Here is a 53,351-nt window from a genome sequence, read left to right as displayed (position 1 = left end):
CGAGACGCAGGATCTCCTCCCGGCGGTGCGCGCTCTCCACCTCGCCGTGGAGCACGAGGACGTCATCGCGTCGGACGACGGTGATGCCCTGTTCGGCGACGGCCGGATCCTCGGTGAGCGACCGTTGGATCTCCGCTTCGACGTACTCGTCGGGTGGCGCCGCGCCACCGGCCTGATCGTTCGTCACGGTGTCTCCTCTCCTGCCGGGGTGCCGGGCTCCGGCACCACCTCCAGCCGGTCCAGCAACACCAGGAACGCCTCGGCGTACGGCGAGTGCTGCGTCTCCTTGCGTACCCGTTCCCAGTCGATCTGCTCCCGCAGCGACCGGGCCAGCGGCAGACCGCGGGCGAAGTCGCAGTAGTGCTGGGAGAAGCTCAGCAGCTTGTGCACCATGAGCTGGGTGGCGGACAGGACCGGCATGTGGATGGCGTCCACCGGCCGTACGACGGTGTCGGCGAACGTCTCCTCGGTCACCGGCGTCTCGATGGGCCGGTGGATCAGGTCCACCATCCGCTCCTCGTCGAAGACCTTGACGAGCCAGTCCTCCGGCGGTCGCTCGGCGCGGAAGCCGGCGGCGACCAGCGCCTCCAGCGACCTCTCGACGTCGGCCTCGCGGATGAGGAAGTCGACGTCGTGGTCACTGGAGTGGCCGCCGTGGGCGTAGACGGCGAAGCTGCCGCCCAGGGCGAACGGAATCTCGGACTGCTTGAGCACGGCGGCGACCTTCTTCAGGGTGTGCACCAGACTCTCGTCCCCGCGCTCAGCCATCTGGATCTCCCGTCGGTCGTGTTGGTGGACAGGCGGTTGGATTCGAACCCGGTACCCGGCATTCCGGTCGCCCACACCTGTCCCGGTCGTGGTCGGGTGCCAACCGGAACAAACGGGTATAAAGATCACAGTAGGCCGGCGTGGGTCGGATAACCTTTCGAGGGTGGCCAGACCATCGGGGACGCGACGCCGCAAGGCCCGGTTGCGCACCGTCGCTCTGATCGGCATCGACGGCTCGGGCAAGACCACGCAGGCACACCGACTGGCGGACGCGCTCAACGCCGCAGGCCGCCCCGCCACGTACCGCCGCAACGCCAGTGGACGCCGCTGGCTCGGGCGGCTCGCCCATCGTCTCGGCCGTCCGGACGCGCAACGCCTCGTCGGGCGCGACGGCGTCCTCGCCGTGGAGTCCGTACTGCGCTGGCTGGCCATCGCCGCAGCCCTGCTCAGTTGCGTGCTCACCGGCCGGACGGCCGTGATGGATCGCTACTCGGCCTGTCAGTACGCCAGCATCCGCGCCCACGGCGGGCACCGCTGGGAACGACTGGCGCGGGCCGGCTACCGACTGTTCCCGACGCCGCAGGTGACCTTCCTGCTCGCCGTCGACCCGGCGGAGGCGTACCGGCGCATCGAGGAGCGGGGCACCGACCACGAGTCGATGGGCTGGCTGACCGCGGCGGACACCGCCTACCGGACGCTGCCCGAGTACCCGAGCTTCGTACTCGTCGACGCGGGCCGTCCGGCCGAGGAGGTGACCGAGCAGATCCAGGCCCACCTGTCGTCCTGGCTACCGTCGGACCTCCCGCCGGACCCGGCGCGGCCGTCGACCGGGATGCCACCCACGCCGGATCTTCCCGGGCCCGGCGACGTGCCGCTGCTGGTTCAGGCGCGTCCGTAGACCGGGACGGTGGCTCCGCTGGTCGGTGCCGAGTCCGGCGAGGCGAGGAAACGGATCACCGGCGCGATCTCGGCCGGGGTCACCCAGCGCGAGTGGTCGGCGTCGGGCTGCGCGACCCGGTTCGCCGGAGTGTCGATGACGCTGGGCAGCACGGTGTTGCAGCGGACCCCGCGGGAGCGGTACTCCACCGCGACGGCGTTGGCGAAGGCCAGCACCGCCGCCTTGGCCGTGACGTAACCGGCGGCCCCGGCGAACGGGCTGACCGCCGCGCGGGCGGAGACGCACACCACGGCGCCGCCTCCGGCCGCCACCAGGTGCGGCAGCGCGGCCTGCGTGACCAGGTACGTGGGGCGCAGGTTGACGGTCAGCATCCGCTCGAAATCCTCGACTGGTGTCTCGTGCACCAGGCCACCGCTGGCGTACCCGCCGACCAGGTTCACCACCGCCCGCAGCGGCGCCGCCGGCTCACCGGCGGCGGCCTCGACCACGCGCGCCACGTCCGCCGGCTCGGTCAGGTCCGCGCTGAGCGAGACCAGCCCGTCCGCCGCCGGCTCCGACCCGACGGGCCCACCCCTTCGTGGTACGACCACCCGCCAGCCCGCCTCGACAAAGGAGGCGACGACCGCGCCGCCCAACCCGCCGCCACCGCCGGTGACCACCACACTCCGCCCCACCATGCCCAAAACGCTAACCCCCGCTCCCGCCCCAGTCCCGGCCCCACCCCACATACCTCGTTGATCATGAAGTTGTTGCCACGACACGCCGATCCGGAGGGCGACAACTTCATGATCGACGAGCCGGCGGTCGGGCTTGTCTGCCCAGAGCAGAGGCATGGGGCCTTTCGGGGTGGGGTGGCGCAGGATCGGGAAATGGCGCGGATTCTTGTTCTCGGAGGTACTCGATTTCTCGGTCGGGCTCTGGCTCGGCTCGCCGTCGCGCGGGGGCACGAGGTGGTCTGCGCGGCGCGGGGCGTGTCCGGCGCCGTACCGGAGGGCGCGCGACTGGTGTCGGTGGACCGCGACGACCCGGCGGCGCTGACGCCGCTCGCCCGCGGGGGTTTCGACGCGGTCGTGGACGTGACCCGTCAGGTCGACCACGCCCGGCACGCCCTCGATGCGCTGGCCGACCACGTCGGTCACTGGTCGTTGGTGTCGACGGTGTCGGTGTACGCGGACAACACGACCCCGGGTCAATCGGCGGCGGACGCGCCGGTGCTGCCACCCCCTCCGTCGGGCGTGGAGGCACCGGACCCGGATTTCCGCTGGTACGGCGAGTGCAAGGTCGCCATCGAGCGGCTGGTGCGCGAGCGGGTGGGCGCGGACAGGTCGTTCATCTGCCGGGCCGGGCTGATCGTCGGCCCGGAGGATTCGAGCGACCGCTTCCCGTACTGGGTGCGCCGGTTGGCGGCCGGCGGGGAGGTGCTGGCGCCGGGGGAGCCGACCGACCGGGTGCAGTTCGTGGACGTCGAGGATCTGGCCAGCTGGTTGCTGAACGCCGCCGGCACCCGGCTCAGCGGCACGTACGACGGGACCGGGCCGACGATGTCCCGGGCGGAGATGCTGGCCGGGGTGGCCGCCGGTCTGGGTGTCGCCGATCCCCGTCTCACCTGGGTCGACCAGGACTTCCTGCACGCGCACGACGTACGCGAGTGGTCGGGGGAGCGCGCGCTGCCACTGTGGGTACGGCTGCCGGAGTCCGCCGGCCTGATGGACCGGGACGTCTCCGCGGCCCTGGCCGCGGGGTTGGTCGTCCGTCCGCTTGCCGACACCGTTCGGGCGACGGCCTCCTGGATGAGCGCCCATCCGGGCGACGTACGGCAGGGTGGACTCGACCCGGCGGATGAGGCGGCGATACTGGGTACGTGGCACGCTGTGCGAACGGCGTGATCCGGATCGTCGACACTTTCCCACCACAGACGGTGATGGTTGACGCTCACGCTTGGTGAAAGTAAGTTTCACCCGTGGCGAAGAGTCCGAAGCTTTCTGCGAGTCACGAGCCCGGTGGGCTGATCGTCCACATCAGCGGGCTTCTGCCGTCGCTGTCGCCCGCCGAGCAGCGGGTCGCCCGGCTGGTCGTTTCCGACCCGGCCGCCGCCGCTCGGAGGACCATCACCGACCTCGCCACCGCAGCGGAGACCTCCGAGGCGACCGTCATCCGGTTCTGCCGGTCGGTCGGAATGGACGGCTACCCGCAGCTGCGCATCCGGCTCGCCGCCGAGGCCGCCCGTCGCGTCGAACCTCCGGACGCGCGGGTCGTCGGCGGTGACATCCCGCCCGGCGCCGATCTCGCCCAGATCATCGCCACCATCGCATTCAACGACGCCCGAGCTGTCGAGGAGACCGCCGAACAGCTCGACCCGGCCGTCTGCGAGCAGGTCGTCGAGGCGATCGCCGGCGCTGGCCGGATCGACATCTACGGCGCCGGGGCCAGTGGGTTCGTCGCCTCGGACTTCCAGCAGAAGCTGCACCGCATCGGCCGGGTCGCCTTCTACTTCCCGGACGTGCACACCGCGCTGACCTCGGCCGCCCTGCTCGGTCGCGGCGACGTGGCGATCGGCATCTCGCACACCGGCACCACCTCGGACGTGATCGAGGTGTTGGAGCAGGCCCGGACGCGCGGCGCGAGCACCGTTGCGCTGACCAACTTCCCGCGTTCGCCGATCACCGAGGTCGCCGATTTCGTCCTGACGACCGCTGCCCGCGAGACGACCTACCGCTCGGGCGCCACAGCCAGCCGTCTGGCGCAGCTCACCGTCGTGGACTGCCTCTTCGTCGGGGTGGCCGCCCGCAACCGGTCCCGCGCCCGCAAGGCCCTCGAGGCGACCGCCGAGGCGGTCCAGTCGCACCGGGTGGGCGCGAGCCGGAGGCGGGCATGACGCCCGGCTCGGTCGAGCCGGACAGGGATGTGCCAGCACCACCCACCCGCCCGACGGTCCGGGTGGCCGCGCCCACCGAACGGCGTAACCCACTCAGCGCCGACCTCGACCTGATGTCGACCCGGGACGTTCTCACCGTGATCAACGACGCCGATCGACGAGTGCCGGCGGCGGTGGCCGCGGTGCTCGACGAGATCGCCGCCACGGTCGACCTGGCCGTCGCGGCGCTGCGCGGGGGCCACCGGGTGCACTACTTCGGGGCCGGCACCTCCGGCCGGCTGGGCGTGCTCGACGCCGCCGAACTGGCGCCCACCTTCAACTCGCCCCGGGACTGGTTCTGCGCCCACCTCGCTGGCGGCCCGGACGCCATGCTGCGCGCCGTGGAGGACGCCGAGGACGACGACCGGGGCGGCGCGCTCGAAGCGGCCGGATGTGTGCGTGCCGGTGACCTCGTGGTCGGTCTGGCGGCCAGCGGACGCACCCCGTACGTCCTCGGTGCGCTCGCCGCGTCCCGCGCCACGGGCGCCTCGACGGTGCTGCTCTGCGCCAATCCGGAGGCGGAGGCTGCCCGGTCGGTCGACGTGTTCATCGGGGTGGACACCGGACCGGAGGTGGTCACCGGGTCGACCCGGATGAAGGCGGGCACCGCGCAGAAGTTGGTGCTGAACGCGTTCTCGACCGCCGTCATGGTGCGCCTGGGCCGGGTCTACTCGAACCTCATGATCGATATGGTTGCCACCAACGCCAAGCTTCGGGGCCGAATGATCTCGATCCTGGTCGAGGCGACAGGGTGCTCCGAGGAGGTCTCCCGGCGAGCCCTCGGCGAGGCCGACGGCGACCTGAAGACGGCGCTCGTCACCCTTGTCTCCGGTGCCGAGGTGGCCGCCGCGCGGGCCGCCCTCGCCCGCTCCGCCGACCAGGTACGCGGCGCCCTCGCCCTGCTCGACTCCTGAGCCCAGCCCACCCGGGAAGCGAACGGGGCCCCGGATTGTTCATCGGGGCGGAGGGTAATAACACCCTCGTGGATGAACCGACCGGTCCGGCGCTGCGTATCTGGCAGTGACCAGGATCGCAGCCAGGTGGTGACCCGGGTCGCTGTGCAAGTGCGGCGGGCGGTGTTGCCTATGGTGCGAGCGATCGGTGTTTCGTCGATCCACCAGCCTGTTCGAGGTGCCCAGCGGCGCGCCACCCGACGGGTGCTGACAGCAAACATGGACCGTGCTCTCAGCAACTACTCAGGCATTCGTGACACTTTCGACTCACGAAATGGAATCCCCGACACGTCTCATCTGTTGTGTAGGTGTCAGCACCGGTGGGCACAGCAGAAGTTACCAGGGGCTGACCGACGTGGGGAATGGCAAGGAACCGGGCAACCGGCGCGAGCGAGGGGACCGTGGGCAACGTGGACAAGAACATTGGCATGCGAACCGACGAGGTCGCCGAGGAGCGTGACCTGGTCGGCGTCTACCTGCACGAGATCTCCCGGACGCCACTGCTGGACGCCGCCAAGGAGGTCGATCTCTCCAAGGCGATCGAGGCGGGCCTCTACGCCGAGCACCTGCTCGGCGAGGATGCCGTTCCCGAGGGTGTCGACCGGGCCGACCTGGATCGGCTGGTCGCCGAGGGTGAGCGCGCGAAGGACCTCTTCATCCGCGCCAACCTGCGACTGGTCGTGTCGATCGCCCGCCGCTACGTACGCTCCGGGATGCCCATGCTGGACCTGATCCAGGAGGGCAACACCGGCCTCGTCCGGGCGGTCGAGAAGTTCGACTACGAGCGTGGCTACAAGTTCTCCACCTACGCCACCTGGTGGATCCGCCAGGCCATCAGCCGGGCGATCGCCCAGCAGGAGCGCACCGTCCGTCTGCCGGTGCACCTGGTGGAGGACGTCAACCGGATGCGCAACGTGACCCGGCAGCTCACCCGTGAGCTGGGCAGCGACCCCGAGCCGGAGCAGATCGCGGCCTCGCTCGGCGTCACCGTCGAGCGGGTCAACGAGCTGCGCCGCTGGTCGCAGGACACGGTCTCGCTGGACACCCCGGTGGGCGACGACGGCGACACCAACCTCGGTGACCTGGTCGCCGACAGCGACGCGCCGTCCCCGGAGGACATCGTCCTCAGCGGTCTGGAGCGGCAGCGCATCGAAGGGCTGCTCAACCACCTCGACGACCGGTCGGCCGGCATCATGCGGGCCCGCTACGGTCTCGAGGACGGCCGCGAGCACTCGCTGACCGAGGTGGCTTCGCGCTTCTCGCTGTCCCGCGAGCGCATCCGGCAGCTCGAGATCCAGGCCCTCGGTCGGCTCCGCGAGCTGGCCCGGGCCGAGGGGTTGCAGGCAGCCTGACCTGGTAGTAATGACGGCGAACGGCCGGCGTCCGATAGGGGGACGCCGGCCGTTCGCCGTTTCGGGTCGGGCTAGCGGACCCGGCCGTACCCATGGATCGACATCATGTTCATGCCGCGCTTGAGCACGTTGCGACCGGCGCTCGGCGCGTCGATCACCTGTCCGTCGCCCACGTAGAGGGCGACGTGCCCGAGACCGCTGTAGAAGACCAGGTCTCCCGGGCGAAGGTCTCCTCGACCGATGTGCGCGACCGCGCCCCACTGCATCCGCGCGCTGTGCGGCAGCGACCGTCCGGCCGCCCGCCAGGCCGCCAGGGTGAGCCCGGAGCAGTCGTAGCCACCCGGCCCCTCGCCCGCCCAGACGTACGGCTTGCCGATCGCGCCGAAGGCGTACCGCACCGCCGTGCCGGCGTCTCCGGCGACCGCCGGTACGTTCCGGGCCTCGGCCTGCGCCGCCTTGGGCGCGGGGCGCTCGGTGGCCGCCCCGTACGCCTGTCGGCGCAGCTCGTACAGCTCGGCCAGGTCCTTCTCGATGCGCGTCCTGCCCGCCGCCAGCTCGCGGGCCTGCGCGGCCTGCCGGGCCAGCGTGGCGTCCAGCCGCTTCTTCTCGTCGAGCAGCCGCCGTTGCGTGTCGGTGAAGCCGGAGATGCGCTCCTGGCGTTGGCGGGTCAGCTGGTCGAGGGTGCCGAGCCGGTCCAGCAGGGCGGTGGAGCCGCCGGGCCGGAGCAACGCGTCGGCGGTACGCAGGCCACCGCTCTTGTACGCGCTGTTGGCGAGTGCGGCGACGTCCTTCCGGCTCTGCTCGGCCTGCTCTTCGAGCGGGCCGATGCGGGCCTGTAATCGGGCCACCGCGGCTTTGTTGACCTTGATGTCCTCCGTGAGCTTGTTGTACGACTCCACGACCCGCTCCAACTCGGTCGAGGACGTCTCGATCCGGCGGGTCAGGTCGGCGGGAGACGGCTCGGCGTGCGCCGCCGCCGTCGGGGCGATCAGAGCGGCCGACAGGCCGACCAGCGCCACGGTACGCAGCAGGGTTCTCAGGGATGACAAGAGCGAGAGGCTCCTCTCCCACGGTCGCCGACGGGGCTGCTGACGCCCTCGGCGACACCGGCCGGGGTCGTCCGGGTGGACGGCACTGGGCCGGACCGGCCTGCCCAACCTAACCCGGGACGGTTGTGCTGCGCAGTTGAAGCAGGGGCGAATGTTGACCAAGTGGCAGGAAGTGAGGGTGGGGAGCCACGGCCCCAACGGGGCCGCCGACACGGGGGTGAGGCCGTTGCCGTGCCTTTTTCACAAACTTTTGACCGAAATGCGACTTTCGTCGTTCCCGGCGTATGCCGCCGGTTAACAGCGCGCCATACCGGATAAAAGCTGAAATGGATGCTGTTTCGCGACGATGTCGCCCGGACGGGTGGGCGGTCCGCTCCCGGTAAATGCCCAGGTGGGGTGGCGGTGCCCCAACACAATGGAGCCCGGAGCCGGGAATCCCGTCATCGGACACCCACACCGGTGGTCACGGAGCCCGACCCGACAGACCGCACCCGCGGGAGGAACCGTGAATCGTGAAGGCGCAACGACGCGACCGCAGCGAACGGTGCCCGGTGCCAGGTCCACGCTGCTCTACGCGCGACCCGGCATCATCGTGACCGTCGACCGGTTCACCGTCGGCCGCACCAGCTACCGCGTCCCCGACCTGACCCACCTGCGTACCACCCGAGGCCCGCACGACCGGATCGCCGTCCGGGCCGTCGTGACCACCGCCTCCATGATCGGCGTGGTCGGCCTGCTCCTCGGCTTCAGCGGCGGACTGCAGCGGCTGACCGCCGAGGCGTACCTCATCCTCGGAGCGGTCCTCCTGCTGCCGGCCGCGCTCGCCCTGGTCGGCGACCGCTGGCGGCCACCGCCGTACGAGCTGTGGGGCTGGCACCGGGGTGCGGAGGTGCTGCTCTTCAGCGCCGATGACGAGCGGCAGTTCGGCCAGGTCACCCGGGCGTTGCTGCGCGCGCGGGAGGTCAACCGGTACGGCGGTTGGGTCGACCCGCTCGCCTCCACCGACCCCTGGCGGCCGAACCGCTGACGGTCCGAGCCAGCGGCGGGTTCAGCCGGCGACCGGCTCCGGCGTACGGGTGGCGGGCCGGTCGAGCCAGGCGGTGACGCGACGTTCGGCGTAGAACGAGACGAACGGCACGGTGCCGGCCAGCATCACCAGGAGCATCCGCTTCAGCGGCCAGTCGGCCCGGCGGCTGAGGTCGAACGCGGCCACCAGGTAGATCATGTAGAGGAAGCCGTGCGCCGGGCCGACCGTCTCCACCACCGTCGGGTTGTCGAACGCGTACTTCAGCGGCATCCCGATCACGACCAGCAGGATCAGCACCACGCCCACGATCCAGGCGATCACGCGGTACCGGGTAAGGGCTGCGCCCACCTTCGTCCGTCCTTCCGAGCCCCGGCTCAGCCGGGATAGTCACCGGGCCGGGCGCCCGGATTGGCGTTCAACCATGACAGGTAGTCGTTGTAGGCGGCCAGGGCAGCGTCGTCACCGGGCGTCGCGTTGACCGGCGTCCTCGTCACCCGCACCGGTCGGCGTACCGCCGGTCGGGAGTCGGCGCTCGCGGCCGGAACCGGCTCGTCGGCCGGTGCGCCGGGAGACGCCGTGAAGCCCTGTGCGGCGCGGCGGGCCAGCCGTACCTCGCGCCACCAGACGTACACCACGAAGCCGGCGAAGATCGGCCACTCGACGGCGTACCCCCAGCTGAGGTTGTTGCCGGCGGTTGCCCGGCTGATCTGCCACCAGCCCAGCCCGAGGAAGCTCCCGACCAGCACGACCATGGCCACGTGACGTGCGATCCACGCCGGGGTCCAGAGCCACCTCATGGCGTCGAGGGTACCGGGAACGCCGGCGCTCTCCGACGCGGTGTCGTAGCTGGCGAGTGGGCGGGATGGTTTGGCGTCACCCGGTGTGGGCATCCGTCTAGACGCCAGCCCAAACGAGACCAGGGGGGCGATGATGACCGGATCGGTACGCGAGGACGGCTTTGCGTCCAGCGGCGGTACGGAGATGAGCCCGGAGCAGCGGGTGCCCGAGTGGGGCGGCGACCACCTCGCCGACCCGGCGGGCGCCGAACTCGACGGCGACGCGGTCGGCGCCGAATTCGACGACGATGCGGTCGGGATCGACCCGACGGAGCTGACCGACGACGATCTGATCCGCGAGATGCACAGCCTGCACCGCACCCGGCTGGACACGCTGCGGCACGCGGCGGACTCCGCGCTCGCGAACCACCTGCGGCGTACCGCCGAGTTGGAGACCGAGTACCTGGCCCGCCACCCCGGCCGGGAGGTCGACCCGAGCCGCCTGCGGGACGCCTGATGGCGGCGCGAGCCGTGCGGGGCATGTCCGCGCCGCCCGAGGTCGTCTTCAACACGGCCACCGACCCGGCTCGGGCCTCGGCCTGGTTGCCGGCGCCGCTGCGCACCGACGGAAGCCCTCCGGCCGAGGTCAGCGGTGAGGAACTGCGGGCCCGCTGGGGGGACGCCGACTGGGCGGCCGAGATCCGGGTGGATCCGGCCGACTCCGGCGGCGCGCGGATCCAGCTCGACCTGACCGACGGCTCCGGCACCGACCCGGACCAGTTGGCCGACGAGGCGCTGACCAACCTCGTCCGCGAGGTCGCCGACAACCTTCAGGCCGGCTGAGACACGCCGGCCGCTCGGACCCTTCGCACCACGACGACATGGAAGGAGACCGGTGACCGACACTGGCCTGCGACAGAGGGTGGCGCGGCTGCGCCGGGCGTACGCGCCACACGAGCATCGACCGCTCGGCGGCTACCTGGCGGCGATGGGCACCTACGCGGGCGTCACCGGAGCGCTCGCCGGCCTGGTCAAGGTGACCGGCCGGCCGGTGCCCGAGCGTCCCGCCGTCGCCGACGTGGTGCTGCTCTCCATCGCCACGCACAAGCTCAGCCGGCTGCTGTCCAAGGACGCCGTGACCAGCCCGCTACGGGCCCCGTTCACCCGCTACGACCGGCCGATCGGCAGCGGCGAGGTGATGGAACAGGTCCGCGACTCCGGCAGCTCCACCCGGCACGCCATCGGTGAGCTGCTGAGCTGCCCGTTCTGCCTGGCCGTCTGGGTGGCCACGGGGCTCACCGGAGGACTGGTGCTCGCCCCCCGGCTGACGCGTCTGGTGGCGACCGCGCTCACCGCCGTGGCCGCGTCCGACTTCCTCCAGATGGCGTACGCCTCGGCGCAGCAGGCCGCCGAGGGCGGACACGACGACGACTGAACCGACGACGGGCACAACACGACGGGGGCCGGCGAATTCGCCGGCCCCCGTTGTCGTACACGCGTCAACGCTGCATGCCGGACCAGCCGTGCGGCGACTCCGGCTCGCGTTCGTCCTCGTCCGCGCCCGTGATGATGTCGCGGTCCACCGCCGTGCGGTCGTGCTCGTTGGCGAAGTCCGGCTCGGGCGTGGTGTCCCTGCCCTCCGGTGGCTGGCCCAGCGCCGGGACCTTCTCGTCGTGGTCCTCGTGGTGCGTCATGGTGTGTCGTCCCTTCGCGTCGCTGGGCTCGCTGGCTGCGCTCGTTCCGCTCACCCGACGTTGCCACCCAGCAGGTCGCTGGCCTCGTCCACCGCGTACTCGCCCTCGGGCAGCGCGTCGATGCGGGCGAGCAGGTCCGGCGGGAGTTCGGCGGCGACGGCCCGGCGATAGATCTCGCCCTGGGTGATGCGCTCCTGCCCCCGGTACATGTCGTCGAGCAGGTCGTCGAGGGGGCGGGTGTCCGGCTCGTCGGTCACGGATGCGTCGTCGGTCACACCGATCAGCTACCCGGGCCGGAATCGGTCAAACGTCACGCCCGTGTCCCGGCCGCCGGTCGACGTCCAGGTCACGCCCGTGTCCCCGCCGCGGGTCACGTCCGGACAGACAGCGCCGCCCCCGGCCTCGTGAGCCGGGGGCGGCGCTGGTGTCGGTGTGTAGGTCGCCTCTCGGCGAGTGGCGCGACGCGGCTCCAGCCGAACGGTATTCCGCGAGGGCTGTTTAGGTGAGGCCCGGGGACACTGAGCACACCGACACCTCAGTTAACCAGGCCGCGCCCGCTCGTGTTCCGTGCACCGCAGTGCCGGCCGTCACACCCTGAGGGCATGTGTCAAAGGCCCTGGCCGGCCTGCTCGACCGAGGACTTCGACGCACGCCCTAGGCCGGGGTGGGCAGGGTGGCCCGGCGGGCGCGTACGGCGGTGGCCAGCGCGGCGAGCACCTCGGCGGTGTCGTCCCAGCCGAGGCAGGCGTCGGTCACCGAACGGCCGTACACCAGCTCGCGGGTGGGATCGAGGTCCTGCCGGCCGGGCAGGAGGAACGACTCCAGCATCACGCCGGTGATCCCGCGCTGGCCGGCGGCCAGTTGGGCGGCCACGTCGGCGGCGACCAGTGGCTGGTTGCGGTGGTCCTTGCCGCTGTTGGCGTGGCTGGCGTCGATCACCAGGCGCTCGGGCAGCCCGGCGGCCCGGAGGAGGTCGAGGGCTCCCGCCACCGATTCCGCGTCGTAGTTGGGTCGACCGCCGCCGCCGCGCAGCACCAGGTGACCGTCGGTGTTCCCCCGCGTGTGCATGATGGCGGGGGTGCCCGAGAAGTCGATGCCCGGGAAGACGTGCGGCACTCCGGCGGCGCGGATCGCGTCCACGGCCGTGCCGATGCTGCCGTCGGGGCGGTTCTTCATGCCGATCGGCATGGACAGGCCGGACGCGAGCTGCCGGTGCACCTGGCTCTCCACGGTCCGGGCGCCGATCGCGCCCCAGCCCACCGTGTCGGCGATGTACTGCGGGGTGATCGGGTCGAGGAACTCGCAGCCCACCGGCAGGCCGAGGCGCAGGACGTCGAGCAGCAGCGCCCGGGCCCGGCGCAGGCCGGTGTTGACGTCGCCGCTGCCGTCCAGCCCGGGGTCGTTGATCAGGCCCTTCCAACCGACCGTCGAGCGGGGTTTCTCGAAGTAGACCCGCATGACGATGAGCAGGTCGTCGGCGAGCCGGTCGGCGGCGGCGCGCAGACGCTCGGCGTACTCCAACGCGGCGGCCGGGTCGTGCACCGAGCACGGGCCGACGACCACCAGCAGGCGGTCGTCCTCGCGGTCGAGAACACGGCTCACCGCGCGGCGGTCGTTCAACACGGCCGCGGCGAGCGGGGCTTGAAGGGGCAACTCGTGGTGCAGCAGGGCGGGTGTGGTCAGCGGCACGACGCGGTCGATCCGCTGGTCGCTGACCCGATCGGTCTCCGGGGTCGTCACGGTGGCATCCTTTCGCCGACCGTGCCCGGGGCCGGTGCCCGGGACGAGCCGGCTGCTCGTACGCAGAGGGGCGGGAACGACAGCTCCTGCCCGGCCGGCTCGGTCCGTGGTGACGTCAGATCATGGTGAAGTCACCGGCGTGCGAGCCGGCTGCCTAAACCATCGATACGTCCTCATCACCCGGCCAGCCTACCCGACCCGGCGGGGCTCGCCGGCCCCTCGTCCCAGGATGCGGAGTGAACACCGCGTGTGAAGGCCGTGCCCGGGGTAACAGGGGTGCCATGACTGACGAGCAGAGCGATCACGAGCGGGCGGAGTCCCGCGCCCACCACCTCCTTCCCGAGGAGGTCGCGGCGGGCAGCGACGATCCGCAGGCGCAGGCGGAGGCCATCCTCGCCGAATCGGATCTGCGGGAGGCGGACCAGAACGCGGCCCCCGACACGGTCCTCGAACGGCGTACCTCGGATCAGACCGTGGTGGCCGTCGAGCCGCCGGACTGAGCTGTCACACCGCGGGCCTCGCGTGACCCCCGGTAGGTCTGCTCGCGCAGCCAGGCGAGCGGACCTGCCGCCCGCAGTCCGGCCGGCAGGTTGCGCACCGGGTCGAACGCGAGCGCGGCGTCCTGCCGGGCGTCGAGCGAAACCCCGATGCCGACCTGGCCGATCGGCCGCCACGACCCCACGGCGGAGGCGACCGCGAGCACCATGCGCGGCGCGTCCGCCTGGGCCGCGGCCGTGACGGCGGACAGGGTACGACCGAGGTCGACGGCCTCCGGGTCGGCCAACGCCGCCAACCAGAGTCGGTGGCGGCCCGCGCGATAACCCATGATCGTGCTGTACGTGCCGGAGAAGCCTCGGCGGGGCAGCGGCAGGTTCCGCAGCACCGGAGCGGCGCCGCTCGAGCTGACCAGCAGGTCGAACGGTCGCCCCGGGCCGGAGTCCACGCGCAACGCCAGGCCCAGCACGTCCGGCCACCCGCCGGGCGTGGGCGTGCCCCGGGACAGGCGGACCACCCCCGCGTACTCGCCGGGGTCGTCCAGGAGGCCGACCCCGACGGGCGGTCCGGGCGTGCCCCAGATCGTCACCCTGGCGGAGAACGACGCGCCCGCCGGATGCAGCAACCGGCCGCGACGCAGGCGCCCGAGCGCGGCGCTCGCGCGTTCGACGGCGCGGGCGGCCGGTCCGGCGGCGCGGCGTGCGGGCTCCTGGGGCGTCGGTCGGGTCATTCCCCTGCGGTACCCCGAGCGGCGGACTCGATGCGGGTCGGCTCGCCGACGCACCGCACGTCACCTCTGGGCCCGCGAGATCGGATAGCGTCGTGCCATGCCCGACAGTGGTTACCCCTGGCCCATCGAGACGTCCCGACTGGACAACGGCCTGCGTGTGGTGGTGAGCGAGGATCGGACCGCGCCCGCGGTGGCCGTGAACCTCTGGTACGACGTCGGATCCCGGCACGAGCCGGCCGGGCAGACCGGCTTCGCCCACCTCTTCGAACACCTCATGTTCGAGGGGTCGGTGAACGTGGCGAAGACCGAACACATGAAGCTGATCCAGGGCTCCGGCGGTTCGCTCAACGCCACCACCAACCCGGACCGGACGAACTACTTCGAGACGGTCCCGGCCGAGCACCTGGAGCTGGCGCTCTGGTTGGAGGCCGACCGGATGGGTGGGCTGGTGCCGGCGCTCACCCAGGAGACGCTGGACAACCAGCGTGAGGTGGTCAAGAACGAGCGCCGGCAGCGCTACGAGAACGTCCCGTACGGGGACGCCTGGCTGCGGCTGCTGCCGCTGCTCTACCCGCCGGGGCATCCGTACCACCACTCGACGATCGGCTCGATGGCCGACCTGAACGCCGCCGACCTGGCCACCTTCCAGGCGTTCCACGAGATGTACTACGCGCCGAACAACGCCGTGCTCACCGTCGTCGGCGACGCCACGGCGGCCGAGGTGTTCGCGTTGGCCGACAAGTACTTCGGCGCGCTGCCCGCCCGTGACGACATCCCGGCCGCCCCCGACGGCCGCAGCGTTCCGGCCACCGGACGGCCCGCCGTGGAGACCGTGACGGCCGACGTGCCCGCGCCGCGCGTGTACGTCGCGCACCGCGGCCACCCGTTCGGCAGCCCCGGGTACGACGTGCTCACCGTCCTCGCCACGGTCCTCGGCAGCGGTCGGGGCAGTCGGCTCTACCAGCGGCTCGCGGACGGCGAGCGGATCGCCCAACCCGACCTGGTCGGCGCGTACGGGGTGGACCTCGCGCACGCGCCCGCGCCGCTGATCGCCACCGCCACGGCCCGGCCCGGGGTGAGCGCCGAACGGCTGGCCGAGGGGCTCGCCGAGGTCGTCGACGAGCTGGCCACCGTGCCGGTCACCGCCGCCGAACTCGACCGGGCCAAGGCGCTGTTGAGCACCGCGTGGTGGCGGCAGATGTCGACGGTGGACGGCCGCGCGGACACGCTCGGCCGGTACGCCACCCAGTTCGGTGACCCGGCCCGGGCCGCCGACCGGCTGCCCGCCTGGCTCGCCGTGACCGCCGAGCAGATCGCCGAGACGGCCGCCGAGGTGCTCGGCGCCGCCGACCGGGTGACCCTGACCTACGTGCCCGAGGAGACCGCATGACGCTGATCACCGACCGTCCCGGCCCGGGTGCCGCTCGCCCGTACCGGTTTCCGCCGGTGGTCCGCCGCGCGGTGGGCGGTGGCCAGGTGGTCGCCGCGCACCTGCCCGGGCAGAACCTCGCCGTCGCGCTGCTGTTGCTCGACGCCGGCGCCAGCCGGGAGCTGACCGGCAAGGAAGGGCTGGGCGGCGTCCTCGCCAAGGCCGTGGAGGAGGGCACCGCGCAGCGGGACGCCACCGCGTACGCGCTGGCCATCGAGGCGTTGGGCACCGAGCTGGTGACCGGGCTGGACTGGGACTCGTTCCAGGTCAGCGTGCAGGTCCCGGTGGACCGGTTGACCGCCGCCGTGGAACTGCTCGCCGAGGCCGTCCGGACGCCCCGGCTCGACCCGGCCGACGTGCTGCGGGTCCGCGACGACGAGGCGAACGCGCTCCGGATGGACTGGGCCAACCCCGGTCCGCGCGCCGACGCCGCGCTGCGCGCCGACCTGTTCGGCGTCGACACGCGGTGGGGACGACCGATGTACGGCGACCCGGACTCGGTGGCCGCCCTGGACGTGGAGGACATCACCGTCTTCCACTCGGAGTGGTTCCTGCGGCCCGGCACCCTGGTCGTCGCCGGCGACCTGGACCGGATCGACCTGGACGCGCTGGCGGCGGCGGCGTTCGCCGGCACCGGAGGCGGCCCGGCCGAGCAGGGCGCTCCGCTCGAGGTGCCGCTGCGCGCCGGCCGGCGGATCATCCTGGTGGACCGGCCGGGCTCGGTGCAGTCCACGTTGCGACTGGGTCACCCGTCGCCACACCGGGCGCACCCCGACCACGTGCCGATGACCCTCGCCGGCACGGTTCTCGGTGGGGCGTTCACCTCCCGGCTCAACCACCTGATCCGCGAGGTGCGTGGCTACACGTACGGCATTCGGGGCGAGTTCGCCTCTTCGCGGCGGTTCGGCCGGTTCGCGGTCAGTTCGGGCGTACAGACCGCCGTCACCGCCCCGGCCCTGGTCGAGGCGGTGGGCGAGATCGCCCGTACGCAGGCGGAGGGCGTGACCGAGGACGAGCTGGCGGTGGCCCGTTCCTGGCGGGCCGGGCAGCTCTCGGTCGAGTTGCAGAGCCCTCGGGCGATCGCGTCCGCCCTGACCACGCTCGTGGTGCACGACCTGCCGGACGACTACCACGCCCGGCTGCGCGAGGAACTGCTCAACGCCGACGTGGACCAGGTCTCCGCCGCGGCGGCCACGCACCTGCACACGGAAGCGCTGACCCTGGTCGTAGAGGGCGACGCGGCAGCAATCCGCGAAGACCTGGAGTCCGCAGCCCTAGGAGACCTAAACCTGCTCCCCTAACCCGGACCCCCCTGATGTCCCTGACCTCGTTGATCATGAAGTTGTTGTCACCTGGCACGGCGTGTCGTGGCAACAACTTCATGATCGACGGGGGAGGGCGGTCGGTGTGAGGTGGGACCCGGGGGGTGGGAAAGGGGTCCCGGTTCCGGGGGTGGGGTGGGTAGCCTCCGGGCATGAGGATCGGCATTGTGGGGGCCACCGGCCAGGTCGGTGGCGTGATGCGGCAGGTGCTGGCGGAGCGGAAGTTCCCGGCGGAGCAGGTGCGGTTGTTCGCCTCGGCGCGGTCCGCGGGGCGTACGCTGCCGTGGCGCGACGAGGAGATCACCGTCGAGGACGCCGCGACGGCGGACTACTCCGGGCTGGACATCGTGCTCTTCTCGGCCGGTAAGGGCACGGCCAAGGAGTTGGCCCCCCGGGTCGCCGAGGCCGGCGCCGTGGTGATCGACAACTCCTCGGCGTTCCGGATGGACCCGCTGGTGCCGCTGGTGGTCGCCGAGGTCAACCCACACGCCGCGGCCGAGCGCCCGAAGGGCATCATCGCCAACCCCAACTGCACGACGATGGCCGCGATGCCGGTGCTGCGCCCGCTGCACGCCGAGGCCGGTCTGATCGGCCTGGTCGTCTCGACGTACCAGGCGGTCTCCGGCGCCGGGCTGGCCGGCGTCGCCGAGCTGGACGAGCAGGTCCGCAAGGTCGCCGAGCACGCCTCGGGTCTCGCCTTCGACGGGTCTGCCGTCGAGTTCCCCGCGCCGCGCTCGTTCGCCGAGCCGATCGCCTTCAACGTGCTGCCGCTGGCCGGCTCGATCGTCGACGACGGCTCGTTCGAGACCGACGAGGAGCAGAAGCTCCGCAACGAGAGTCGCAAGATCCTGGAGATCCCCGATCTCAAGGTCTCCGGCACCTGCGTCCGGGTGCCGGTCTTCACGGGCCACTCGCTGCAGATCAACGCCCGCTTCGCGCGGCCGATCACGCCGCAGCGGGCCCACGAGCTGCTGGCCGACGCGCCCGGCGTCGCGCTGACCGCTGTGCCGACGCCGTTGCAGGCCGCCGGGCAGGACCCGACCTACGTGGGTCGCATCCGCGCCGACGAGACCGTCGAGTACGGGCTGGCGCTGTTCTGCTCCAACGACAACCTGCGCAAGGGCGCGGCCCTCAACGCCGTACAGCTCGCCGAGCTGGTCGCCGCCGAACGGCGCTGACCGTCACCGTCCCCTGCGGGCCCGGCCGGTCACGGTCCGGGCCCGCAGTCGTTTGGTGGGTACCGGCACCTCGGGAGCGGGGACGACCCTGTCGTGTTTGGATGGACGAAACCGACCGTGCCACCTGGAGGAAGCCGTGCCGGAGGACCCCAACCAGCAGGCGCTGACCGAGCTGATCGCCGCTCGTTCGATGGGCGTGCTCGCCACCATCAAGCGCGACGGACGACCGCAGATGTCCACGGTGGTCTACTCGTTCGACCCCGCCGCCGGCCTGATCCGGGTGTCCGTCACCGACGGCCGGGCCAAGACCGCCAACCTCCGTCGGGACCCGCGCGCCAGCTTCCACGTCAGCAGCGAGGACGGCTGGGCGTACGCGGTCGTCGAGGGGCGGGCCGAGCTGACCGCCACGGCGGCCGACGCCGACGACGCCACAGTCGAGGAGCTGGTCGGGCTCTACCGGTCGTTGCGCGGCGAGCACCCGGACTGGGCCGAATACCGCGACGCCATGGTCGCCGAGCGGCGGCTGGTGCTGCGCCTGCACGTGGAGCGGGTCTACGGGATCCCGCCCCGCTCCTGACCGGGCATCTGCCGGGCGACGGTCAGCCCGGTTCGACCACGGTCACCCCGGGCCAACGCTGCGCGGGCCGGTGGCGGGCCAGCCGCTGTCGGGACAGCGCGACGTCCACCCGGCTCGGGTTGTGTCGCCACACCCCGTCCAGCAGGTCCGCGAGGCCGTACGGGGCGCAGATCTCCAGCTCACCGTCCGCCGCCAGGCGCACGGCGACGGCGGTGGCGTACTCCGGCCAGGTGGCGACCGCCTCGGCCACGCTGCGGTACGGGGCGATCGGGTCTCCGCCGAACTTCGAGGCGTACCAGGTGTGTACCGCCGCCTGGTTGCGCGCCTGCCACGGCGGGGCCGACCAGGCGGCGGTCAGGCGGTCGGTGGCCCGCTGATCGTCCTCGCGGGCCAACCTCACCGGGTCGAAGAAGACCACGTCCACGTCGCGGACGGTCGTCGGGTCGAACCCGTCGCCGTACCGCTCGCCCCAGACCAGGTCGCGTAGCGCGCCCGCGCCGATCCAGGCGTCGGGCAGGCCGGAGTCGCGGACGACGGCCAGCGCCCGGGTCAGCCAGGCGTTGCCGCCGATCAACTCCCGCAGCTCATGTTCACCCGTCAGCACCGGACCCACGGTAGGTGTTGTGACCCGGACTCGCTGCCCGGCCGACGGGTGCCGGGACCATCGGCGGGTGGACCGGACCGCCGTGCCGGAGCAGCCCAGGCGGTGACGGCACTGCTGCCCTTCGCGACATCCGGTGGCCCTCTACGGCCTGGTCGGCCTACTGCTCGCGACGAGTGGGCTGAGTCTGCCCGACGGACAGCCCGGCCGACCGATGGTGTTACCCCCTGCGGGGCGGCGGGTAGACGGGCCGTGCCGACACCGAGAGGGGAGCACCATGACAACGGTCGGAGAGTTCATGACGACCCGGTTGGTGACGATGGACGGCAACGACACGCTGATCGCCGCCGCGCAGGAGATGCGCGACAGCGCCATTGGTGACGTGGTGGTGACCGATGGCGACAGTGTCGTCGGTATCGTCACGGACCGGGACATCGCGGTCCGGGGTGTCGCGGAGAACATGGACCCGGGTTCGACCCGGCTGAACCAGATCACCAGCCGCGATGTGATCACGGTGAGCCAGTACGACGACGCAGTGTCCGCGGCGGACCTGATGCGTACCTACGCCGTACGCCGACTGCCGGTGGTCGACGAGGGCCGCCTGATCGGCCTGGTCTCGATGGGCGACCTCGCGGTCGAGCGTGAACCGCAGTCGGTGCTGGCCGACATCAGCGCCGACGACCCGAACAACTGACGCACGCAGCCCAGAAGCGCCGGCCCTTCCGTCCCGGAAGGGCCGGCGCCCCCCTGCCTGCGCCCTGGCCCTGCCCGGCCCTGCCCGGCCCTGCCCGGCCCTGCCCGGCCCTGCCCGGCCCTGCCCGGCCCTGCCCGGCCCTGCCCGGCCCTGCCCTGCCCCGCGCCTGCCCCCGCCCTCAGCCCCGGTGATCAAGAGGTTCGCGTCACGACACGCCGAGAGCGGTGACGCAAACCTCTTGATCACCGGGGCAGGGCGGGAGGGGCGCCGGCGGAGGGGCGGGGAGGGGGAGGGCGGAGGGCGGGGCGGGAGGTTGGGTTGGTCACCCTATTTGGGCGAGGTTGGGCTTGTGGGGTGCGGGGACCCGTGCGGGGACGTGCGACGCCGGTCGTGAGCGCGCCGGGTGAGTTGCGGGGCCCGGCCGACTGGGAGGAGTGGACCCGATGGTGGACGCGACCACGAGGTTCTTCGAGGAGCTGGACCGGCGGGGGTACGAGCCTCTGCTGGCGAAGACCTCCGGGACACTGCGGATCGACCTGCACGAGGGGGCGCAGACCCGGCACTGGCTGCTGAAGATCGACCATGGGCGGCTCAACGTGAGCCAGGAGGACAGCGAGGCCGACACGGTGATCGGTGCCAGCCCGATGCTGTTCGACGAGATAGCGGCCGGCCGTGAGCACGGCCTGGCCGCGTTGTTGCGTGGGGACATGACGGTGTCGGGGGACGCCCGGCTGGTGGTGCAGGTGGAGCGGGTCTTCCCCGGGTCGCCGGACGCCCGTGGGCCGCGTCGCCGATTCGCTGGGGAGGTGCGGTGATGGGGCAGAGCAACACGATCCGGATCCTGGACGGCAACACGTTCGTCGTCTGCGAGGACACCGGTGACATCGAGGCGACGCCGAGCGAGCCGACCGGGCTCTTCTCCATCGACACCCGGTTCCTGTCGACCTGGATCCTGAGTGTGAACGGTGAACGCCTCAACTCACTCTCGTACGACGACCTGCAGTACTTCGAATCGCGGTTCTTCCTGGTGCCGGGGATGGCCACGCACTACGTGGACGCGAAGTTGTCGATCATCCGCGAACGGGCCGTCGGCGGCAGCTTCCGGGAACAGCTCACCATCCTCAACCACGACGAGAAGGCTGTGGACCTGGAAGTAAGGATGGACGCGGCGTCCGACTTCGCCGACCTGTTCCAGGTGAAGGACGAGATCCTGAACAAGAAGGGCGAGATCTACACCGAGGTCGAGTTGGACAAGCTGCGCCTCGGGTACCGCCGGGGCAACTTCCGACGCGAGACGATCATCTCCTCGACGATGTCGGCCCGCTACGACAACCGGGGCTTCGCGTACACCGTCCACCTGGAACCCAACGAGCAGTGGGAAGCGACGATCGACGTGCAGACGCGCGCGGTCGGCCCCGGGGACCGGGACCTGCGGATGGGGCTGCGCGTACACGGCAGCGAGCGACTCGCCCTGCAACACGACCTGGAGCAGTGGATCGCGGATGCGCCGAAGGTGAACAGCGAGCACGGCCGGGTCGCCAGCACGTACCGGCGCAGTCTGATCGACCTGGCGGCGCTGCGCTTCTCGCCGCTGTCGCTCGGGGGAGCCACCCTGCCCGCGGCCGGTCTGCCCTGGTTCATGACCATGTTCGGCCGGGACAGCATCCTCACCTGCCTCCAGACGCTGCCGTTCACGCCGCAGTTGTCGAAGACGACGCTGCGCATCCTGGCGTCCCTGCAGGGCAGCCGGTTCGACGACTTCCGGGACGAGGATCCGGGGCGGATCCTGCACGAGATGCGCTACGGCGAGACCGCCGCCTTCGAGGAGCAGCCGCACTCGCCGTACTACGGATCGGTGGACGCGACTCCGCTGTTCCTGGTGCTGCTCGACGAGTACGAGCGGTGGAGCGGGGACGTGGCGCTGGTCAAGGAGTTGGAGCAGGAGTCCCGGGCCGCGCTCAAGTGGATCGACAGCTACGCCGACCTGGTCGGCAACGGCTACATCTGGTACGAGCGCCGCAACACCGAGACCGGCCTGGAGAACCAGTGCTGGAAGGACTCCTGGGACTCGATCTCCTACTCCGACGGCACCCTGCCGCCGTTTCCCCGGGCCACCTGCGAGGTACAGGGGTACGCGTACGACGCCAAGGTCCGTGGGGCGCGGATGGCCCGCCTGTTCTGGGACGACCCGGAGTTCGCCGACCAGTTGGAGCGGGAGGCGGCGGAGCTGAAGGAGCGGTTCAACCGGGACTGGTGGGTGGACGACGGCGGGTACTACGCGCTGGCCCTGGACCCGGACGGTCGCCAGTGCGACGTCCTCAGCTCCAACATCGGTCACCTGCTGTGGAGCGGGATCGTCGATCCGGCGCGGGCCGAGAAGCTCGCGGCGCACCTGGTCGGGCCGCGACTGTTCTCCGGTTGGGGGGTGCGCACGCTCGCCGAGGGGGAGGCCCGCTACAACCCGATCGGCTACCACAACGGCACGATCTGGCCGTTCGACAACTCGTTCATCGCCTGGGGCCTGCGTCGGTACGGGTTCGCCGAGGAGGCCGCCACCATCGCCAACGGCATCCTCGACGCGGCCACCTACTTCGACGGGCGGCTACCGGAGGCGTTCGGCGGCTACCCGCGGGAGCTGACCAAGTTCCCGGTCGAGTACCCGACGGCATGCAGCCCGCAGGCCTGGTCGACGGGTACGCCGTTGCTGCTGCTGCGCACCATGCTCGGTCTCGAACCGCACGACGGGCACCTGGCGGTCGAGCCGCGTCTCCCGGTCGGGATGGGCCGGATCGAGGTCCTGGACATTCCGGGCCGTTGGGGGCGGGTGGACGCCTTCGCCCGGGGACGGCTCGACCTGCACAGTCTCGCCGACTGAGCCGCGCGCCAGGCACACCGGCGGCGGCGCGCCACCCGCGTCGCCGCCGGGCCGCCACCCAGGCGATCCCCAGCCGGGCACGGTAGATTCTGCGGATGCCGGAGCTCGTGTACCCGCCCGTTATCGCCGCTGCCAAGACGCTGTTCCGGGTCCTCGACCTGAAGATCACCATCGAGGGCGCCCACCATGTACCCCGCACGGGCGGGGCGGTGCTGGCCAGCAACCACGTCAGCTACCTCGACTTCATCTTCGCGGGCCTGGGCGCGAACCCCTCGGGTCGGCTCGTCCGCTTCATGGCCAAGCAGTCGGTGTTCGCGCACCGGATCTCCGGCCCGCTGATGCGCGGCATGCGGCACATCCCGGTGGACCGGCAGGCCGGCGCGGCCTCGTTCCGGGCGGCCGTCGACGCGCTCAAGCGCGGGGAGGTGGTGGGCGTCTTCCCCGAGGCCACCATCAGCCGGTCGTTCACGGTCAAGGAACTCAAGAGCGGCACCGTCCGGATGGCCCGTTCGGCGAAGGTGCCGGTGCTGCCGGTCGCACTGTGGGGCACCCAGCGACTCTGGACGAAGGGCCGCCCCCGCACGCTCACCCGCCGCCACACGCCCATCACGATCCTCGTCGGCGAGCCGATCCTGCCGGCGGACTTTCCGGACCCGAACGTGCTGGCCGCCGAGTTGACCACCCGGCTGAGCGCGCTCGTCGAGCGGGCTCAGCGCGAGTACCCGGATGTGCCGGCCGGCCCGGAGGACACCTGGTGGCAGCCGGCTCACCTCGGTGGGAGCGCACCGACGCCGGAGGAGGCCGCCGCGCTGGACGCCGACGGGGAGGAACGCGCCGCCAGCCTCTGAGGAACGCCCGCCGCCCGCCCGAGGGTGGCGGTGGCCGACCGGGGTCAGTGACGCCCGGACGTGCCGTCCGCGAAGCCGTCCCAGGAACGGGGCTCCGGCCCCGGGCGGTAGTAGTCGTCGCGGGAGCGGAACTCCACCGGCAGCGAGCCGGGCAGGGTGATCCGGGTGTCCCCGGCGAGCAGCGCGGGGCCGGCCCGGAGCAGGAGGACGTCGCGCTCCTGAGCGGAGAGGTCCACCAGTTGCGGGCGGGTGAGGCGGAACATGGCCACCGCCCGGCGGACCTGCCGGGCCAGCGCGACGACCTCGCCCGATGACCCACCCAGTGCGAGCGCCGGCTGCTGAATCGTCCGCAACGCGTCGCAGACGATCATCAGTTGCGGCGGCTCGGCGGGCAGCTCCAGCCGGGACGGCCACTGCCAGCGGATCTGACCGGTCATCAGACCGGTCACGCGGCCGGAGGGCCGGGGCCGGGGCGCGTCGTCGGCGACCAGCGAAAGCTGCGAGCCGGTGCCCACCCAGCAGATCCGCTGGTCGGTGACGGTCACCGAGACAGGCCCGGGGAGCTGCCAGGCGCGTCGTGTCTCCGTCGGCCCGAGCAGGTAGCCCGCCACGAGCAGCCGGTGCCGCCCGAGCACCTTCTCGCCGGGCAGCGGGCGCATGTCGTACCGACGGTCGAGGGTGGGGCCGGCGTCGTCGTCCGGCGCGTCGAACCGGTGTGGCCCTATGAAGAAGGGGGACGCGTCGGCATGCATCGTCACGACCTCCCGGTGAACTGGCTGTGCGTTGAGCTTCGCCGATTCGTCGGCCACTGTCATGACGCCCGTTAGGGGGTCGGCCGGTCGTGCGTCGCCTGTGACCGGTAGATGCCGATCTCCTCCGGGCGGACGAGACCGTCCTCGATCGCACGGGCGAGCAACGCCGCCTTTGTGGCTGCCGGCCGCCCCGCCCGGGTGTACTTGATCCGCGCACGGTCGACATACTGCTTCACGGTGTGCTCGCTGATCTGCATGCGGCGCGCCACCGACGCCTTGGACATCGACTGGAACCAGAGCAGCAGGGCTTCCCGCTCCTTGTCCGACAGCGCCGGTCGGTCGGGTCTCGGGTCGCCGACCATCGCGCCGGCCAGCGCCGGAGGCACGTACGGGCGGTCACTCGCCGCGGCGAGTACGGTCGCCACGCAGTGCTCGCGGCCCTCGTGCTTGGCCAGGAACGCCACCGCCCCGGCGTCCAGCGCGGCGAGCATCGTCTCCGGGTCGGTGTGCTCCGAGTAGACCACCACCCGCCGCCCGGTGGCGCTCAACTCGGCCAGCTTGTCCAGCGCCATCCGGCCGTGCAGCCGCAGATCGAGCAGGACCACGTCGGCGTCCGGCGCGGCCCGTAGCACCTCGTCCGGGTCGTCCCCGGTGGCCAGCACGGTCAGTCGCGGTTCGCTGGCGAGCCAGGCGCGTACCCCCTCGACGACCACCGGATGGTCGTCGACGATCGCCACCCCGACCGGCCGGTCACCGGTCATGTCGACCATCGGGTCTGCGCCCATCTGATGTCCCCGTCCCGTTCGTAAAGGTGCTGCACCGGTCCGTCCTCCGGCTCGGTTGGCGGGCCGGTCGCGTCCGGCCCCTCCCGGTCCGGCGTGACGAGGCTGACCACCACCTCGTCCGGGCCGGACACCACGGTCAGGCGGGCCCACCCCCGGGCGTCGGCGAGCAGGCTGGTGAGCGGGTCGGCCAGCCGGCGACGGATCTCCACCGGTAGCGGCGGCGGGGTGCCGATGGCGACCAGGTCGATCGGCAGCCCGTTGCGTTCGGCCAGGTCGGCGGCGGCCCGCAGCTCGTGCAGGAGCGGATCGGGCACGTCGTCGGATTCGGCGATGAGGCGGCGCAGCCGGGCCGCGGCGAGGACGGACCGACGTTGCACCTCCGGGTCGGCCGGGTCCGCCTCCCCGGCGGCCAGCTCGTCGAGCACCCGCCCGGCCGCCGCGCCGGCCAGGGCGAGCCGGTCACGGCGTTCCTGCCGGCCCTGCTCGGCGGCGGCCCGTTCGGCGGCGATCGTGTGCATCGCCGCGGCTGCGGCGGCGCGGTCCCGGGCCAGGCCGACGATCACCGCGCTGCCGGCGAAGACCGCCACCGGCAGCGAGAACGTGCCGTAGACGTACATGGTGTAGCGGGCCAGGTCGGCCGCGCTCGGCGCGTACGCGAGGACGGCGGCGAGCGCGATCAGCGCGTGGGTGGTCAGCAGCGCGACGAGACCGCCGACCCGCCGCCCCCAGAGCGCGAGCACGAAGAACCAGCCGAGCGTGCCCCAGACCCAGTTGGCGGCGGTGAACAGCTGCCGTTCGCCGACGGCGGCGAAGACCGCCGCGTCGACGGCGATCAGTACCCCGGCGAGCGGCCACGGCGGCAGCGGCGTGCCGCGCAGCAGCCGGACGCCGGCCACCGCCCCGGTCACGGCGACCAGGACCCAGCCGCCCACCACGACCGTGGGAGCGGAGAACTGCGTGCGGACCGCCAGCACCGCCGGCAGTCCGATCGCGACGTGCCAGGCCAGCGCGATGGCGACGGCGACGATGCGTGCGCCCCGGTCGGAGGCCCGGGCCACGGCGGCCGGCGCGGCGAGCGGCGGCTGCTCGGGTGCGAGCCCGTCGACCGGGTCCGGTCGAGGCACCGGCACCGGCGCGGCACGCGTGCCGGTGCGGTCCGCCGTCGCGCCCAGGTCAGCCGCCACCGGGCCACTCCAGTCGAATCCTCGTGCCGGCGCCGGGCGCGGAACACACCTCGGCCCGCCCGCCGATCGCCGCCATCCGCCCGTGGATCGACTCGCGCAGACCGTACCGGTGCGTGGGGACGCCGGCCGGGTCGAAACCGGGACCGTCGTCGACCACCTCGGCCACGACGGCGACCTCGTCGCGCGTCAGCCGCAGTGTGGTCCGCGCGCCCGGGGCGTGCCGGACCACGTTGGACAGCGCCGCGTAGGCGCTCTCGGTGATCGCGTCGGCTACTCCGGCGGGCACCGCGCAGGCGGTCAGCTCCAGGCTCACCGGCAACTCGGGCAGCCGGTCGGGCACCGCGCGCAACCGCTCGTCGAGCGGCACCGGGCCGTCGCCGGGCGTCGGGCCGTGGTCGGTCAACGCGACGAGGGTACGCAGGTCGGCGGCGCACCGCGCACGAAACGTGGCCGACGGACCGGCTACCGCGCCCAACCCCACCATGGTCAGGGTGCCGAGCACCGTGTCGTGCAGGTCCCGGTTCTGCTGGCGCTCGGATTCCCGGGCGGTCCGGGCGACCAGCGCCTCCCGGGTGAGCCGCTGATGCTCGGCGAACGCGTGGTCGGCCCGACCGATCCGGCGGCGCATCACGACCGTCATCATCGCGGTGCAGGCGGTCTGTACGAGCAGGGTGGCGGCGTGTGCCCGGGCCTCCGTGACGTCGCCGGCCGCCTGGGCGCCCGCCACGTACGTGGCGGTGACCAGCAGCCCGGCCGGGATCGACCAGCGCGCCCTGGAGGTGGCCTGCGCGTTGATCACCGTGGTGCTGGCGAGCACCGCGATCCAACTGCCCTCGCCAGGGAGCACCTCGGGCGCCACCAGGCGGGGGATGAGCAGGCAGGCCACCGCGGTGATCGCGACGTCACCGGCGACCAGCGCCGGCGTGATCCCGTGGCGCAGCGCGCGGACCGCGTACCAGAGCGACCACCCGGTCAACGCCGCCACAGCGGGCAGCAGCAGGGTCGGGTCCACCGGTGGAGTACGCACCGACAACGCCACGGCCGCGCCGACCAGCCCGCAGGTCAGCCGCAGCAGGGCCGGCAGGGTGGTGAAGATGAAACTGAGCGCCCCGCCAGCCGGATTGTCGAGGGCGGGCGGTGGCACGATCGGGGCGGCAGTCGCCGGCATCGGGAGGTGTCCTTCCGACAACGACCCGGTCCCGGGTCCGCACGGCGGAGATCGACATCGGAGAATAGCATGGCGGATGGTGAGCGTTCACCTACCGAATGCGGGGTGTCGCCTTGTCGTCACTCTGCGCTGCGGGGCTGGATCAGGTCCCAGCGGTTGCCGTAGAGGTCGGCGAAGACGGCCACGGACCCGTACGCCTCGTGTCGTGGCTCCTCCAGGAACCGTACGCCGGCCGCGACCATCCGGGCGTGAGCTGCGGCGAAGTCCTCGGTGTGCAGGAAGAGGCCGACCCGGCCGCCGGTCTGGTCGCCCACCCGCGCCCGCTGTTCCGCGTTGGCCGCCCGGGCGAGCAGCAGGGCCGTCTCACGAGCCCCCGAAGGGCGTACGACCACCCAGCGTGAGCCGTCCGGGCGTGGCGTGTCCTCCACCAACTCGAAGCCGAGCCCGCCGACGTAGAAGTCGATCGCTTCGTCGTACTCGTTCACCAACACCGCGACCAGTCCCAGATGTGCCATCCGCCCATTCTGCGCAACGGGCGTTCCGGCTCCGGTGGGCGGTGTCGAGGATGGTCGGCGACGTCACGCGGGAACCGCATTGAGGGCCCGCCCGTCTGATCCGGGGCGGAAAGGCGGTGAGCGGGATGCGCTCGGGCGGAACGACACTGGCGGCGACGTTGCTCGGCCTGGGGCTGTGCGGGCTGGTACTGGCGGGCTGCGCCGGGCCGGGCGACACGCTGAAGGGCCCCGGCTCGGCCGAGATCGTCGAGAAGTGGACCTCCTGCGCCGAGATCGCGCCGCAGGCGGGCGTCATGCTGCCCGTACCCCGGGGATCGGCGGCGGTGACGTCGCCGCCGGCCGGGGTCGAGCCGCGTGTCGGACGGATCGACCCGGCGTTCACCCCGGTCGCCGCCGTGCTGTGCGGCCGTGACGTCGTGCCGGGGGCTGCTGGTGGCCGGGAGCAGGTGGCCACCGAGCGCCGCGCCGACGACATCGGCCCGCTTGTCGCCGCGCTGGGACTGGCCGACGAGAAACGAGGGTCGGGGGAGATCGCCTGCACCCTCGACATGCTCGTCCCACCGTGGTTGGCGCTGCTCGACGACCAGGGCCGGTGGCTGCGGCCGTACCTGCCGAAGGATGTCTGCGGCAAGCCGCGCCCGGAGGTCCGCGCGGCGCTGGACGGGCTGCGGCTGACCACTGTCGACAGCCGTACCGTCGGGCAGGTCGAATCCCCGGAGGCCGAGGCCGCCGGATGCGCGCAGCGTTGGTCGGACATGGTGTGGGTGGAGGCCACCCTCGGCCGTCCCGGCCGCGTCGCGCCGGAGGCCGGCCCGAAGGCCGGGCCGCTGCGCCTCTGCGTCTACCAGGTGTCCCCGTCCGAGCGGGGCGGCGGCAAACCGGCCGGTGACTTCGTGTACGGCCGGCCGCTCCCGCCCGAGCGGCAGGCGGACGTGCTGCGGGCGCTGGCCGGCACGCGACCGGCGGCCGACTGCGCCACCCCGGCGTCCCGCTTCGCGGTGCTCCGGGCCGTCGACGGGAGCGGGCCCGAATGGTACGTCGAACTCGACGCCTGCCGGCGCTTCCTGGTGGTGGCGTCACCCGGCGGGTCGCAGCTCGGGCAGGGCGACGCCGCGCTGGCGGCGCTGCTCGGACCGAACTGAGCCGCCTTACTGGTACTGAATCGGCAACGCCTTCGTGCCGCCGCCGGCGATCGACCGCTTGACCGTCTTGCCGCTGGACCAGTAGAAGCAGCGCACACCCCGGTCACCGCGCTCCCACAGCAGGCGGTTCGGAAAGCGGTACGCGGTCCCGGTGCGGTAGGAAAGATTGTTGTCGACCGGCACCTTCGCGTACCGGGCGATGACCTTACGGCAGGCCGAATGGATGGCGGCTGCGTCCCTGGTCGCGTCCTCCCAGGAGCGATCCGGTGCCGTCCAGGTGCCGACGTACTCGAACTGATGCCCGGCGGAGCAGGCGACCGGCTGCAGCATGCGCCACTTGTCCTCGTTCATGCACCCGAAGTGCAGCGGGGAACGGCTGGCCAGGGCGTTACGCAGCGAGCCCGGCCGCTCGATCGCCGCGTCGCTCGCGCCGTTCGGGGCGTTGACCTCGTCCAACTCGAAGATGTCGCACCGGTACCAGCGCGCGCCGCCCGACCAGGCCGCCGGGGACGGCGGCGCGACCTGTAGCGACAGCCGGGCATCGCGCCACTCGCCGCCCACGAACTTCTTGGCGCGGCTGTCGCAGTCGGCGAAGGTCGACCGCATAGTCGCCGACTCCGTCTTCGGCGGCGCGCTTCGGGAGGCCAGAGCGCCGGTGAAGGTGCCCACGTAGAACGTCTCCACCTTGTGGGTCTTGGCACAGTCGACGGGGGAGTAGGTGCTCAGGTACGACGTGGCCTCCTCCACGAGGTGACACTCGTCGGCCTTCGGGACGAACTGCTGTGCGGCCGCCATCGGTCGCCAGTCGTCGGCCAGGTCGCCATCGGTGCCGGCCGGCGTGCCGCAGCCCGCCAGCGCCACCGTGAGGAACGCAGCCGTGAGCGCCGCCACGCCGTACCGTCGCATGTGTTTCTCCCCGTGCCCCCGTGTCGAACGCGGGCAGCATATGGCACGGCCGCGACGGACCGGCACCGGCTTCCGGTGCCTTCGGGTTGGCCGTACCGCCACGTGTCGTCACCAGGTGTCGGGGTGGTCGAGGTCGGCGGCGGGACGGTACCCGCCGAGGATCGTCAGCGCCTCCGCCTCGGTGTAGCCCTCGCCCCAGCCCTTACGGAACGCCTCGACGAAGCAGGGTTCGACGGTCATCTCCAGGACGTCGCTGCCCTGCCGACGTGCCCGGTAGGGGCCCGCCACGAGGTCGGCCGACCGGACCCGCTGGCCCGGAGCTGGTTGTGCCCGGACCGTGAGCCACCGACCGGCATCGTCACCGACGACGAGCGAGCCCTCGGCGAACCCGCCCTTCTCCGACCGGCCGAGCGCGCTCTTCTCCGATCGGCTGAACGTGACCGAGCATTCGAGCAGCCGTGCGCCGGCCGGCAGCGACTCCAGGCGGAACGGCACCACACAGCGGCGGGCACCGTCGAAACGCACCCGACCCGCCGTGCCGGTGGCCTCGTCGCTGGTGGCCGCATAGGTATCCAGTTGCGCCCAGAGCCCGTCGGCGGGCTGCCAGCGGACGAACCACAGTTTCTGATCGCCGGACGGATCGAACCAGGCGACCCCCGGCCGGTCACCGACCCGCACGTCGGTGCGGGGCTGCGGCCGGCCGGACGAGGACAGGGTCTGTGGCAACGCGTCCAGCGCAGCGACGGTACGCGCCAGCGCGAAGCGCGCCGAGCCGTCCGGGCCGCGGAACTCGACGCTCTCGGACCCCCGCCCGGTACGCCAGGTGGCGGATTCGGCGCTGCTCATAAGCGCGTCCGCCGAGAAGTGGACGGTGGTGGGGTCGGCGCCGACGGCCAGCCCGTTCTGCAGGGTCGCCTCGGGCAGCAGGAGCGCCGTGGCTGGCGGCATCGGGTCGTCGCCGGGCGGAACGGTGAGGACCAGCGCGGCGAGGGCGACGCACGCCGCCGCCGCGCCCACGGCGAGCAGTCCACGGCGACGCCGCCGCAGACGACGACCGTTCTGCCGGGCCTGCTCGACGATGGGTGTCGGGTCGATGTCGCCACCGGCGCGATGCGCGAGCGTGGCGGCGAGCCGCCGATCGAGGTCGCTGACCATCAGAGGTCTCCTGCCCGTACGGGGGTTGGTGCTTCCTGCCGTTTCCGCAGCGCCGTCAGGGCACGCTTCGCGTGGGTGCGTACCGTGCCGGTCGAGCAGGCGAGAATCTCGGCGATCGCCGCGTCGTCGAGATCCTCGTAGTAGCGCAGAACGATCACGGTGCGCTGCCGCGCCGGCAGGTCACGGACGAGCCGCCACAGCGCGTCGCGTTCGGCGACGCCGGCAGCCTCGTCCACGTCGGCCGCCCGGTCGAGTACGGCGGCGACGCTGAGTTCCCGACTGCTGCGACGACGCCACCACGAGTGGTGGGCGTTGACGAGCATGCGCCGGACGTAGGCATCCGGCTGATCCGTCCGCGAGATGCGACCCCAGCGGGCGTACGCCCGGGCCAGGACATCCTGGACCAGGTCCTCGGCCCGGTGCTCGTCGTCGGTCAGCAGCCGTGCGAGCCGCACCAACGCCGATGTACGAGCGAACGCGTATTCCTCGAACGTCACGCCCTATTAACGCCGGAAGCCGGGCCGTCCGTAGACACCCGCCGGGCACTTCTTGCGCGACATCTCTACGTGTCGCTGACGTAGGTCCCGCGCTGCGGCACGGTCATCACCAGTCCGCGCTCGCGCAGCAGACGCACTGCCGCCCGGACCGTGCCGCGGGCGACGCCGTACTCCTGCTGAAGCGTGGACTCACTGGGGATCGGTCGCCTGGGTGGCAGCTCGCCGGTCTCGATCCGTTTGGCGATCACGTCTGCGAGCTGCACGTACATCGGCGTCGGAGACAGCGGATCGATCATGAACGCAACCTAGGGCACGTCCATGGACGTCTAGACCTGTGGTACGTCTATAGACGTACACATACGTACAACACTACGGTGATGGCGTTGAGGGTGACAGTGGGTGGGAGGCCGGATGCAAAGGGTTCGTTTCGATGACTACCTGCTGTCGACCGCATTGACCCTCGCGCGCCGTCACCGTCCGGCCTGGAGTCGGGAGCGTTGGCGCTACCTGTGTCGCTGTGGTGCGCAGCTGCCCTGCCACTCTCGTCATCGCATCCCCATCAACCGGGGCCACTGGCCGGGTGAGGACCAATGACGCGGCACGGGCCGACCCTGCCGCTCTGGCTGTGCGTGACGTGCGACCGGCCCTGGCCGTGCGCAGCGCGACGAGAGGAACTGCGGGGCGAGTACGCGGAAGCCTCGTGCGCGCTGAAGCTCTACATGGGCATGTGCCTCGCCTCTGCCCGCCAGGACATGAGCTGGGCGCCGCCGGAGGCCCTTCGGCTCCGCTTCCTCGGATGGGTTCCGTGACCAAGTTCAAGGCCGGTGATGTCGTGCTGATCGGTCCGGAATGTTCGGTGCAGTTCAGCGGGGACAGGGCGCTCCGCGTCCGGCTCGTGTCGATCGGCGCACTCGACCCGTACCACGGCTGGGTGTGGGTGACCGGCTACATCCTCGATGCGAAGGGCATGGCCACCGACAAGCGGGAGGTCTATGTCCGCAGCGCCGGCATCATGGCTTGTAGCCCGTCGTCATTTTCAGTGAGGCGCGCGGGTCGGAAGGTGCCCGGGCATGCGCCGCACATTCAGCGCAACGAGAAGGGCCATCCTGCAACAGTCCTCTCGCAATGATCGGTGATTCGATCCGCGCAGAAAGGCGGCCTGCCGCACCTTCCGACTGGCCGGTCTAGGCTGCCGCCCATGACGAGTCCGCTCAACAACATGCCGCTCTACCGGCAGTTGGCTGACCTGCTCGCCAAGCAGATCGAGGAGGGCAAGCTCCGACCTGGACAGCCCTTGCCGAGCGAACTTCACTTGCAGCAGACGTACGGCGTGGCGCGCGGGACCGTCCGAATGGCGATGCGCGAGCTGCGCGATCGCGGTCTGGTCGTCACCGTCCACGCGCGAGGCACCTTCGTAGCCGAACAAGGCTGACCGCAGCCTGGGCGTCTGGCCCGAGAGGTGAGTCGGTGATGCCGTATGCGCTGCCTACGACACGCTCTCGGCTGCCCGGCGGCTGCGTCACCAGGGCGAGCACGTGCGAACGTCAGATCGACCCTTCGTGTGAGCGGTGCCAGGCGGCCAACACCTGTGCTTCCTTCTCTCGGCTGATCCCGATCTCGACGGTCCGCTCGTGGTTGCCGGTGTCCTCGCTGTCGACCAACCAGCGCCAGGTGTCCCGCACCGTCAATTCGAGAGGTCGGGTGCGGAGGCCGGCGGTTTGTGCGGCAGCGGTGTCGACGTTCCACACGCCGTCGAAGGTGCGCCAGAGCGGCAGCTCGGACCACTGCCGGACACCCTGGCCGAGCAGAAAGTCGTCAGGCACCCAGGTGAAGGAGACATCGGCCCGCGTCGAGTGGGCGCAGTCCGCGAGTAGTTCTCCGAAGGCAGCGCTACCCACCGGAGCGCAGACGTTCAACGCGCTGGCCACATCGTCGGTGATGGTGTGCAGAGCGAACGCCGCCAGGTCGCGTACGTCGATCGGCTGGATTGCCCGGTCGGGCGAGCCTGGCGCCAGTACCTCGCCGCCAGCGGCCACACGGCGCAGCCACCACGGCATGCGACCGATGTACTCGCGCGGGCCGAGCACGACGCCGGCGCGCAGGAGTGTGGTTCGGTCCGCTCCGAACGCCGCGAGTGCCGCTGCCTCACAACCGGCCTTCTGGTAGCCGTAGCGGGTCGGTCCGTCCTCGGTATCGGTGCCGTAGTCCGGGCCGGCGTCCGGTGGGCAGTAGAGCAGCTCCGATTGCTCGCTGAGTGGCTTGCTTGGCCAGTCCCGGTAGACGCTGAGCGTCGACACGAAAACGTAGCGATCGGCAACGGGCGCGAGCGCGCGAGCGACATCGAGGACGTTCCTCGGCACGTAACCCGAGGTGTCGACAACGGCATCCCAAGGCCCTGCTGTTGCCAGAGCGGCGACGTCCTCAGGTCGGGTCCGATCGCCTCGGATCTGCCGTACGGCTTCCAGAAAGGGATCTGACGTGCCGCGATTGAAAGTCGTCACCTCCCAGCCGGCACCGATGGCGGCCGAAACGACGGCATGCCCTACGAGCCAGGTTCCGCCGAGCACCAGCAATCGCATGAGTCCATCTTGCCGAGTAGGGCGATCCGATCGGTCGGATGCGGGCTCCGGCATCGTGCTGCGTCCTGGCGACAGCTCAGTCGAGTATCAGGTCGACCTGAGCCAGCACCGCCACTGACCCCGACAGAGGTAGGGCCTCAGTTTTTGGTCTCGTACCTGGTCAGCAGCACGCCCCCAGGAAACGTCCGGGTCTCCACCAGGCTTAGGTTCACCCACTTGTCGAGGGCTGTGAAGAACGGTGTGCCACCGCCGATCAGGACCGGGTGGGTGACGACCACGTACTCGTCGATCAGCCCTTCCCGCATCGCCGCCGCCGCGAGGGTGGCGCCGGCGATGTCCAAAGGGCCGCCGTCGCCGTCCTTGAGCCGGGTGATCTCGGTGACCGCGTCGCCGGTGTGCAGGCGGGCGTCCCAGTCGACCGTGTCGAGCGTCGAGGAGAAGACCACCTTCGGCATGTCCCGCCAGCGGCCGGCGAACTCGATCGTCGCCGGTGTGGCACCGGGCTGCTGGTCGGCGGTCGGCCAGTGGGAACTCATCGTCTCCCACAGTCTGCGCCCGTACAGCGCCGTGCCGGTCGCCGCCACCCGGTCGGACCACCACTGGAACAGCTCGTCACTCGGCACACCCCAACCGAGGTCGTCACCCGGTGCGGCGACGTAGCCGTCCAGGCTCACGCTCATACCGAAGGTCAGTTTTCGCATCGTGCCAGCCTGCCGTGAATGAGTACCGGCGTACAGACCAACACGTCGTACAGGAATCGTCGGCGAGGCACACCGGCGTGTGGATCAGAAACACCAGGCGCAGGGTCAGGTTTCGTGACCGGCAGCGGGGCGTAGGTGTTCCACCTGCGGGTCGTAGCAGACGAGCCTGTGGTCGGCGGCTAGTTGCGCTGCTGCGGATGAGACCTCGTCGGCCCGGTTGAAGGGGATCGTGAAGTAGACCATCGGGCCGGACGCCTCGTCGACAAGTCCGTTCGACAGGGGGTAGAGCCGGGTGTCGTGGCCATAGAGGTCGGGCCATCGTTCCGCGACGGCATCGACGTAGGCGCGGATTCGGGGCGTCGGCGGCAGTTCCTCGTACTCGAAGCACTGCTGGTACAGAGCCTCGTACATCTCGCCGGCCGCATCGTCGTCGGCGGGCATGTCGCCCTCCCACACCGCCAGGTCGTAACTCATGCGGGGAAGTATGCCGGGCGCCGCTGGCTCTCCCCGCCCTCGACCAAGCAACCCCGGCTGTCATGATCGCTTGCTACGGCACCGCGGTGGGAAGGGTGTTGGCTGTACGAATGCTTGTACGGCCGCGAGGTGCTGCTGGACATGGGGGGAGGCTCGGTGACGCTCAACAAGCGAGGCAGTAGGCCGATCGTTGTCGATGGCAAGCGTTATCGCTGGATCGTCCGCCGGAAGCCGACGTACAGGCAGGGCTTGACCTGGTCACCACTCACCTTTGCTGTTGAACGGACGGATCCGCCGGGCTGCGCCACTCTCGTCGTCCGGCTCGCGTCGCCTCATCCGGCCAACTGGATGAACGCTCCGTCGGCTCCGGTGCTGCCTTCGGCGGTCGCCAGCGCCATACAACAAGCGCTTGACCTTGGGTGGCAGCCGGATCACCCCGGTTCGCCTTTCATGCTGAACCTCGGTGATGAGGACCAGGCACCGACGGCCGGCCCGAGAACTGGCACCCGGTAGGTGCGTGAGAGCATCAATCGATGCTGCGCTATGACGAAGCGGACCTGACTGCCTACGTCACTGAGCACTGCTCCGGGGTAGCCCTGGCGTTGCAGGAAACGACGGACCAAGCCGCGGGCATCGCGGCGCTGCGGCGTGCGGTTCGGGCGGTTGGCCGGATTCCGCATCCGGACGACCCTGAGTGTCCGTTGCCGAGCTGGTGCACCGTACTGGTCGAGGACGCCGTTCCGGTGTTCCGCCTGGACCTCAAGGATGAGAGTGAGTACGCCGAGCAGGTCGTTCGGATCATCCTCGATGAGCTCGACGCGGCTGGCATCGACGGTCGACTCGAGCCCAAGAGGCCACCACAGCCGCCCTTCGACTATGACGCCCAGGCGGACATCTTCTCCGGCACTGCGACGGGGCTGCCGGAGCTGGACGCGCGGGGCCTGCCGCCACACTTTCCCGCCCACTTCCCGGTACCGCAGAACGCCACGCTCGTACTCGCCCAGCAGGCCCGCGACGGCACTTGGCAACACGCCGCGTGGCGGCGCTCGCGTCGGCCATTCACCGAATACCTGGAGCAGTTGCGGGCCTTCGGGTGTGATCTTGGCAGCGTGGCCGCAGCCGAGGTCGCAGACTACGTCGACAAGACGTGCATGGTCAGGTATTCGCTGCGTCGGGGCGGTGGGGGTGGCAGCGTCTCGCTCTACCACGATTGGCGCGAGCACGGGCAGCCGCCGTCGAACTGGTACGTCAACGTCGTCTGGCACACCGACATCGAAATGCCGCCTCCATTACCGGAGAAGACTTCGCCGCCAACGGACGCCGCCGGCCGCGGTCTGGATCAGGCGACCGCACGCGAACTGGTGCCGGCATTCGCCGGACCCGAAAACACCACCAGTTGCGAGACGCTGCTTGCGCTCAATGTGGCGTCGCTCGCCGTGACCGCGGTGCACTGTGCCCTGCCAGCTCGCTGCCACCACGATCAGACCTTCCCGCTCTGGCAGCATCGCCAGCTCGCCCCGCTGCTGCGCGGTCTGGACGCCGACCAGATGACGGTCATTCGCCACGTCTGCCTGACGGCGGTCTCCAACTGGATGTACCACCGGATGGCGCGTCTGCCGCGCTTGTCCCTGGCCCGCGAGGACGCCGGCTATCTCTACGCACCAGATGTCCGGCATGGGGTCGCAGCGACGCTCCAACCCGAGCAGACACTCGAAACCGAAACGCTCCACGCGCTGCAGACCGCCGCGATCACACTGGACCCGCTGATCCAGGACCTACGCACCACCATCGCCGACCCGCTGACCCAGATCCTGAGCCAGCTCTCTGGGCACGAGGACGGCAGACCGCTGGGCGAACTCGTCCACGGCCCCGACGTGACACTCTCCGAGCGCATCACGGAAGCCGAGCACGCCGGCATCCTGCAACGCTCGACGAGTGACGTGTCCGGAGCGCCGACACTCGTGCGCCTCACCCGTGCCGGCACCCACCAGGTCAAGCTGGCCATGCGTCAACGAGCCGGCCGGCTCTTGAGAACCTTCGAGGACGTCAGCCCCGAACAGTTGACCGAGGCATGCGACGCCTACTGGCACATTGCCTCGAACCGACCGACTCTGTGATCCGTGACCGACTGACTCCGCCTTGGCTGTACAGGTGGGTGATCGACGGGATCGGGCACGGCGGCCTGTTGACCTGCGGTGGAGAAGGTGCGCCCGGCAGGATTCGGACCTGCGGCCTTGGGATTAGAAGGGCTATTAGGCACCGCCGGACCACCTCGCGTGGCGGCCGCATCCCGGCTGGCAGCGGCCTCGCAGAATGCAGTTTTTGCAGGTCAGCGGGGTTTGGGCACATCTTCGGGCGGTAGCGGACTCCGAAGACCGCCGGAGATCGCCGGAGGCTGCTGCGGACCCTCGCTGGACCCTCGATCTTGACTCTCTGCTACCCCGTAGGGGTACCGTCTCGCCTGGGCAGCGGCTCCTCTCCGATGCCGAGAGGAGCCGCTGCAGCGGCTACAAGACCTGCCGTGGAAGGATCCGATCCTCCACCGTCTTTGCTCCGATGGGGGAGAGGGTCACATGGCCTGTTGTCTCGTCGTACTCCACAAGCCGGTCCCGGTGGAGTTGCCGGAGAACTCTCTTGTAGTTGGACAGGCGATCTTGTTCCAGGTGCTTGGCGAGGATCCTGTCCGTCAGTTGCGTGGTGAACGAATGGAGTAGCAGCAGAGTCTTGTTGGAGAGAGACATCGACGGGTCGAGCACCCGCGCTCTATCATCGACATGCCAGATCAACGGGACGTGACGCTCCACTAGGGCTTCAACAATGCTCGTTGCCGTTGCTAGATCGGTACCGTGGAACATGCGGACGAAGTCAGCCATGATCCACTGAGTCGCATGCAGCACGAAGGTGGCATCCATGTGGTTGGCGCTTACGTCGCCGCCGACATGCCCGACGCCTCGATTGTTGCGGATGTCGTACAGCGCAACGAGGACACGAGGCACCGTCACGCGCGCCGACCTCGGATACCGCTTGCTGTCGGCCTGCTCCAGTAGCTTGCACGCATGGTCAAACCGGGACGGCTTGCTGGCTGTCTGGGGATAGGTTTCCCCATCGAGATAGCCCGCAAGGATCGTGTATGCGACCTCTGAGAAACGTCCGCCGTCTAGCTCGGCGGCTTCCCACCGTCCCTCCCGATAGTTGCGGGTGATCTTGCGAAACTCCTCAACCAACTCGGCGCGGAGCCCTGGCGGCAGGTGCGCCAGGGCCGTCGCCACGTCAAGCGTCACCTCTTACCCTTCAGCAGCGGCATACTTTTCACCATGTTTCGACCGCCTGGCGTTGTCTTAATATCGGCACTCTTGCGAGTGTCGATCCAGTGCTCGGCTGATGCGGTCTTGCGGAGGTATACATCGGGAGAGCTCGGCTCATCCCAATCGAGGGCCTTGTAGGCGGCCAGGACCTGGCTGACCCCGATGGCGGGAAGTTCTGCCACCTGCTCCAGCCAGAACACCGCAAGCAAATTCTTCTGATGGAGCGACGCTGGCTGCTTCTCCTCCACGAAGTCCTTGAACGACTGCTTGCCCTCGGGCCAGAAGTCAATGTGGCGATCCGGCGCCCAAGTCTTGCGGGTAGTCGCCTTCCGTGGCGTGGTGGCCTTCTTGGCCTTCCGCGACCGACCCCCGGTCGCGGCAGGCTCTACCTCAGGCTGTGCCTCGGCTTCTGCAACCCGTCCGTTTTCAGTGGGTTGCTGCGAGACCGGCGGCACTTCCGGGGAAGCCGTTCGCGGCGTCGGCACTCCCTTGAAGGTGCTGATCAATTCTTCGAAAGCCCGCTGCTTCAGTCCGTCTGGAAGATCCTTTACCGCCTCCGCGATCTTGGGCATGACATCGAGCAATTGCTGGAAGTCCCCCTCGGCCACTGGCCCTCCCCATACCGGTGATGGTGAACAGGCCATTCTCATATGTAGAGCGAGCGGTGTAAAGCTGATCAATGCCAGTTGAATGATCAGTTACGTACCGATGGAACTTCCGGCTGATGCTGACCCGCTCGTAGCGCGCTAGCTCCACGCCTCCTGTGCCGGCCGGTCGTGGCCCCTCGGGTCCGGCGGGCATGGGTTCGTCGCCGTGTGGGCCACGCTGCAGCTGTGGATGTGGTGCCACCTCCGGTCAAGGCTGGAGGTGGCTTGAGGGTCGGTGGGCTACCGCCCGCCGTACGGGATTGGGTCGCCGTCAGTATCCACCAGGACGCCACCAACGGCCACCGGGAACGTCCGGCCGTCCGAGAGGAGGACGCTGTGCGGCCTTGGTCCTCCTGGCGGCTGCTGCGGAGCGTCCCGCGCCGCGCTTCACGGTGTCGTCATCTCGGTCCCTCTTCGGAGTTGATCTTGCTCGGGACTGACTCTCCTTCATCTACTTGGAGATGGAAGCCGTTTCTATCGAGATTCGTGGTGACCTCGCGGCGAGCGTCACCCCGTTACCATGTGCGCGTGTCGATGGCCGCCGCAGATCCCTGGTACACCCCGTGGGTTGACCTGCTCAGCGTGGTCGGCTTCCCACTGGCGCTCTGGGGTCTCTGGCTGACGTGGAAACAAGCGCGGGATGCTGCCGACTCCGCCAAGGCCGCTACCGCCGCAGTCAAACGGACTCAGAGACAGTTGCGGGCCAACCAGCTCCTGGTCTTGATCCCGCAGCTCCGCTGGATAGCGAACGAACTCGACGCATCAATCCTGGCGGAAGAAACCGCCTTGGCGAAGAAGTATCTGGACAACTGGCGGTTTCACGCGAGCAACGTGCGAGGGATCTTGAACGCCGCAGACTCCTCGCAATATGAGCTGCTCCAGGAAATTCAACAGAGCGTGGGCTTGGCCGCAGCCGCCGGATCGGGACTGATGGCTAACGGTAACGGACCGCTCCACAAGCGATGTACGAAAGCCCGAGCGTCCATCGGTCACGTATGCGACCAGTTGGGTGCGTGGGTCGGAGAGAATGCCAGCCAAGTTCCGGGCGGAGATGAGGACGATGAGTAGGGAGACCGACATCCGAGACCGGATGGTGCAGGTGGCCCAGAACCTCTTGCAGCAGACGCTTGAGGGCCGTGCCCGCTGGTCTACAACCGACCAAGAGGATGCGTACCTCTTCTCTGGCTCTCGATCCTCCGTGAAGATTGAGTTTTACGAGGACCACGACGAGGGCAGCGTGTGCAAAATGTCCCTCCTTAACCAGCGAGGCACGCTGGTCCAGGCATTGAAGACCGAATTGATCCCGCCGACGGGGACCGGCCCCTACGAGCCGGCGGATTGGAATGAAGTACTAGAACGTCTCTATGACGCCGCGAGGCGAGAGGCGTTGGACATCGATGACCTACTCGACAGCGTCCTAGATGATCTGAGCAAGGATCCGCCGCCGAAGTCCAAGAAAAACGATGACTGGCCGCAGCCGGCGAAGCCAACCCGCGCAGGGAAGCGTGTCGAGGAGCCTGATCCTTGGGGGCCGGTCCTAGATGACATCGAGGCGAAGAGACGGCGAGCGTCGAACTTTGATGAGGAGCCGCCCTTCTAGGTCGGCATGTGCTGCACCCCCGGCCGTCTGGGGCCGGGGGTGCGAGCGTCAGTAGGTGCGGGTCCGGTCCGGCGAAACCGTGGCCTCAAACTTCTTGGTGGGTCGCCCGCGTCGGCGAACGTCAGCACCAGCTCCTTCACGGCCGGGCCAGGGGCCGTAGGTGGTCACCCACTTCGCGCTGACCAGCGTGACGTTGAGGTTGAGCCGCAGAGGTCCGACGTTGCTCGGCTGGGGCTTGGGTGCCGCTGGCCGAGCCGCAAAAATGTGCGGCGCCTCATCCGGTGCGCGCCGGGTACCGGCGTCGCGCGGCGATCCGGGCGACACCAATGGACCGCCGACGGACCTTCGATCTTGGCGAGGATCCCGAGTAGACGGGTGTTTCGCAGGTCAGAAGTGTGCGCCCGGCAGGATTCGAACCTGCGGCCTTGGGATTAGAAGTCCCCTGCTCTATCCGCTGAGCTACGGGCGCGCGGCGTGGAAGTCGCGCCAGAAGGGTACCGCCGATCCGCCGCGCGTCGGGTCGATGGGTGCCGCCTCCACGTTGCCGTGCAGAGTCTCACGAGGCGGCTCCGGTCGGCATCCGGGTTCCCGGGAGGAGGCCGGTCGTCTCCCCGTACCCTCGGCTGGTGTTGCTGGACCCCGACGCCGAGAGCAGCGTCGCCTACGAGCTGTGCCAGGTCGTCGGTCGGGCGATCCTGCCCTACCGGGCGGCCGACGCCTACGGCACCGCCTTCTTCTTCCAGGGTGGCGACGACCCGGTGGGGGAGGCGCTGCTGACGGCGGCCGACCTCGTCGGTGCGGCGGGCGGTGAGCTGGGCCTGCGGTCGAGCGTCACCGAGCCGGCCGGCGTCGCGCCGGACGCTGTCGCGCCGGACGAGATCGTGCCCGGTTGGTCGAGCTTTCCGGGTGACGGGGTCGCGGTGCTGCCGACCGCTGGCCTGCACCGCTACGCCGGCGATGGCGGCTGGCGGTGGCGCGTGCAGCCGGTACCGGCGGGGATCGCCGCCGGGCCCGAGGCCGTCGCCGACGCCAGCTCCGCCTTCGTCCTGGCCCATGGGGTACGAGAGGACGGCTCCCGCCCCCTGGAGGTGGCGATCGAGCGCGTGGTCCGCGAGGGGGACGACGTGCGGATCACCACGGAACTACCACCGGGGTACGTCGGCGCGCCCGTCTTCGTCGTCCAGGCTGACGCCTCGGGCGACGTGTCGCTGTACTGCCTCGGCCTGGTGCTGCCCGGCGTCGGTGGGCACCCGGTGGCGACCTTCGACCGGATTGGCGCGGTCCTGTCGGCCGCGCACGGCGACGCCTGAACCCGGCTGGATTACTCAGCCGCTGACCGCCGCCGCTTCGGCGCCGCCGGTCGGTCGACCGTGACGAGCGGGCCGTCGCTTCCGGGCTTGTCGATTCCGGGTGCCGTCGCCCCGGAGCGTCCCGCTCGTCCGGGGCTGATCAGTCGCCGACGGCCGTTGCCTCGGCCGTGTCGGTCGACGGGCGGCGGCTCTGCGGCAGCGTGGGCGCATCTGTGTCGGCGTCGTCGTCGGCCGGGGCGGTGGGGCCGGCGGCCAGGAACGCCTCGGCCCACCGGCCGACCTCGTCGAAGACCTTCGCCCGTACGGCGGGGCCGGAGAGCGTGAGGTCGTGCAACCCGCCGTCGAAGCGGGCCAGGGTGACGTGCTGGCCGAGGCGGGGCGCGTACTTGACCATGTGCTCGACGTCCAGCACCGCGTCGGCGAGGGTGGCGTTGTCGTGCCACCTGCTGCCCCGGAAGGAGCGGGTCGAGCAGGCCAGCAGCACCGGCACCGGGATGTCCAGGCCGGCGCGCAGCCGACGCTGGCCGGTACGGATCGCGTTCAGCCAGCCGGCCCGCACCGGGAACCCGCCCAGCGGCTTCCAGGCCAGGTCATAGGTCCACTCGCCGCGGTGGTCGGCGTGCAGGCTCTCGCCGTACACGGTGCCCAGGCCCAACGGCAGGATGCGGTGCGGCGCCCTGCGGCCCAGCCGGGCGACGGCGGCCGCGAGGGGTCGACGGACCGCCCAGGGAGCGTTGAGGTCGAAGAAGGGGCTGTTGAGGACCAGGCCGTCGATGACGCCGGCGTCGCGGCGGGCGTCCGCCCAGAGCGAGATGATCAGGCCGCCGGTGGAGTGCCCCATCACCAGCAGGGTGTCGTGCTCGTCCTCACCGCGGATGATCTCGGCGGCGGCATCCAGTTCGGGGAAGTAGTCGCTGAGGTCGCGGCAGAAGTTCGGGGTCTGGTGCGCGAGCAGACTACGGCCGTATTTGCGCAGGTCGAGCGCGTAGAAGTCCCAACCACGCTCGGCGAAGAAGTCGGCCAGGTGGGTCTGGAAGAAGTAGTCGACGAACCCGTGCACGTAGAGCACCGCCCGCCCGGTCGGGCGCTCGGCCCGCCGCCGGACCAGGGTCGCGACGACCGGGCCCTCGTCGTCGGTGCCCAGGTCGATCGTCCGCCGCTCGTAGGGCGACCCCAACACGTCCGCTTCCACGACCGCGACGCTACGCCGCCCTACCTACCCAGCGGTAGCCCCGCGCGACGCGCACGTTCCTGCCCGGCCCGCGCCCGGCCCGCGCCCTGTGCCTGCCCCGCGCCCTGCCGCGCCATGCCCTGCCGCGCCCCGCCCCGCCCCGCCCCGCCCCGCCCCGCCCCGCCCCGCCCCGCCCCGCCCCGCCCCGCCCCGCGATCTTGCACTTTCTGTTGCGGCATAACCTCTGTAAGGCCGCATATTGGCATCCGAAAGTGCAAGATCGCGGGTGCGTCGGGCGTCGGGCGTCGGGCGTCGGGCGCGTCGGGCGTCGGGCCTCGCGCGGGCGCGTCGGGCGGGAACGAGCGCCCCGCCCGGGCCAGGCGCGGGTGGGTCAGACCGTTTCCGCGTCGGCGCGGGCCGGGTCCTCGTCGATCGGGTCGGTCTCGCCCTGCGGCTGTGGGATGTCGCGCAGGTGCTTGTTGTTGCGCGGCTCCTGGCGGGTCTTGGCGTCGTTGAGCTTCCGACGCAGGTCGTCGCGGACGTCGTTGAGGGCGGCGTGCAGGTCCTCCTCGGTGGAGGTGGTGACGATCTTCTGCCGACCGGCGATCCAGCACTCCAGGGTGACCTTCTGACCCCGCGCCTCCCGGTCCTTCACCGACACCTCCAGCTCGGTGGCGTCGGCGTGGAAGCCGGCCAGCCGGGCGTCGAGGGTGGCGAACTGCTCGGCGATCCAGTTGCGGTCGCCCTGCGAGAACCCCGCGCCGACCCGCAGGCACTCGCCCACGGTCGCCGGGTTCGCCACGGCGCTCATCGCCGCACCTCGGAAGCGGTCGCGGTGCCGAAAGTAGTGATCGTCATGGTGCTGACCTCTCGTCGACGTGGAGCCTGTCGGTGGTGCGTTGATCAAATCCATACCCAGTTCGGTCGGCTCCGGAACCGCCATTGGCCGCTCGGGTGGGTCGGCCGTACCACAACAGGGGCTTGATCAGGGCGTTGTCCACAGGTGGCCCGTTGTCCACAGGTCCGGGTGGCGGCGCTGGCGGTGGCCGTCGACATCGCGCAGGCTCGATGCCGAGTCGACTCGCGCTGGCAGACCCCGGATCCCCTGGAGGGACGATGTTCGACACGTACGTCACGATCGTCGGCAACATTCTGACGGCGCCCGAGTGGCGCCGGACGAAGGAGAGCAACACCCTGGTGGCCAACTTCAAGGTCGCCTCCACCGCACGTCGACTCGACCGCGACAGCGGCCGTTGGGTCGACGGGAACTCGCTGCGTGTCCGCGTCAACTGCTGGCGCAAGCTCGCCGAGGGCGTGGCCGCGTCGGTGATGGTCGGCGACCCGGTGGTGGTCTGCGGTCGGCTCTACACCCGCGACTGGATCGACGAGGCCGGCACCCACCGCACCCTCTACGAGCTGGAGGCCGTCGCCGTCGGCCACGACCTCTCCCGGGGCCGCGCCCGCTTCCTGCGGAACCGGCCGACCATGACCACCAGCACCGTCGAGGACGCCGCCACCGAGAGCCGCGTGCACGGCGAGCCCACCGAGGCGGTACCCGCCGAGGAGGCGCCGGCGTTGCCCGACGACGGCCCGCTCGACGACGACTTCGAGCTGCCCGAGTACGCCTCACCGCGTACCAGCCCGCTGGGCCACGGTCCGCTCGACATCTCCCTGGACGACGACGGGCTCTCCCCCGCTGCTGCGGCGGCGGACGACGCCGACCCGGAGGACGACCCCGACGACGAGTTGGGGCCGGTGCCCGACGAGGGGCAGCCGGACGTCCCGTCGTCCGGGCGGGGGCGGCGGGGTCGGGGTCGGGTTCCACAGCCGGCGTGAGCGTTCGGCACCGGGGCGGCAGCGTGGCCGCCTGAGAGATCAATCCGCACGGTGTGCGCGCCGGTGGCACGACGGGGGCGGGGTGGCGGCGCAGTCGGCGTCGTCACCCCGCGTGAGCAGAGCGGGCCAAAGGAGAGTTCGGTGGAGTACGGCAGGCGCGGCTGGCTCGTGCGGTGCTCGTCTAGGCTGGCCGGCCGGGGGTGGTGAGCGTGCGACGGACAGCACCGGTGGCGAACGCGGTGGGGCTGGTGGCCGGTTACGCCCTGGACCGGTTGTTCGGCGACCCCCGCCGGTGGCACCCGGTCGCCGGCTTCGGCCAGGTGGCCGGCGCTCTGGAGCGTCGCCTGCACCGCCCGGACCGGACCGCCGGAGCGGTGTTCACGGCACTGGCGGTCGGCGGACCCGTGGCGCTCGGGGCAGTCGCGGCGGTGGCCACCCGGCACCGCCCGGTGAGCCGCGCGGTCCTCGTCGCCGCCGGCACCTGGACCGTGCTGGGCGGCCGCACCCTGCGACGTGAGGCCGCGATCATGGGTCGGACGCTGCGCGACGGCGACCTGCCCGCCGCCCGGGACCGCCTCGGCAACCTCTGCGGCCGGGACCCGTCGACCCTGGACGAGTCGGAGTTGGCCCGCGCCACCGTCGAGTCGGTCGCGGAGAACACCTCGGACGCGGTGGTCGCCCCCCTGCTCTGGGGCGCGGTCGCCGGCCTGCCCGGGCTGCTGGGTTACCGCGCCGCGAACACCCTGGACGCGATGGTCGGGCACCGATCGGAGCGCTACGCACGGTTCGGTACCCCGTCCGCCCGGCTGGACGACCTGCTCAACCTCGTGCCGTCCCGGCTCACCGGGCTTCTCACCATCGCCGTCGCGCCGGTGGCCCACGGCGACCGGGAGCGCGCCTGGCGGGTGTGGCGGCGGGACCGCAACGACCACCCGAGCCCCAACGCCGGCCAGTGCGAGGCGGCGATGGCCGGCGCGCTCGGCGTCCGCCTCGGTGGCCGCAACAGGTACTTCGGGCGCTCCGAGATCCGCCCGTTCCTGGGCGACGGCCCCCGTCCGGAGGCGCGACACCTCAAGCGGGCCGCGCGCATCTCCGGCGCTGTCGGCCTGGCGGCCCTCGGGCTGGCCGCCGCCTACCCGCTGACCGTTGGCCGTCTCACCGACGCAGTCGCGCGGCGTGGCCTGCGAGCCGTGACCGGACGGCGCAGCGGCCCCGCACCCGACCGGGAGGCGCTGCAGCGTGCCCGGCGGGTGGGCGGCCTGCTGCCGGTCGGTTCGGAGCGTGGCTGGTGGGCGGGCGGCCTGCCGCCGATCGGGTCGGAGCGTGGCCGGGTCGGCGGCGTCGCCGGGCGGGGGAGTGGGCGGTGAGCGGCGGGCTGCTGGTCGCCGGCACCACCTCGGACGCCGGCAAGAGCGTGCTCACCGCCGGTATCTGCCGCTGGCTGCACCGACGGGGCGTGAAGGTGGCGCCGTTCAAGGCGCAGAACATGTCGAACAACTCGGCCGTCGTGGTGGGGCCGGACGGGCGTGGTGGGGAGATCGGCCGCGCCCAGGCCATGCAGGCGGCGGCGTGCGGGCTCGCACCGGACCTGCGCTTCAACCCGGTTCTGCTCAAGCCGGGCAGTGACCTCGCCAGTCAGGTGGTACTCCTCGGCGAAGCGGTCGACACGATCACCGCCGGCACCTTCCGGCAGTTGCGACCCCGGCTCGCCGAGACGGCGTACGCGGCGCTGGCCGAGCTGCGTAGCGCGTACGACGTGGTGATCTGCGAGGGCGCGGGCAGCCCGGCGGAGATCAACCTGCGGGCTGGGGACTACGTCAACATGGGGCTCGCCCGGCACGCCAACCTGCCCGCCATCGTGGTCGGCGACATCGACCGGGGCGGCGTCTTCGCGTCCATGTTCGGCACGGTGGCCCTGCTCGACCCGGCCGACCAGGCTCTCGTCGCCGGCTTCGTGATCAACAAGTTCCGGGGAGACCTCGGCCTGCTCCAGCCAGGGCTGGACATGCTGCGGCACGTGACCGGCCGTCCCACGTACGGGGTGCTGCCCTGGTCACTCGACCTGTGGCTGGACGCGGAGGACTCCCTCGCCTACGGCCGGGTACTCGGCCGTCCCGCCGCCCCACACGGCACCGAATGGCTGGACGTGGCCGTCGTCCGGCTGCCCCGCATCAGCAACGCCACCGACGTGGAGGCGCTCGCCACCGAGCCGGGAGTCCGCGTACGCCTCACCGTCGAGCCGGCCGAACTGGCCTCCGCCGACCTGATCGTCCTGCCCGGCTCGAAGTCGACCGTCGCGGATCTGGCCTGGCTACGCGAGACGGGCCTCGCCGACGCGGTCGCCGCCCACGCGGCGGCCGGCAAGCCGCTGCTCGGCATCTGCGGCGGCTTCCAGATGCTCGGCCGAGCCATCCACGACCCGGTCGAGAGCCGGCAGGGCAGTGTGCCCGGGCTCGGCCTGCTACCCATCGAGATCACCTTCGATCCCCGCAAGACCGTTCGGCAGTCGGTGGGCGCCGGCCCCGGCGACGTGACGGTCCGCGGCTACGAGATCCACCACGGGTACGTCTCGCAGGCCGACCCGGACCTGACCCCGCTGCTGACCGGGGCCGACGGCGCGGGCGAGGGAGCGATACTCGGCGCGGTGCACGGCACGCACTGGCACGGGGCGTTCGAGTCCGACGGTTTTCGCCGTTGGTTCCTCACCGAGGCGGCGCGGCTGGCCGGGCGTACCGGCTTCCAGGTCGCTCCGGCCACCAGCTTCGCCGCCGCCCGGGAACGCTCACTCGACCTGCTCGGCGACCTCGTCGAGGAGCACCTCGACACCGACGCCCTCTGGCGTCTCATCGAGACCGGCACGCCCGCGGACCTCCCCTTCATCCCACCCGGCGCCCCGCCCGCCTGAGGTGGATGCGGGCGCGCCCGGTCGTGCCGGGTGCCGGGTGCCGGGCCGCCCGGGTCGTGGGGCCGCCCGGGTCGTGGGGCCGCCCGGGTGGTCGGGCCGCCCGGGTCGTGGGGCCGCCCGGGTCGTGGGGCCGCCCGGGTTGCTGGGTCGTCCGGGCGTGCACGCCCGCAAGATCGTGCTCGATCGGTGAAGTAGTGGTGTCGGTGTCCCGGGATGCCACTACATCCATGTTGCAGCGCGATCTTCAGCAGAGACAGACGTGGCGCGCGGACCGGTGGTGGCGGTGCGATGTGCGGAGGGGCGTACGTGCCGCGCGGACCTGCGGTTGCGGCACGATCCCGATCGGCCGGCGTGGCCGAGGCGGCGCAGACCCGCTGTCAGAGGCGGATGTCGGCGGGGCGGTCGGTGGTGGGCAGCCCCGCGGCCAGCCACGCGTCGACGCCGCCGATCATGTCGGTGGCCCGGCGCAGCCCGAGGGTCTGGAGGCTGGCGGCGGCCAGGCTGGAGCTGTAGCCCTGGCGGCACACCACGATGATTTCCCGGTCGTACGCGGTGGCCTCCGGGATGCGCCAGGCGCTGGCCGGGTCGAGCCGCCACTCCAGCACCGTGCGGTCGATGACGACCGCCCCGGGGAGGTCGCCCTGTTCGCGGCGCTGCGTGTCGGTACGGGTGTCGACAAGCAGAGCGCCACCGCGGACCGCCTCGACGGTCTGCTGTGGAGTCAGTCGGTGCAGCCCGGCGCGGGCCTGTTCGAGCAGGGCGTCGATGCCGGGGCTCATCACGTCTCGGAGCACCACCCGATCATGCCGACTCGGTTACCGGCTCGCGCGGCGAACGGGCCGCCCGTCACCCCTCGCCACCCCAATTCCCCCGGACGTGAGAATGGCCGCCCCGGCGGGCTCAGCCAGACGTGTCACACGGCCGGGATCGGCGTGATCGACTCGGTTTCCGTGATGTCGGGGCGTCCTGGCCGGCGTGACACCCCGACATCCTGAAAACCGAGTCGATCATCCGGCCGGAGACGGTGTGGGATGGGGGCATACTGCGGTCGTGTACGGACTCGCCGCCAGGGGACCGCTCGGACGCAAGGGTCCGCCGCTGCGTGACTCCGGCACCCGTCGGCACCGGAACGACGCCGGCGGGTCGACGGAGTACGCCGCCGCGCCGACGGAGTATCCCGCCGCGCAGGTCGCACCCGTGGCGGTCGTCGAGGCGTACGCCGAGGTGGCGCGCCGGGTGCTCGCGGGCCCGGCGCGGTTGGGGCGGACCCGGCTGGTCGCCGTCGACGGGCCGAGCGGCGCGGGCAAGAGCCGGTTCGCGGCGCACCTCGCGGACGCCCTGGCGGCGATGCCCGGCGGGCGGCCCCCGGTGGTGCACACCGACGACCTGCTCGACGGCTGGGACGACCAGCTCACCTTCTGGCCGCGGCTCGACGGCGAGGTGCTGGCCCGGCTGCGCCAGGGCGAGCCGGGCGCGTACCGGCGCTACAGCTGGGTGCGGCGGTCCTTTCTGCCCAGCCCGGTGCCGGTGCCGGTGACGCCGGTGCTGATCGTGGAGGGGGTCAGCGCCGCCCGTGCCGTCGTCCGGCCGGAGCTGACGCTCGCCGTCTTCGTGACCGCGCCCGCGCCGCTGCGGCTGGCCCGCGCGGTCGAGCGGGACGGGCCCGAGATCCTGCCGGAGCTGCGCCGCTGGCATGCCGGCGAGCGGGCGCACTTCGCCGCCGACGACACCGCCGCGCACGCCGACCTGGTGGTCGACGGCGCGCCGACCCTGCCGCTCGACGCGTCGCGTTACTTCGTGCGGGTCCCCACCACGGGTACGGGCTCCGCCGGCAGGCCTGGGTAAGGCCGGCATACGATGCCGGTCATGACCTCACCGATCATGTCCGAGTCCGAGGTGCGGGCCGCCGTCGAGCGGGAGATGCCCGGCGTACGGGCCGACCTCGAACGCCTCGTCCGCATCCCCGGTATCGCCTTCGACGGCTTCGACCACTCGCACGTCGAGCGTTCCGCCGAGGCGGTCGCCGAGTTGCTGCGGGGCTGCGGCCTGGACGTCGACATCGTGCGTTCCGGCGGACAGCCCGCCGTGATCGGCCGTCGCGCGGCCCCGCCCGGCGCGCCCACCGTGCTGCTCTACGCCCACCACGACGTGCAGCCGGTCGGCGACCGGTCGCTGTGGGAGTCCGACCCGTTCGAGCCGGTGGAGCGCGACGGCCGCCTGTACGGCCGGGGCGCGGCCGACGACAAGGCCGGGATCATGGCGCACGTCGCGGCCCTGCGGGCGTACGGGGACGCGCTGCCGGTCGGTGTGGTGCTGTTCATCGAGGGCGAGGAGGAGTTCGGCTCCGACTCGTTGGAGCGGCTGCTCGCCGAGCACCGCGACGAGATCGCCTCGGACGTGATCGTGATCGCCGACTCCGGCAACTGGGACATCGGCGTACCGGCGCTGACCACCTCGCTGCGCGGCATCGTGAACTGCTTCGTCGAGGTGCGCACGCTGGATCACGCCGTGCACAGCGGCATGTTCGGCGGTGCCGTCCCGGACGCGCTGACCGCCCTGGTCCGGCTGCTGGCGACCCTGCACGACGACGCCGGTGACGTGGCGGTGGACGGGCTGGTGGGTCGGGTGGGCGCGGTCGTCGACTACCCGGAGGACCGGGTACGCGCCGAGGCCGGGCTGGCCGAGGGCGTGCAGTTCATCGGCACCGGCCGGCTCACCGACCGGCTCTGGACCAAGCCGGCGCTGGCGGTGCTCGGCATCGACGCGCCGGCCACCGGTGAGGCCCCGAACGCCCTGGTGCCGGCCGCGAAGGCGAAGCTCAGCGTCCGCCTGGCCCCGGGCGACGACCCCAAGCGGGCGTACGCGGCGGTGCGCGCCCACCTGGAGAAGCACGCGCCGTGGGGCGCGCAGGTGACGGTCACCTTCGAGCACGACGGCGACCCGTGCGTCATCGACGCGTCCGGGCCGATGTTCGACGCCGCCCGCTCGGCCTTCCGGACCGCCTGGGACGGCACCGACCCGGTGGACATCGGCGTCGGCGGCTCGATCCCGTTCATCGCCACGTTCCAGGAGATGTTCCCGCAGGCGGCGATCCTGGTGACCGGCGTGGAGGACCCGCACGCCCGCGCGCACGGCCCGAACGAGAGCCTGCACCTGGGCGAGTTCGCCAAGGTCTGCCTCGCCGAGGCGCTGCTGCTGGGCAAGGTGGCCGCGGCAGCGGAGTAATAACGGCAAGTTTGCGTCTGATCTGCGCGTTTACGGCGTGTCGCCGATGGGATTGTTATAGGCTTTCGAACATGAGTACGAACGAGGTGATGGCCCGGTTGGGGGCCGCCGTCAGCGCACTGGGGGACGTCGACGTCTCCGCGTGGTCCGAGGAGACGCTCAACGAGCAGCTCGGTGAGCTCTCCGCCGCCCTGGTCGCCCTCGACTCGGTGCTCTCCCGGGTGGCCGGTGAGGTCCGGGCCCGAGGGTTGCGCATCGAGGAGCCCGTCTCCGCCTGATTCCCGCCACCCCGCAGTGCCCTGCACACCAGGGCCTGCGGGGCCGCGGCACCGCGCCGACACCGCCCGGGTACGGCAATGCCCGGGCGGTGTCGGAGGTGACTGGCAGGATGAGCCTCGTGCGGTTCATCGATCTGGCGGCCACCTCCGCCGCCGTGGGCGCCACCAGCGGGCGACGGGCCAAGGTGGAGCTGCTCGCCGACGCGCTGCGCCGGCTCGATCCGGCCGAGGTGGAGCCCGGCGCCGGCTACCTCGCCGGTGAGCTGCGGCAACGTCAGACCGGCGTGGGTTACGCGAGCCTGCGTGACCTGCCCGCGCCGGCCGTCGAGCCGACGCTGACCGTGGCCGCCGTCGACGCGGCCATCGAGCAGATCGCCGCCGTGCACGGCTCGGGGTCGCAGGCCCGCCGTCGCGCTCTGCTCGGCGCCCTCTACGCGGCGGCCACCGTCGACGAGCAACGGCTGCTGACCGGCCTGTTCGGCGGTGAGCTGCGACAGGGCGCGCAGGCCGGGCTGCTCGCCGACGCCGTGGCCCGGGCCGCCGAGGTGCCGGTCGCCACCGTCCGTCGTGCCCTGCTGCTCGCCGGTGACCTGCGCGCCGTGGCGGTGGCGGCGCTGGCCGGAGGCGAGGCCGCACTGGCCGGGTTCGGCCTACGGGTCGGCCGGCCGCTCGCGCCGATGCTCGCCCAGAGCGCCCCCTCGGTCGACGAGGCGCTGGCCGCGACCGGCACGCCCGCCGTGGTCGACGTGAAACTCGACGGCATCCGCATCCAGGTGCACCGCTCCGGCGCCGACATCGCCGTGTTCACCCGGAGCCTCGACGACATCACCAGCCGGGTGCCCGAGGTCGTCGCGGCGGTGCGCGCCCTGCCCGGCCGCGAGCTGGTGCTCGACGGTGAGGCGATCGGTCTGGACGAGACGGGCCGCCCACTGCCGTTCCAGCAGACCTCCAGCCGGGCCGCCCGGCGCACGACACCGAGCAGCACCGGCCGTACTCCGGTCGCCCCGGCCGTGCTCGCGGCCGCCGCCAGCACCGGCACGACGGTGCTCACCCCGTACTTCTTCGATCTGCTGCACCTCGACGGCGAGGATCTGATCGACCTGCCCGGCCGCGAGCGGTGGGCCGCGCTCGCCGGCGCGGTGGACGCGTCGCTGCTGGTCGGACGCATGGAGGTCGACGGTCCGGAGCAGGCCGGCGCGGCGTTCGCCGCCGCCCTCGACGCGGGCCAGGAGGGCGTCGTGGTCAAGGCGCCCGACGCCCCCTACGACGCCGGCCGTCGTGGCGCCGCCTGGGTCA

Annotated in this window: 59 protein-coding genes, 1 tRNA gene and 2 pseudogenes (2 of these 62 only partly in view); 33 read left to right on the top strand and 29 right to left on the bottom strand. The window is 71.4% G+C overall.

Translation table 11 applies throughout. The annotated features are described in order from the left end of the window. Positions 1-187 carry the 5' portion of a hypothetical protein gene (locus ACQPZK_RS25645; protein WP_433535399.1) on the bottom strand. Its footprint begins 89 nt before the window's first position, so 187 of the gene's 276 nt are visible here — the first part of the coding sequence; the start codon lies at positions 185-187; its stop codon lies off the left edge, out of view. Continuing rightward, positions 184-768, bottom strand: a complete 585-nt coding sequence (locus ACQPZK_RS25640) for a nucleotidyltransferase (protein ID WP_433459059.1) — start codon at positions 766-768, stop codon at positions 184-186. The genes ACQPZK_RS25645 and ACQPZK_RS25640 overlap by 4 nt, the downstream gene beginning before the upstream one ends. Before the next feature lie 163 nt (positions 769-931). Here ACQPZK_RS25640 and ACQPZK_RS25635 point away from each other — a divergent pair, with 163 nt between their 5' ends. Continuing rightward, positions 932-1,666: a dTMP kinase gene (locus tag ACQPZK_RS25635; RefSeq protein ID WP_433535398.1), complete on the top strand. Its 735-nt coding sequence runs from the start codon at positions 932-934 to the stop codon at positions 1,664-1,666. On the opposite strand, the gene ACQPZK_RS25630 is transcribed toward ACQPZK_RS25635, so the two are convergent. Then, a complete protein-coding gene (locus ACQPZK_RS25630; RefSeq protein WP_433535397.1) occupies positions 1,651-2,343 on the bottom strand; it encodes an SDR family NAD(P)-dependent oxidoreductase in 693 nt (230 codons plus the stop codon). The genes ACQPZK_RS25635 and ACQPZK_RS25630 overlap by 16 nt on opposite strands. A 192-nt stretch (positions 2,344-2,535) precedes the next feature. Here ACQPZK_RS25630 and ACQPZK_RS25625 point away from each other — a divergent pair, with 192 nt between their 5' ends. The 4 genes from ACQPZK_RS25625 (at position 2,536) to ACQPZK_RS25610 (ending at position 6,885) form a co-directional block, all read left to right on the top strand. After that, positions 2,536-3,552, top strand: a complete 1,017-nt coding sequence (locus ACQPZK_RS25625) for an NAD-dependent epimerase/dehydratase family protein (RefSeq protein WP_433535396.1) — start codon at positions 2,536-2,538, stop codon at positions 3,550-3,552. A 74-nt stretch (positions 3,553-3,626) separates the two neighbouring features. Further along, positions 3,627-4,541, top strand: coding sequence for a MurR/RpiR family transcriptional regulator (locus ACQPZK_RS25620; protein ID WP_433535395.1), 915 nt, complete (start codon positions 3,627-3,629; stop codon positions 4,539-4,541). Beyond that, on the top strand, positions 4,538-5,494 hold the full coding sequence (gene murQ, locus ACQPZK_RS25615) for an N-acetylmuramic acid 6-phosphate etherase (RefSeq protein ID WP_433535394.1): 957 nt from the start codon (positions 4,538-4,540) through the stop codon (positions 5,492-5,494). Before ACQPZK_RS25620 ends, murQ begins: the two co-directional genes overlap by 4 nt. 401 nt (positions 5,495-5,895) lie before the next feature. Continuing rightward, positions 5,896-6,885 (top strand): sigma-70 family RNA polymerase sigma factor, encoded by a 990-nt coding sequence (locus tag ACQPZK_RS25610; RefSeq protein WP_433535393.1) that lies wholly within the window; start codon positions 5,896-5,898, stop codon positions 6,883-6,885. 71 nt (positions 6,886-6,956) lie between these two features. Here ACQPZK_RS25610 and ACQPZK_RS25605 read toward each other — a convergent pair whose 3' ends face one another. Continuing rightward, positions 6,957-7,934, bottom strand: a complete 978-nt coding sequence (locus tag ACQPZK_RS25605) for an NlpC/P60 family protein (RefSeq protein WP_433535392.1) — start codon at positions 7,932-7,934, stop codon at positions 6,957-6,959. Between the two features lie 544 nt (positions 7,935-8,478). Between ACQPZK_RS25605 and ACQPZK_RS25600 the strand changes: the two genes are divergently transcribed. Beyond that, a complete protein-coding gene (locus ACQPZK_RS25600) occupies positions 8,479-8,961 on the top strand; it encodes a DUF6232 family protein (RefSeq protein WP_433535391.1) in 483 nt (160 codons plus the stop codon). Between the two features lie 21 nt (positions 8,962-8,982). Here ACQPZK_RS25600 and ACQPZK_RS25595 read toward each other — a convergent pair whose 3' ends face one another. Beyond that, complete coding sequence (locus ACQPZK_RS25595) at positions 8,983-9,309, bottom strand: DUF3817 domain-containing protein (protein ID WP_355052224.1); 327 nt, start codon at positions 9,307-9,309, stop codon at positions 8,983-8,985. 26 nt (positions 9,310-9,335) lie between these two features. Next, complete coding sequence (locus ACQPZK_RS25590) at positions 9,336-9,758, bottom strand: hypothetical protein (protein WP_433535390.1); 423 nt, start codon at positions 9,756-9,758, stop codon at positions 9,336-9,338. 130 nt (positions 9,759-9,888) lie between these two features. Here ACQPZK_RS25590 and ACQPZK_RS25585 point away from each other — a divergent pair, with 130 nt between their 5' ends. The 3 genes from ACQPZK_RS25585 to ACQPZK_RS25575 are packed head-to-tail and all read left to right on the top strand — an operon-like array spanning position 9,889 to position 11,172. Continuing rightward, positions 9,889-10,254 (top strand): DUF6158 family protein, encoded by a 366-nt coding sequence (locus tag ACQPZK_RS25585; protein ID WP_433535389.1) that lies wholly within the window; start codon positions 9,889-9,891, stop codon positions 10,252-10,254. After that, on the top strand, positions 10,254-10,580 hold the full coding sequence (locus ACQPZK_RS25580) for a hypothetical protein (protein ID WP_433535388.1): 327 nt from the start codon (positions 10,254-10,256) through the stop codon (positions 10,578-10,580). Before ACQPZK_RS25585 ends, ACQPZK_RS25580 begins: the two co-directional genes overlap by 1 nt. A 52-nt stretch (positions 10,581-10,632) precedes the next feature. Beyond that, the gene (locus ACQPZK_RS25575; protein ID WP_433535387.1) at positions 10,633-11,172 is read left to right on the top strand and encodes a DUF1360 domain-containing protein; all 540 of its coding nucleotides are present in this window, start codon (positions 10,633-10,635) and stop codon (positions 11,170-11,172) included. A gap of 64 nt (positions 11,173-11,236) precedes the next feature. On the opposite strand, the gene ACQPZK_RS25570 is transcribed toward ACQPZK_RS25575, so the two are convergent. From ACQPZK_RS25570 to ACQPZK_RS25560, 3 genes are all read right to left on the bottom strand, one after another. After that, the gene (locus tag ACQPZK_RS25570; RefSeq protein ID WP_355052229.1) at positions 11,237-11,431 is read right to left on the bottom strand and encodes a hypothetical protein; all 195 of its coding nucleotides are present in this window, start codon (positions 11,429-11,431) and stop codon (positions 11,237-11,239) included. A gap of 50 nt (positions 11,432-11,481) precedes the next feature. Further along, complete coding sequence (locus ACQPZK_RS25565; protein ID WP_433539316.1) at positions 11,482-11,715, bottom strand: hypothetical protein; 234 nt, start codon at positions 11,713-11,715, stop codon at positions 11,482-11,484. Positions 11,716-12,085: 370 nt separating this feature from the next. Continuing rightward, a complete protein-coding gene (locus tag ACQPZK_RS25560) occupies positions 12,086-13,171 on the bottom strand; it encodes a 3-deoxy-7-phosphoheptulonate synthase (protein WP_433535386.1) in 1,086 nt (361 codons plus the stop codon). A gap of 281 nt (positions 13,172-13,452) precedes the next feature. On the opposite strand from ACQPZK_RS25560, the gene ACQPZK_RS25555 reads away from it, so the two are divergent. Next, positions 13,453-13,671 carry a hypothetical protein gene (locus ACQPZK_RS25555; RefSeq protein ID WP_433535385.1) on the top strand — a complete coding sequence of 73 codons (219 nt, stop codon included), beginning with the start codon at positions 13,453-13,455 and terminating at the stop codon, positions 13,669-13,671. Here the strand turns inward: ACQPZK_RS25555 and ACQPZK_RS25550 are convergent. Continuing rightward, positions 13,638-14,396, bottom strand: coding sequence for a phosphodiesterase (locus tag ACQPZK_RS25550; RefSeq protein WP_433535384.1), 759 nt, complete (start codon positions 14,394-14,396; stop codon positions 13,638-13,640). The two genes, ACQPZK_RS25555 and ACQPZK_RS25550, sit on opposite strands and share 34 nt — an antisense overlap. Before the next feature lie 97 nt (positions 14,397-14,493). Here ACQPZK_RS25550 and ACQPZK_RS25545 point away from each other — a divergent pair, with 97 nt between their 5' ends. The 4 genes from ACQPZK_RS25545 to ACQPZK_RS25530 all read left to right on the top strand — a co-directional run bounded on the left by ACQPZK_RS25545 (position 14,494) and on the right by ACQPZK_RS25530 (position 18,902). After that, the gene (locus ACQPZK_RS25545) at positions 14,494-15,786 is read left to right on the top strand and encodes a M16 family metallopeptidase (RefSeq protein ID WP_433535383.1); all 1,293 of its coding nucleotides are present in this window, start codon (positions 14,494-14,496) and stop codon (positions 15,784-15,786) included. After that, positions 15,783-17,126, top strand: coding sequence for a M16 family metallopeptidase (locus ACQPZK_RS25540; protein WP_433535382.1), 1,344 nt, complete (start codon positions 15,783-15,785; stop codon positions 17,124-17,126). The genes ACQPZK_RS25545 and ACQPZK_RS25540 overlap by 4 nt, the downstream gene beginning before the upstream one ends. A 173-nt stretch (positions 17,127-17,299) precedes the next feature. Beyond that, entirely contained in the window at positions 17,300-18,325 is a 1,026-nt protein-coding gene (locus tag ACQPZK_RS25535; RefSeq protein ID WP_433535381.1) for an aspartate-semialdehyde dehydrogenase, read from the top strand. A gap of 190 nt (positions 18,326-18,515) precedes the next feature. Next, positions 18,516-18,902, top strand: a complete 387-nt coding sequence (locus ACQPZK_RS25530) for a PPOX class F420-dependent oxidoreductase (protein ID WP_433539315.1) — start codon at positions 18,516-18,518, stop codon at positions 18,900-18,902. 22 nt (positions 18,903-18,924) lie between these two features. Here ACQPZK_RS25530 and ACQPZK_RS25525 read toward each other — a convergent pair whose 3' ends face one another. Then, complete coding sequence (locus ACQPZK_RS25525; RefSeq protein WP_433535380.1) at positions 18,925-19,506, bottom strand: nucleotidyltransferase family protein; 582 nt, start codon at positions 19,504-19,506, stop codon at positions 18,925-18,927. Positions 19,507-19,780: 274 nt separating this feature from the next. Between ACQPZK_RS25525 and ACQPZK_RS25520 the strand changes: the two genes are divergently transcribed. The 4 genes from ACQPZK_RS25520 (at position 19,781) to ACQPZK_RS25505 (ending at position 23,920) form a co-directional block, all read left to right on the top strand. Continuing rightward, positions 19,781-20,197, top strand: coding sequence for a CBS domain-containing protein (locus ACQPZK_RS25520; RefSeq protein ID WP_433535379.1), 417 nt, complete (start codon positions 19,781-19,783; stop codon positions 20,195-20,197). 443 nt (positions 20,198-20,640) lie between these two features. Then, complete coding sequence (locus ACQPZK_RS25515) at positions 20,641-21,012, top strand: SCP2 sterol-binding domain-containing protein (protein WP_433535378.1); 372 nt, start codon at positions 20,641-20,643, stop codon at positions 21,010-21,012. Beyond that, the gene (locus ACQPZK_RS25510; RefSeq protein WP_433535377.1) at positions 21,012-23,072 is read left to right on the top strand and encodes an amylo-alpha-1,6-glucosidase; all 2,061 of its coding nucleotides are present in this window, start codon (positions 21,012-21,014) and stop codon (positions 23,070-23,072) included. The genes ACQPZK_RS25515 and ACQPZK_RS25510 overlap by 1 nt, the downstream gene beginning before the upstream one ends. A 95-nt stretch (positions 23,073-23,167) precedes the next feature. Then, the gene (locus ACQPZK_RS25505) at positions 23,168-23,920 is read left to right on the top strand and encodes a lysophospholipid acyltransferase family protein (protein WP_433535376.1); all 753 of its coding nucleotides are present in this window, start codon (positions 23,168-23,170) and stop codon (positions 23,918-23,920) included. Positions 23,921-23,964: 44 nt separating this feature from the next. On the opposite strand, the gene ACQPZK_RS25500 is transcribed toward ACQPZK_RS25505, so the two are convergent. The 5 genes from ACQPZK_RS25500 to ACQPZK_RS25480 all read right to left on the bottom strand — a co-directional run bounded on the left by ACQPZK_RS25500 (position 23,965) and on the right by ACQPZK_RS25480 (position 28,324). Next, the gene (locus tag ACQPZK_RS25500; protein WP_433539314.1) at positions 23,965-24,672 is read right to left on the bottom strand and encodes a hypothetical protein; all 708 of its coding nucleotides are present in this window, start codon (positions 24,670-24,672) and stop codon (positions 23,965-23,967) included. Positions 24,673-24,743: 71 nt separating this feature from the next. After that, the gene (locus ACQPZK_RS25495; protein ID WP_433535375.1) at positions 24,744-25,457 is read right to left on the bottom strand and encodes a response regulator transcription factor; all 714 of its coding nucleotides are present in this window, start codon (positions 25,455-25,457) and stop codon (positions 24,744-24,746) included. Further along, complete coding sequence (locus ACQPZK_RS25490) at positions 25,430-26,587, bottom strand: hypothetical protein (RefSeq protein ID WP_433539313.1); 1,158 nt, start codon at positions 26,585-26,587, stop codon at positions 25,430-25,432. The genes ACQPZK_RS25495 and ACQPZK_RS25490 overlap by 28 nt, the downstream gene beginning before the upstream one ends. A 43-nt stretch (positions 26,588-26,630) precedes the next feature. Next, positions 26,631-27,809, bottom strand: coding sequence for a sensor histidine kinase (locus tag ACQPZK_RS25485; RefSeq protein WP_433535374.1), 1,179 nt, complete (start codon positions 27,807-27,809; stop codon positions 26,631-26,633). A 119-nt stretch (positions 27,810-27,928) separates the two neighbouring features. Continuing rightward, a complete protein-coding gene (locus ACQPZK_RS25480; RefSeq protein ID WP_433535373.1) occupies positions 27,929-28,324 on the bottom strand; it encodes a VOC family protein in 396 nt (131 codons plus the stop codon). A 125-nt stretch (positions 28,325-28,449) separates the two neighbouring features. Between ACQPZK_RS25480 and ACQPZK_RS25475 the strand changes: the two genes are divergently transcribed. Continuing rightward, positions 28,450-29,466 (top strand): hypothetical protein, encoded by a 1,017-nt coding sequence (locus ACQPZK_RS25475; protein WP_433535372.1) that lies wholly within the window; start codon positions 28,450-28,452, stop codon positions 29,464-29,466. A 6-nt stretch (positions 29,467-29,472) separates the two neighbouring features. On the opposite strand, the gene ACQPZK_RS25470 is transcribed toward ACQPZK_RS25475, so the two are convergent. From ACQPZK_RS25470 to ACQPZK_RS25455, 4 genes are all read right to left on the bottom strand, one after another. Beyond that, the gene (locus ACQPZK_RS25470) at positions 29,473-30,372 is read right to left on the bottom strand and encodes a septum formation family protein (protein ID WP_433535371.1); all 900 of its coding nucleotides are present in this window, start codon (positions 30,370-30,372) and stop codon (positions 29,473-29,475) included. Between the two features lie 108 nt (positions 30,373-30,480). Beyond that, the gene (locus ACQPZK_RS25465; RefSeq protein ID WP_433535370.1) at positions 30,481-31,527 is read right to left on the bottom strand and encodes a hypothetical protein; all 1,047 of its coding nucleotides are present in this window, start codon (positions 31,525-31,527) and stop codon (positions 30,481-30,483) included. Beyond that, positions 31,527-32,024, bottom strand: coding sequence for a SigE family RNA polymerase sigma factor (locus ACQPZK_RS25460; RefSeq protein WP_433535369.1), 498 nt, complete (start codon positions 32,022-32,024; stop codon positions 31,527-31,529). Before ACQPZK_RS25460 ends, ACQPZK_RS25465 begins: the two co-directional genes overlap by 1 nt. A 65-nt stretch (positions 32,025-32,089) precedes the next feature. Beyond that, positions 32,090-32,320, bottom strand: a complete 231-nt coding sequence (locus tag ACQPZK_RS25455; protein ID WP_433535368.1) for a GntR family transcriptional regulator — start codon at positions 32,318-32,320, stop codon at positions 32,090-32,092. A 509-nt stretch (positions 32,321-32,829) separates the two neighbouring features. Between ACQPZK_RS25455 and ACQPZK_RS25450 the strand changes: the two genes are divergently transcribed. Together ACQPZK_RS25450 and ACQPZK_RS25445 are read left to right on the top strand one after the other, a co-directional pair. Further along, positions 32,830-33,153 carry a hypothetical protein gene (locus ACQPZK_RS25450; protein ID WP_433535367.1) on the top strand — a complete coding sequence of 108 codons (324 nt, stop codon included), beginning with the start codon at positions 32,830-32,832 and terminating at the stop codon, positions 33,151-33,153. A 69-nt stretch (positions 33,154-33,222) separates the two neighbouring features. Next, positions 33,223-33,456: a GntR family transcriptional regulator gene (locus tag ACQPZK_RS25445; RefSeq protein WP_354858764.1), complete on the top strand. Its 234-nt coding sequence runs from the start codon at positions 33,223-33,225 to the stop codon at positions 33,454-33,456. 112 nt (positions 33,457-33,568) lie between these two features. On the opposite strand, the gene ACQPZK_RS25440 is transcribed toward ACQPZK_RS25445, so the two are convergent. The 3 genes from ACQPZK_RS25440 to ACQPZK_RS25430 all read right to left on the bottom strand — a co-directional run bounded on the left by ACQPZK_RS25440 (position 33,569) and on the right by ACQPZK_RS25430 (position 35,778). Continuing rightward, positions 33,569-34,603 (bottom strand): NAD-dependent epimerase/dehydratase family protein, encoded by a 1,035-nt coding sequence (locus tag ACQPZK_RS25440; protein WP_433535366.1) that lies wholly within the window; start codon positions 34,601-34,603, stop codon positions 33,569-33,571. Positions 34,604-34,740: 137 nt separating this feature from the next. Beyond that, positions 34,741-35,304: a dihydrofolate reductase family protein gene (locus ACQPZK_RS25435; protein ID WP_433535365.1), complete on the bottom strand. Its 564-nt coding sequence runs from the start codon at positions 35,302-35,304 to the stop codon at positions 34,741-34,743. 105 nt (positions 35,305-35,409) lie between these two features. Then, positions 35,410-35,778 carry a hypothetical protein gene (locus tag ACQPZK_RS25430; RefSeq protein ID WP_433535364.1) on the bottom strand — a complete coding sequence of 123 codons (369 nt, stop codon included), beginning with the start codon at positions 35,776-35,778 and terminating at the stop codon, positions 35,410-35,412. A gap of 156 nt (positions 35,779-35,934) precedes the next feature. On the opposite strand from ACQPZK_RS25430, the gene ACQPZK_RS25425 reads away from it, so the two are divergent. Beyond that, the gene (locus tag ACQPZK_RS25425; RefSeq protein WP_433535363.1) at positions 35,935-36,291 is read left to right on the top strand and encodes a hypothetical protein; all 357 of its coding nucleotides are present in this window, start codon (positions 35,935-35,937) and stop codon (positions 36,289-36,291) included. A gap of 20 nt (positions 36,292-36,311) precedes the next feature. Then, complete coding sequence (locus ACQPZK_RS25420) at positions 36,312-37,895, top strand: hypothetical protein (protein WP_433535362.1); 1,584 nt, start codon at positions 36,312-36,314, stop codon at positions 37,893-37,895. 390 nt (positions 37,896-38,285) lie between these two features. Here ACQPZK_RS25420 and ACQPZK_RS25415 read toward each other — a convergent pair whose 3' ends face one another. After that, the gene (locus ACQPZK_RS25415; RefSeq protein WP_433535361.1) at positions 38,286-39,059 is read right to left on the bottom strand and encodes a hypothetical protein; all 774 of its coding nucleotides are present in this window, start codon (positions 39,057-39,059) and stop codon (positions 38,286-38,288) included. Beyond that, complete coding sequence (locus ACQPZK_RS25410) at positions 39,056-39,691, bottom strand: hypothetical protein (RefSeq protein ID WP_433535360.1); 636 nt, start codon at positions 39,689-39,691, stop codon at positions 39,056-39,058. The genes ACQPZK_RS25415 and ACQPZK_RS25410 overlap by 4 nt, the downstream gene beginning before the upstream one ends. 567 nt (positions 39,692-40,258) lie before the next feature. Between ACQPZK_RS25410 and ACQPZK_RS25405 the strand changes: the two genes are divergently transcribed. Then, positions 40,259-40,798: a hypothetical protein gene (locus ACQPZK_RS25405; RefSeq protein ID WP_433535359.1), complete on the top strand. Its 540-nt coding sequence runs from the start codon at positions 40,259-40,261 to the stop codon at positions 40,796-40,798. Continuing rightward, complete coding sequence (locus ACQPZK_RS25400; protein WP_433535358.1) at positions 40,791-41,330, top strand: hypothetical protein; 540 nt, start codon at positions 40,791-40,793, stop codon at positions 41,328-41,330. The genes ACQPZK_RS25405 and ACQPZK_RS25400 overlap by 8 nt, the downstream gene beginning before the upstream one ends. Positions 41,331-41,726: 396 nt before the next feature. On the opposite strand, the gene ACQPZK_RS25395 is transcribed toward ACQPZK_RS25400, so the two are convergent. Further along, a tRNA-Arg gene (locus ACQPZK_RS25395) sits at positions 41,727-41,799 on the bottom strand. A 157-nt stretch (positions 41,800-41,956) separates the two neighbouring features. Between ACQPZK_RS25395 and ACQPZK_RS25390 the strand changes: the two genes are divergently transcribed. Continuing rightward, positions 41,957-42,640 carry a hypothetical protein gene (locus tag ACQPZK_RS25390; protein WP_433535357.1) on the top strand — a complete coding sequence of 228 codons (684 nt, stop codon included), beginning with the start codon at positions 41,957-41,959 and terminating at the stop codon, positions 42,638-42,640. Positions 42,641-42,779: 139 nt separating this feature from the next. On the opposite strand, the gene ACQPZK_RS25385 is transcribed toward ACQPZK_RS25390, so the two are convergent. Both ACQPZK_RS25385 and ACQPZK_RS25380 read right to left on the bottom strand, forming a co-directional pair. Beyond that, positions 42,780-43,832: an alpha/beta hydrolase gene (locus tag ACQPZK_RS25385; RefSeq protein ID WP_433535356.1), complete on the bottom strand. Its 1,053-nt coding sequence runs from the start codon at positions 43,830-43,832 to the stop codon at positions 42,780-42,782. A 370-nt stretch (positions 43,833-44,202) separates the two neighbouring features. Further along, positions 44,203-44,622 carry an HPF/RaiA family ribosome-associated protein gene (locus ACQPZK_RS25380; RefSeq protein ID WP_433535355.1) on the bottom strand — a complete coding sequence of 140 codons (420 nt, stop codon included), beginning with the start codon at positions 44,620-44,622 and terminating at the stop codon, positions 44,203-44,205. A gap of 305 nt (positions 44,623-44,927) precedes the next feature. On the opposite strand from ACQPZK_RS25380, the gene ACQPZK_RS25375 reads away from it, so the two are divergent. From ACQPZK_RS25375 to ACQPZK_RS25365, 3 genes and pseudogenes are all read left to right on the top strand, one after another. Continuing rightward, complete coding sequence (locus ACQPZK_RS25375; RefSeq protein WP_433535354.1) at positions 44,928-45,647, top strand: single-stranded DNA-binding protein; 720 nt, start codon at positions 44,928-44,930, stop codon at positions 45,645-45,647. 209 nt (positions 45,648-45,856) lie between these two features. After that, positions 45,857-46,855, top strand: a pseudogene (locus ACQPZK_RS25370) (cobalamin biosynthesis protein); the annotation flags it as partial. A 155-nt stretch (positions 46,856-47,010) separates the two neighbouring features. Beyond that, a complete protein-coding gene (locus ACQPZK_RS25365; protein WP_433535353.1) occupies positions 47,011-48,552 on the top strand; it encodes a cobyric acid synthase in 1,542 nt (513 codons plus the stop codon). 377 nt (positions 48,553-48,929) lie between these two features. On the opposite strand, the gene ACQPZK_RS25360 is transcribed toward ACQPZK_RS25365, so the two are convergent. Continuing rightward, the gene (locus tag ACQPZK_RS25360; protein ID WP_355052319.1) at positions 48,930-49,331 is read right to left on the bottom strand and encodes a rhodanese-like domain-containing protein; all 402 of its coding nucleotides are present in this window, start codon (positions 49,329-49,331) and stop codon (positions 48,930-48,932) included. Between the two features lie 196 nt (positions 49,332-49,527). On the opposite strand from ACQPZK_RS25360, the pseudogene ACQPZK_RS25355 reads away from it, so the two are divergent. The 4 genes and pseudogenes from ACQPZK_RS25355 to ACQPZK_RS25340 all read left to right on the top strand — a co-directional run. Continuing rightward, positions 49,528-50,441: pseudogene (locus tag ACQPZK_RS25355) on the top strand (uridine kinase family protein); the annotation flags it as partial. Then, positions 50,434-51,777 (top strand): dipeptidase, encoded by a 1,344-nt coding sequence (locus ACQPZK_RS25350; RefSeq protein ID WP_433539312.1) that lies wholly within the window; start codon positions 50,434-50,436, stop codon positions 51,775-51,777. The pseudogene ACQPZK_RS25355 and the gene ACQPZK_RS25350, both read left to right, overlap by 8 nt. Before the next feature lie 71 nt (positions 51,778-51,848). Further along, on the top strand, positions 51,849-52,055 hold the full coding sequence (locus ACQPZK_RS25345; RefSeq protein WP_278148708.1) for a hypothetical protein: 207 nt from the start codon (positions 51,849-51,851) through the stop codon (positions 52,053-52,055). A gap of 110 nt (positions 52,056-52,165) precedes the next feature. Further along, a protein-coding gene (locus ACQPZK_RS25340) for an ATP-dependent DNA ligase (protein ID WP_433535352.1) crosses the window boundary here: on the top strand, positions 52,166-53,351 show its 5' portion. It continues 407 nt past the right edge of the window; 1,186 of the gene's 1,593 nt are visible here — the first part of the coding sequence; the start codon lies at positions 52,166-52,168; its stop codon lies beyond the right edge, outside the window.

Source organism: Micromonospora sp. CA-249363, from assembly GCF_050950185.1.
In the GTDB taxonomy this organism is placed as follows: domain Bacteria; phylum Actinomycetota; class Actinomycetes; order Mycobacteriales; family Micromonosporaceae; genus Micromonospora.
Note: the sequence above shows the minus strand (reverse complement) of the source record. Positions and strands in the feature narration are given on the sequence as shown.

Coding starts and splice junctions, on each gene's coding strand:
- ACQPZK_RS25380 (WP_433535355.1), bottom strand. CDS start 44,622: ATGAGCGCCGTGGCGAACCCGGCGACCGTGGGCGAGTGCCTGCGGGTC.
- ACQPZK_RS25500 (WP_433539314.1), bottom strand. CDS start 24,672: ATGCATGCCGACGCGTCCCCCTTCTTCATAGGGCCACACCGGTTCGAC.
- ACQPZK_RS25435 (WP_433535365.1), bottom strand. CDS start 35,304: ATGCGAAAACTGACCTTCGGTATGAGCGTGAGCCTGGACGGCTACGTC.
- ACQPZK_RS25495 (WP_433535375.1), bottom strand. CDS start 25,457: ATGGGCGCAGACCCGATGGTCGACATGACCGGTGACCGGCCGGTCGGG.
- ACQPZK_RS25505 (WP_433535376.1), top strand. CDS start 23,168: ATGCCGGAGCTCGTGTACCCGCCCGTTATCGCCGCTGCCAAGACGCTG.
- ACQPZK_RS25475 (WP_433535372.1), top strand. CDS start 28,450: ATGCGCTCGGGCGGAACGACACTGGCGGCGACGTTGCTCGGCCTGGGG.
- ACQPZK_RS25465 (WP_433535370.1), bottom strand. CDS start 31,527: ATGGTCAGCGACCTCGATCGGCGGCTCGCCGCCACGCTCGCGCATCGC.
- ACQPZK_RS25640 (WP_433459059.1), bottom strand. CDS start 768: ATGGCTGAGCGCGGGGACGAGAGTCTGGTGCACACCCTGAAGAAGGTC.
- ACQPZK_RS25545 (WP_433535383.1), top strand. CDS start 14,494: ATGCCCGACAGTGGTTACCCCTGGCCCATCGAGACGTCCCGACTGGAC.
- ACQPZK_RS25440 (WP_433535366.1), bottom strand. CDS start 34,603: ATGCGATTGCTGGTGCTCGGCGGAACCTGGCTCGTAGGGCATGCCGTC.
- ACQPZK_RS25535 (WP_433535381.1), top strand. CDS start 17,300: ATGAGGATCGGCATTGTGGGGGCCACCGGCCAGGTCGGTGGCGTGATG.
- ACQPZK_RS25350 (WP_433539312.1), top strand. CDS start 50,434: ATGTCCGAGTCCGAGGTGCGGGCCGCCGTCGAGCGGGAGATGCCCGGC.
- ACQPZK_RS25570 (WP_355052229.1), bottom strand. CDS start 11,431: ATGACGCACCACGAGGACCACGACGAGAAGGTCCCGGCGCTGGGCCAG.
- ACQPZK_RS25555 (WP_433535385.1), top strand. CDS start 13,453: ATGACTGACGAGCAGAGCGATCACGAGCGGGCGGAGTCCCGCGCCCAC.
- ACQPZK_RS25375 (WP_433535354.1), top strand. CDS start 44,928: ATGTTCGACACGTACGTCACGATCGTCGGCAACATTCTGACGGCGCCC.
- ACQPZK_RS25470 (WP_433535371.1), bottom strand. CDS start 30,372: ATGCGACGGTACGGCGTGGCGGCGCTCACGGCTGCGTTCCTCACGGTG.
- ACQPZK_RS25530 (WP_433539315.1), top strand. CDS start 18,516: ATGGGCGTGCTCGCCACCATCAAGCGCGACGGACGACCGCAGATGTCC.
- ACQPZK_RS25540 (WP_433535382.1), top strand. CDS start 15,783: ATGACGCTGATCACCGACCGTCCCGGCCCGGGTGCCGCTCGCCCGTAC.
- ACQPZK_RS25625 (WP_433535396.1), top strand. CDS start 2,536: ATGGCGCGGATTCTTGTTCTCGGAGGTACTCGATTTCTCGGTCGGGCT.
- ACQPZK_RS25515 (WP_433535378.1), top strand. CDS start 20,641: ATGGTGGACGCGACCACGAGGTTCTTCGAGGAGCTGGACCGGCGGGGG.
- ACQPZK_RS25485 (WP_433535374.1), bottom strand. CDS start 27,809: ATGCCGGCGACTGCCGCCCCGATCGTGCCACCGCCCGCCCTCGACAAT.
- ACQPZK_RS25480 (WP_433535373.1), bottom strand. CDS start 28,324: ATGGCACATCTGGGACTGGTCGCGGTGTTGGTGAACGAGTACGACGAA.
- ACQPZK_RS25430 (WP_433535364.1), bottom strand. CDS start 35,778: ATGAGTTACGACCTGGCGGTGTGGGAGGGCGACATGCCCGCCGACGAC.
- ACQPZK_RS25580 (WP_433535388.1), top strand. CDS start 10,254: ATGGCGGCGCGAGCCGTGCGGGGCATGTCCGCGCCGCCCGAGGTCGTC.
- ACQPZK_RS25590 (WP_433535390.1), bottom strand. CDS start 9,758: ATGAGGTGGCTCTGGACCCCGGCGTGGATCGCACGTCACGTGGCCATG.
- murQ (WP_433535394.1), top strand. CDS start 4,538: ATGACGCCCGGCTCGGTCGAGCCGGACAGGGATGTGCCAGCACCACCC.
- ACQPZK_RS25345 (WP_278148708.1), top strand. CDS start 51,849: ATGAGTACGAACGAGGTGATGGCCCGGTTGGGGGCCGCCGTCAGCGCA.
- ACQPZK_RS25445 (WP_354858764.1), top strand. CDS start 33,223: ATGACGAGTCCGCTCAACAACATGCCGCTCTACCGGCAGTTGGCTGAC.
- ACQPZK_RS25455 (WP_433535368.1), bottom strand. CDS start 32,320: ATGATCGATCCGCTGTCTCCGACGCCGATGTACGTGCAGCTCGCAGAC.
- ACQPZK_RS25510 (WP_433535377.1), top strand. CDS start 21,012: ATGGGGCAGAGCAACACGATCCGGATCCTGGACGGCAACACGTTCGTC.
- ACQPZK_RS25520 (WP_433535379.1), top strand. CDS start 19,781: ATGACAACGGTCGGAGAGTTCATGACGACCCGGTTGGTGACGATGGAC.
- ACQPZK_RS25630 (WP_433535397.1), bottom strand. CDS start 2,343: ATGGTGGGGCGGAGTGTGGTGGTCACCGGCGGTGGCGGCGGGTTGGGC.
- ACQPZK_RS25610 (WP_433535393.1), top strand. CDS start 5,896: ATGGCAAGGAACCGGGCAACCGGCGCGAGCGAGGGGACCGTGGGCAAC.
- ACQPZK_RS25360 (WP_355052319.1), bottom strand. CDS start 49,331: ATGAGCCCCGGCATCGACGCCCTGCTCGAACAGGCCCGCGCCGGGCTG.
- ACQPZK_RS25400 (WP_433535358.1), top strand. CDS start 40,791: ATGAGTAGGGAGACCGACATCCGAGACCGGATGGTGCAGGTGGCCCAG.
- ACQPZK_RS25420 (WP_433535362.1), top strand. CDS start 36,312: ATGCTGCGCTATGACGAAGCGGACCTGACTGCCTACGTCACTGAGCAC.
- ACQPZK_RS25585 (WP_433535389.1), top strand. CDS start 9,889: ATGATGACCGGATCGGTACGCGAGGACGGCTTTGCGTCCAGCGGCGGT.
- ACQPZK_RS25550 (WP_433535384.1), bottom strand. CDS start 14,396: ATGACCCGACCGACGCCCCAGGAGCCCGCACGCCGCGCCGCCGGACCG.